This window comes from Paucibacter sp. B2R-40, from assembly GCF_025717555.1.
Classification (GTDB): Bacteria; Pseudomonadota; Gammaproteobacteria; order Burkholderiales; family Burkholderiaceae_C; genus Paucibacter_A.
Genome location: NZ_JAJIRP010000001.1, coordinates 679957 through 737627 on the forward strand (window position 1 = coordinate 679957; position 57671 = coordinate 737627).

Sequence of the window (57671 nt, forward strand, 5' to 3'; positions counted from 1 at the left end):
GGCTGGTCGGGGCGGCCGTCGGTGACAGCGGCGGCGGAGGGGGAGGCGGAGGCTCAAGTTCCGGTACGGCGAAGGTGTCTATTTCGGAGTCAAAGGGTCTGCTGCAGATCGCGCTGACGGGTGATGTGAGCTGGACCGGGGAGTTCAAGGCGATGAATGGGGTCAGCCACCTGCAGCCGGGCTATTACGGCATTCTCAAACGTTACCCTTTCCACAATCCCAGCAGAGGCGGCCTGGATTGGAATATGGACGGCCACGGCTGCGGTGCTTTGAATGGCTGGTTCGCGGTAGATGCCATCAGCTATTCAGGGGAGCAACTGGAGTCGATCGACATGCGCTTCACCCAGTACTGTGATGGCTCTATCGCGCCGCTGCGCGGACGCATTCGCTGGAGCCAGGGAAAGCCCACACTTTGAGCTTGTCAACGGCCTGCCGCGACGGATGACGCTGGACGCCGATGGGCTCGTCCGTCAACTTGACGGCCTGGGCGCCCACAGGCCGGGCTTCGATCACTTCACCGACAACAATGTCTGGCGCATCAATGATCCGGTCTAGGGGCGCTCTGCACAAAGCAGGCCGGTCCGTGCTCGCGCGGTCTCGGGCCGCCTGTTGCGCCGCAGCTTTCTTCAAGGCTCAAGGCGCTTGGCTTCAAGCTGCACCTTGCATCCCTTCCCGATCCGAACTACAGACCTTGCCCCAATATCTGCAGGTCGCCCCCTGGCAAGCGCGGGTTCAACCTGATTTTCCGGGGCATGGACCCGCCACACACTAACGAGCAATTCAAATGACTGCGAAAGGCAGGCTCGGTACTTGTGTCACATGGATCCCGACAGGCCAGTGGGCTGAATCTTGAGCGAAATGCGCGGCGCGATGTGCCGGCGGTTGGTTTGACGCTGCACTCCAGGCATGGCGAACGTGCCGGAGTCAGGTCGCTTTGGCCGCAGCGCTTAGCCTGATGGCGCGCGAAACTTGCTCAAGGCTGCTTGATGGAGGTCCGCGACGGCTCGCCCAGCGTGCATACTTGGCTCCGGCTGATCCAGCAAGGCTTGGCTGAGACAAGGGCGCAGCAGATGGTCGTCTGTATCCGGTGGTGTTTGCCTTCACTGAATTTCATCCGCAGCGGCTGGGTGTGGCTTGGCCCGTTTGGTATTTTTGGCAGATTTGGCCTTGCCTTGCTCCCGATGGGCCTGCTGGCCTCTTGCCTTCTCTTGGTTGCCCCGCCGTCTGTCGCGCAGGCGCTCAACCGGCTGCACTTCACGCAGCTGGGTCTGGATGAGGGCTTGCCCAGCCCCTATGTGCTGAGCAGCTTGCAAGACAGCCAGGGGCTGATTTGGCTCGGCACGACCAACGGTTTGGCCCGTTATGACGGTCGCTTGGTGAGAAGCTTCCCGAGCGACCCGCTGCGCGCCAATACGCTCAGCAGCCCGGTGATTCAGGTCCTGCTGGAGGATAGGCAGCGCAAGCTCATCTGGGTCGGCAGCCACGCCGGCATGGACAGGCTGGATTTGCGCACCGAGCTGGTCAAGCGCCTGCGCGTGCCGTCCGAACTGAATCAAAGAGAGCGGCGGGTGCGTGCCATCACGCCGGCGGCGGGCGGGCGCTTGTGGGTCGCTTTTTTGGGCGGGCTTTATTTGTTCGACCCCGATACGGAACAGTTCACGGTGTGGCCGATTGAGCCGCTGGCGCCGGCAAAGTCCGCGGATGGCAGCGGACGCGTCAGCACGGCCATCAATGTGATGATTTCCGATGGCCGGGAAGGTGTGTGGGTGTCGCGCGCCGACAAGGTCGTGCATATCGCTGCCAATTCCAAGGGGAAGGGCAAGGGCAAGGGCAAGGCCCAGGGCGAAGGCTATGCCATAGAGCACAGCTTCAGCAGCACGCAGGCCCCACGGCCCGGCCCGCTCAGCGCTGAAGGGGCAGCGGTCAGTCAGCTGGCGTTTGACGCCAGCGGGCGCTTGTGGGTGGGCTTGACTGGCGGGCTGCAGACCTGGCAGGTGGAGCCGGGCGCGGTGCGCCCCGATCCCCTCGCGCAATCGCTGCAACTGCCACTGCAATCGGTACACGCGCTGCTCTTGGCGCAGGACAAATCGATGTGGATAGGGATGGGGGACATCGCTGTGCTGCACCGCTGGCGCGAAGGCGCCTCAGGGGTGGAGTCGTTCCGGCGCTTGCCGGGTGTCGGCGGCAGCTTGTCGAGCGACACCATTGCCTCCTTGATGCAGGACCGCGCGGGCGTTTTATGGGTCGGCTCCACCGATGTGGGCGTGAACCTGGTGGACCTGAACAGGCAAGGCTTCAGCAATTACCTGAGCATTCCGGGTGATTCGCAAAGCTTGTCATCGCCGGTGGTGATGGCGACGCTGCTCGATGGCGCCGAGCATGCTTGGGTGGGCACTTACGGCGGCGGGCTGAACCATTTGCATCTGGCCAGCGGCAAGGTGCGACAGATTGCGCTGAAGGACATGCCGATCAGCCATGTCAAGGCCTTGGCGCCGGCGGCGAAAGGCAAGATCTGGGTCGGCGGGGACCGCGGCCTGGTGCTGTTCGATCCCGCGCTTGGGCGCAGCCAGCGGGTCGACTTTGAGAATTTGGGCGGCAATCGGGTGTCGGTCAGTGCCTTGCTGCCTGACGAAGCTCGTGACGGCGCCAGCAACGGCGGGCTGTGGATCAGCACTGCGGTCGGCCTGTACCGCATGAATGCTGATTTAGGCTTGCGACGCTATCAAGCCGACGGCAAGCAGGCCGGTTCGTTGGTCCACTCGGTCCTGGACAGCTTGCTGCGTGATCGTGATGGGCGTCTATGGGTCGGCAGCAAGGCCGGTTTGCAGTATTGGGATGCCGCCAGCGACAGCTTTTCAGCTCCCATCTTGGTGGAGAACGCCGTGCCGGGGCAGGTCAGGCCGTCCGTGCATGGCATGCGCCAGGATGCGCAAGGCCGTATCTGGCTGGCCACCGATCAAGGGCTGTTTGAATTGCTCTCGGCCCAGGCCGGCAAGACCTGGATGCTGAAATCATGGCGCGCCATCCCCGGCATGCCGGCCGGCAGATTCGATGCCATCCAAGATGCCAACAACGGCGAGATCTGGTTGGGCAGTGAGCAAGGCTTGACGCGGGTGCGGCCGGCGCAGCAGCAGGCCCGGTTTTTCGGCGGGCGAGGCACTTTTGAGCGGGGCTTCAATTTTGGCGCGGCCACGCGTGGCCCCGATGGCAGCCTGTTCTTCGGCGGCCCCGGCCTGCTGCGATTCAAGCCCGAGCAGCTGCGTGACAACCCGACCGCGCCGACCGTGGTCTTGAGTGATTTGCTGGTGCTCAATCGCTCCTTGTTGAACGATGGCGGCGCAACATCGGGCACCTTGCCGGGCATGCCCGCCAGCAGCTCGGCCAGCACGGTGAGCCTGAGTTTGGCGGACCTGGGTATTGACGGGCCGCTGCATCTGGCTAAATCCATCACCCTGAGCCCGCGCGAAACGATGGTGAGTTTTGAGTTGGCGGCGCTGCATTTTGATCGCGTCAAGCTGAATCGTTATGCATGGATGCTGGAGGGCTTTGATCGCGATTGGATTTACGGCCAGGGGGCGCTGGGTTTGGCCACTTACACCAATCTGGATGCCGGCCATTACCGGCTGCGCGTCAAGGCCGCCAACCCGGACGGTATCTGGAGCGAGCCGGCGACGCTGCTGGATGTCGAGGTCTTGCCGCCGTTCTGGCGCACCTGGTGGTGGCGTTCGGGCGTGGCGCTGCTGGCTGCCTTGGCCTTGCTGGGAGCCTTCCGGCTGCGCACGCGCAGCTTGCAGCAGACCCAGCAAGCGCTCGAGCAAGAGGTGGCAACGCGCACGCGCCAATTGGCCGAAGAAAAGCAAGTTGCCCTGGGCCAGCGCGAGGTGGCCGAGAAAGCCCGGCGCGATATCGGGCTGCTCGGCGAGATCGGCCGACAGATCACCGCCTCTTTGGATATAGAGGCGATTCAGCAAACGCTCTACAAACATGTGCAAGACCTGGTCGATGCCTCGGTATTTGGTGTCGGTCTGCTCGACAAGCGCGAACGCGTCTTGAATTTCGATTTCGTCATGCAACGCGGCAAGGCCTTCAAGCCCTACCGCCGCAGCCTCGACGCGACCGAGCAACCCGCAGCGCAATGCGCGCTGACAGCCAAGGAACTCTGCATCAAGGCCTTCAGCCAGGACAATCGTGAACTCAGCAGCACCCATGGCGGGGCGGGCCGCGTGCAGATGCAGGATGGCTCCGAGCCGCAAGCCGCCCGCTCCGGCATCTATGTGCCGATGTTGCTGAAGGGCGAGGTGATTGGCGTGATCAGCTTGCTGAGCGATCGACCGGATGCCTTTGGTGCGGCGGAGCTCGACATCTTGCGCACGCTGGGGGCCTATGCGGCGGTGGCGCTTGACAACGCCGAGGCTTACCGTCAATTGCAACTGACCCAAGTCAAGTTGGTGGAGCAGGAGAAGTTGGCGGCGCTGGGCTCGCTGGTGGCGGGCGTCGCGCATGAGTTGAATACGCCACTGGGCAATAGCTTGCTGGTGGCCAGTACCTTGCGGGATGTCAGCGGCGAATTTTTGCAGCGCATGCAGGCGGGCGGCCTACGCCGCTCCGAGCTGGAGCAGTTTTGCCAGAGCAATGCCGAGTCGGCCGGCTTGCTGGTGCGCAGCCTCGGGCAGGCGGCGAATCTGGTCAACGGCTTCAAGCAGTTGGCAGTCGATCAGACCTCGGAGCAGCGTCGCCACTTTGACTTGCGCACCCTGTGTGATGAGGTCGCGCTGACCCTGGCCAATCGCTTGCATCAGGGCGGGCACGAGTTGCGGCTGGAGATCCCCGATGGCGTGCAAATGGACAGTTATCCGGGACCGCTCGGCCAAGTCTTGAGCAATCTGATCATCAATGCCTTGGTGCATGGCCTCGAAGGACGCCGCAATGGCTTGCTGACCTTGGCTGCGCAGGCGCTGGCCGACGGGCAGGTAAAAGTTGTTCTCAGGGACAACGGCTGCGGCATCAGTGTCGACCATCTGGGGCGCATCTTTGAGCCCTTCTTCACGACGAAGCTGGGTCAGGGCGGCAGTGGCCTAGGCCTGCATATTTGCTACAACATCGTCAACGGCGTCTTGGGCGGCAGTATTGCGGCCAGCAGCGAGGCCGGCGAGGGGGCCAGCTTCACCATCATCGTCCCCTGCGTGGCGCCCTGATCGACTAAGCTGTAGTCCCTTTTTGCCCAGACATGCCCATGCAGACCACCATGCCCAGACTCGTCCTGATTGCTGCCTTGTGCAGCGCCGCCTTGGTGGCTTGTTCGTCCGCGCCCCAGGCCCCGTCCGCGCCGGTAAGCCCCGCACCGCCGAAATTGCTCGTCTTCATGGTGGTGGACGGCCTGCCCATGCGCCAGGTGCTGGCCTACCGCGATCAACTGCAGCCCGATGGTTTCAGGCGTTTTCTGGATCAGGGCGCCTGGTTCGCCAATGCCCATTATGGGCACGGCCACACCGTCACGGCGGCCGGCCACGCGACCATGTTGACCGGCGCCTACCCGCAGCGCACCGCGATCATTAGCAATGAATGGCGCGACGCCAAGACCGGTGAGCCGGTCTACAACACCGGCGACACCGCTTATCACTACATCGGCCACAAGACCGACCCGCTGGCCGGCACCAGCCCGCGCAATCTGCGCGCCGAGACGGTCGGCGATGTGCTGCGCGAGCAAGACGGCGCCTCCAAGGTGATTGCCATCTCGGGCAAGGACCGGGGCGCAATTTTGCCGGGCGGCCACAAGGGTGTGGCCTATATGTATATGAGTGAAAGCGGCGAATTTGCGTCCAGCACCTACTACATGGCCAGCCATCCGCAATGGGTTGTTGACTTCAATGCGGCCAAGCCGGCCGATGCCTTCTTTGGCAAGACCTGGGCGCCGCTGCTGCCGGACGCTGCCTATGCCCGCTCGGTGCCGGACGGCCAGCCCTGGCAGTTCAACGGGGGCAACGGCAACAAGTTGCCGACGGTGCTGGGCGACAAGCATGACAAACCCGGCCCGCTGTTCTACGCCAATATCCTGCCTTCACCGTTCGGCGATCAACTGACCTTGGCCTTCGCGCGCGCGGCCATCGAGGGCGAGCAACTCGGGTCAGATGCCAAGCCCGACATCCTTTCGGTCAGCCTGTCCAGCCACGACTACATCAACCATGCTTTTGGCCCCGAGTCGCGGCTGTCGCATGACCATATGCTGCAGCTGGACCTGCAATTGCAGGGCTTTTTCAAATATCTGGACGCCAAGGTGGGCGCCGGCAACTATGTGGCGATCTTGACGGCGGATCATGGTTTTGCGGACACGCCCGAATGGGCCAAGTCGCAAGGCCAAGACGTCGGCCGCATCAACCCGACGCAGGTCATGACAGCCTTGAACGCGGGCCTGGTCAAGAAGTTCGGCGCCGGAGCCGGGGCTTGGGCCACGCATTTTTCAGCCGCCGGCATCTTGTTCGATGAGAAGCAGATGGCCGCGCAAGGCATCAAGCCCGAAGAGATGTACGCCGAGGCCAAGCGCCTGCTCTTGCCCATGACCGGCATTGCCGACGTGTTCACGCTGGCGCAGCTGCAAAGCAATGACACCCGCACGCCTTATCTGGAGTCCATGCGCAAGGCCTGGCACCCGGAAGTTGCCGCGCCGCTGCAAATCGTGGTCAAGCCGGGCTGGTTGTTTGGCTCGCGCCCGAGCGGCAGCTCGCATGGCACGCCCTATGCCTACGACACTCATGTGCCTATCCTGGCCTGGGGGCCGCAATGGGTCGGGCGCGGTGAGGTCGCGCAAAAAGTCGAGGTGATCGATATCGCCCCGAGCCTGGCGAAGATGCTGCGGCTGCGCGTGCCCAGTCAATCACAGGGTCAGGTCTTGCCCTGGCCGCAGGCTGCGTCCCAGTGAGCGCAGCCTATTCCAGCGTAATTGAAGGGTAGCGTGCGGCGATGGCGGCCAGCGTGCCGTCGCGTCGCATTGCGTCCAAGCTTTGCTGCAGGCGCTGCCGGGTGGCTTCATCGGTCGCCAAGCTCAGGGCCATCGAAGGGCGTGACTCAGAGAACTGCAACACCGGCTCGATCAGGCCGGGGTCGAAGCCATATTGTTTCAGCAGCGCCGGCGCGAGCGAGGCGTTCAAGGCCAGCAGATCGGTGCGCCCGGCAAAAAAGCGCCGCAGCAGACTGACATAGTCGGCGCTGCGGTCCAGCGATTGCGCGGCGTCCATGCCCAGTGTGATCAATTCGCGCTCCGAGACATCATTCTTGACCACGCCGATGCGCAAGCCGCTGGCGGCTTTGAGCTTGTCGAGCTTGATGTCATTGCGAGATTTGAGCTTGAACAGCGTGCCGCGGCGGGTGGCGATCTGACCCAACCAATGGAACTGCGATTCGCGCTCGGCCAGCCGAACGATGGCCGGCACCAGCACCAGTGCCTCGCTGCGGCTGCGCAGCAGCACGCGCGCCCAGGAGTTGAATTCGAAGCTGGCCGGTAATTTGGCCCGCGCCAGCAATTCCTGCGTTAACTCAAAAGCATAGCCGGCCGGTCGACCCTCGGCATCCGTGTAGGAGTAAGGCGGCAACTCCTCCATCAAGACCTTGATGGTCGCCGTTTGGCCCCAGGCCAGACCCGCCGAGCACAACAATCCCGTGCCGGCCAGCAGCGCACGCAGGCAGTCCCGGCGTGCCGGAGCGAGGATGCCGGCGCGCAAAGAATCAGCAAAGCTTGATCTGAATGGCATAAGGCTTGGAATATGACAGGTTTTTTGGTCACAGCTGCTGTGCACAATGCGGGCATGCACGATAGAACGCAATCCCTCGGTGAAGAAATCGCCAATGCCGTCAGCCATGGGCTTGGGTTCCTATTGGCCGTGGCGTCCTTGCCCATCTTGACTTATTCGGCAGCTCAGCAGGGCTCGACGCGCAATGTGGTCGCGGCAGCGGTGTTTTCGGTCACGATGATGGTCTTGTATCTGGTCTCGACGCTCTATCACGCGCTGCCAGAGGGACGCGCCAAGCTGTGGATGAACCGGCTTGACCATGCCGCCATCTATCTGTTTATTGCCGGCAGCTACACGCCGTTTGCGCTCGGCGTCTTGCATGGCGGCTGGGGTTGGGCGCTGTTCGGTCTGGTCTGGACCAGCGCCTTGGTCGGCATCACCGCTAAATTGTTCAACCGCCTGCGCCATCCGCTGTGGTCAACCGGCTTGTATGTGGGGATGGGTTGGCTGGTGATTTTTGCGCTCGGGCCTTTGATGGCGCGCATGGCCTCGGCCGGCCTGATGTGGCTGGTGGCCGGCGGCGTCGCTTACACGCTCGGCGCGCTGGTGTTCATGTTGGACCACCGGGTGCGTTACGCCCATTTCGTCTGGCACCTGTTTGTGCTGACCGGCAGCGGCTGCCACTTTGTCGCGGCCCTTTGGTACGCGGTTTGATCGGTCTTAATCCGCTGAAGCAGCGGTAACCATGCGGTCACGGCCGTCTGCCTTGGCTTGGTAGAGTGCGGCATCGGCGCGTTTGAGCAGGGTTTCGGCCGTCTCTCCCCAACTCGCTTGGGCCAAACCGACGGAGCAGGAATAGCCGAGCTCGGGTCGTTCGGGTAGCGGGCGTGACTGGCGTACGCGAGTCAGCAGGCGCTCAACAATCGACTGCGCTTGCGGCAGGCCGGCCGCCGGCAGGATCAGCAAAAACTCCTCGCCCCCTAAGCGTGCGCAGCCATCTTCGCGGCGACTGCCGGCCTGCAAGAGGCGGGCAAAGTCACAGATCACCAGGTCGCCTGCGCCGTGCCCGAGGCTGTCATTGATCTGCTTGAATAAATCCAGATCCAGCACGGCGACGCACAGCGGCCACGGCTCGCTCTGCGACAAGGCCGCGCTCAGCAATTGCAATGCATGACGGCGATTGCTCAGGCCGGTCAGCGAGTCGGTATGGGCGGCGGCGAGTGCTTTGATATGGGCTTGGCGCAGCGAGCGGCTGCCTTGGCGCAGGTCGGTGATGTCGCTGGCGATGCACAGCATATAACCCTGCAGTTGCGTTGTTTCGGTCATCCAGACCCAGCGGCCATCACACAAGTCGGCCTCGAAGGCGCGGTAGGGCGTCTTGCCGCGCCGGGATGAGACTGCTGCCAGCCAGGCCTCAATATCGTCGGTCTCGATCGCGGCACCGCGCCCGTGGGCATGGTTGTCGCGCATCATGCCGGCCCAAGTCAGCTGACCGTCTGGACGGACGGCGTAGGCCTGGCAGAAGGCCTTGTTGGCATGAACCAGCACGTCTTGGGCGTCAAACAAAGCCACCATCAGCGGGCTTTGCTCGTGCATCTGCAGCAAGATGTCGGCCGGCACCGGTGGCAAGGGCTCTGGGGCTTCTGTCATGGGCTTGTCACTCCGGCTGAAGCGCTTATTTTGCTGTATTTGTTTGTGTCGCTGCGAGGCTTTGTGTCGGTACCATGCGCACTGTGTTTATAAGAACCGGCCGCAACAGGAGTCAGCAATGAAATGGGAAGACCAGCGCCAGAGTGATAACGTTGAAGATCAACGTGATGGGGGTGGCGGAGGAGGGGGGCGCGGCATTGGCGGCGGCCGAGGCTTGAGCCTGGGCGGTATTGTCATCGCCTTGCTCGCCTCCTGGGCCTTTGGCATCAATCCGATGACGGTGCTTGGTTTGATGGGCGGCGGCGGTGCGCCCGAGCCTGCGCCGGCAACGCAGTCGCATCCCGGCGCCAAGCCGCAGGACGCGGGCGCGCGTTTCGTCAGCACTGTGTTGGCCGATACCGAGGATGTCTGGGGCGCCTACTTCGGCGCGCAGCAACAAAAATATCCGCCGCCGGCCTTGGTGCTGTTCCGCGGCCGCAGCAATACCGGCTGTGGACTGGGTGAGGCGGCGATGGGCCCGTTCTACTGCCCGGCCGACCGCAAGGTTTATATCGACTTGGCTTTTTATGACACCTTGCGCGACCGACTCGGCGCGCCGGGTGACTTTGCGCAGGCCTATGTGATTGCGCATGAGGTGGGCCATCACCTGCAAAATCTGCAGGGCACAACGGCCAAGATGGACGCGGCGCGCCAGCGCGTGTCGGAGCGGGACTACAACGCGCTGAGCGTGCGCTTGGAGTTGCAGGCCGACTGCTACGCCGGCGTCTGGGCCTTTCACTCCCAGCAAGGCAAGGGCTGGTTGGAAAAGGGGGACATCGAAGAAGGCCTGAATGCCGCCGCACAAATCGGTGATGACACCTTGCAGCGCAAATCTCAGGGCACGGTGGTGCCGGAGAGCTTTACGCACGGCAGCAGTGAGCAGCGCACCCGCTGGTTCAAGCGTGGCTTGGAATCGGGGGACTTGAAGGCCTGCGACACCTTCAAGAACGGGCCGGTTTGAAAGACCAGCACTGATCAATCAGACTTGAGGGCCGGCACCACATAGGGATGGCGGGCCGCGATGGCCGCGACGGTGCCGTCTTTGCGCATGCTGTCCCAAGCGCTTTGCAATTTGAGGTTGATGGCCTGGCTGCCATCGCCCTTGCTCAGCCCCATATAAAGGCTGGCCTCGGAAAGCTTGGCCAGGGGTTCGATTTGTTTGAAGTCATAGCCCAGTTGTTCCATCACGGCACCGGCGACGCTGCTGTTGAGCGCAATCAACTCGTCCCGCTGAACAAAAAGCTTGCGCAGCATGGCCGCATGGTCGGGGCTGCGGTCGAGTTGTTTGCCGAACTCAAAGCCATGGGCAAGCAGGGCGCGCTCAGCGGCGTCTTCGCGCACGACCGCGATTTTGTAGACCTTAGCGGCTTCCAGCGTATAGGCCTGGATTTCTGGCCTGGATTTCAATCTATATAGATAGACCCGTCTTGCTGCGGTTGGGCCTATCCAGTGGAACTGCGCCTCCCGCTCGGGCAGACGCGCCATGCTGACCACCAGGCTCAGTGGCTGGCTGACAGCACGTTGGTAAATCCGCGCCCAGGAGTTGAACTCTGTTTGGTGAGTCAAACCACTGCGTTTGAGCAGTTCCTCCATCAATTCGACCGCGTAGCCGGCCGGTTTGCCATTGGCATCGGGGTAGGAAAACGGCGGGACGGGTTCGAGCAGGACGGTGAGTTGGGCGGCGGCCGAGCTGGATACTTGTGCCAGAACCCGCGTAGGCAAAACGACTGCTGCACTAAGGCAAAGCAGAATTTGCAGAACAGCTTGTTTGCTGGTGCGTATCGACATCGCTCGGCTATCGTTGATTGAGGCCCGATTGTCGCGGCAATGTCCGGCGAATGGATCACGCCGCATCGTTTGCTGTCACTTTCGGAGAGGAATTCGATGCATTCAGACACAAGTGGAATTGATGAAAAACCACTGATCGGGGTATTTTTCCCGGATTTTATGGCTCACCACCCGTTCAGGGGGGGTGCTCAGCTTTGACTGTCGGGCTTTGTGTGAAACACTCCCAACCGAAGAGGTCTGCAGCGGCTCGGTCCCGTTGCGCCATAAAGATGCATCATGATTGGATGCGGTCTTACAAGATGTGGCCCAATCGGGCCGGTGAAGATTCAAGGGTGCCAGCATGAACGAGCAAAAGACGTCAAACACAACTCCGGGCTTGCAGGCGAATGGGGGGCGGCGGCGTTTCCTTGGCAAGGGTGCTGCGGTCGCCCCGGCGGTTTTGACTCTGGCCAGCCAGCCCGCGTTGGGCGTCACTTGCTTCACGCCATCCCGCTCATTGTCGAAGAACACCAGTGCTTCCCAAGCCGGCAAGGACGGGCAATGTACAAGTACCAAGAGGCCGACGGACTTCAATTCATCTTGGCCAACTTCGGTCTGCGCAGCCAACACTCCGTTTCACCCGTACTTTTCGGGGAGTCTGAAGAATAATGCGAATGGCACCAGTAAGACGATGAAGGCTGTTTTGGCCGCAAATCAGACCGACTTGGCTGCCTATGTGATTACCGCCGCGTTGAATATCAAATTAGGTTTGGTGCCAGTCAATGTGTTGACCGAAACAGTCGTCAAGGCGATGTGGACCAAGACCTCAGTGAGTGGTGGGTACTACGAGCCAACTGCCGGGGTTAAGTGGTTTGCGGCCGAAGTCATCAATTACTTCAAGACGAACGGCATCGTCGGCCCCGTTTGAATCGTTGAATGCTTGATCGCGAGGCGGTGCGGTTCTTGATATCGGAATGGGCAGATGGCTGCACGGTCTACGATCGGCGCTACGGCGATACCCATGCATTGAATCACTTGACTGCGGCGGTTTTCCGCTTGGCGCTGGCAGCCCCGGGGAGTTGCCGCGCAACTATTGCAGCTCAACTTGCTGAAGAGTTTTCCGCGCTGAACAGCCCGGAGTGGATCTCGACGATCGACTTGGCTCTTGAGCAACTTGTGAACTCTCGCCTCATCCAGGGTCAATCTTGACGATGGCGCCAAAGCGGCTTGAGGACATTTCCCTCGCCGAAGTACAGACTCTTTTGAGCGCCGGTCGGTTGGCCCTGCAAACTGGCCCTCTGGTGTTTCGCATCAAGTCGACAATGCCGGATGTGGCACGCTCCGTGCAAATGCTTTACGGCCGACACCCCTTTTATGTTGACCCGGAGTTTGCTGACTTCCATGTCGAGTTACGTGCGCCCAAGAATCTCCGGCGCTGGCTGCGCCGGCAGGCGGAGTTCTTGATCGATGGTGAGTCACCGTTTGAGCCACTGCCTCGAGATCAGGCTCCGGCGATGCTGGAATGGGGCATGAATTGGGCAATTGCATCGTCCTGTCATCAGTGGCTGACGATTCACGCAGCCAGCCTGGAGCGCAATGGCCAGGTGGTGATCCTGCCGGCGCCGCCGGGTTCCGGCAAAAGCACGTTGTGTGCCGCTTTGGCGTTGCGAGGCTGGCGTTTGTTGTCCGATGAGTTGACCCTGATTGAGCTCGACTCATTGCAGGCGCATGCCTTGGCCAGATCCATCAACTTGAAAAATCAGTCGATCGATGTAATTCAGGGATTCGAGCCTGCCGCCGTCTGGTCGCCCGAAACCTATGACACCACCAAGGGCCGCGTGACCCATTTGGTGCCCCCGGTGAGCAGCGTTGACCGGATGCTGGAGACGGCGCAGCCGCGCTGGATTGTGTTCCCCCGTTATGTCGCCGCAGCCGAGCCCTTGTTGACGCCACGCAGCAAGGTCCAGACCTTCACTCATTTTGCCGAGAATGCCTTCAACTACAGCATTCTGGGGGAGCTTGGCTTCGAAACGGTCGACCGCCTGATTCGCCAATGTGACTGTTACGATTTCGAATACAGCCGACTCGATGATGCGTTGGAAGTGTTTGACTGGTTGGCCGAGCCTGAAAATGATTGAGGCGATGCGCAGCGAGCTCAATGTAGCAGCGGTACCGTCATTGATCGATTTGATGCGGGAGCCGCAGCGTATGCGCGAGCTGTCACTCAAACAATGGGACCAGGTTTTGCGATTGGCGCGCAGCGCCAATTTGCTCGGGCGTCTCGCCCAAGCCGCGGTGGACCTCGACTTGCTTGAGCATCTGCCAGCTCAAGCGGCTCGTCATTTGCTCGCAACGCAGCGCTTGACTCAGCATCAGCAAGAGGCAATTGAATGGGAGTGCCGTCATCTAGAGGCGGCGCTGGGCAGTCTGCAGGTTCGCCCGGTCTTGCTCAAGGGGGCCGCTTATGCAATGTCCGGTCATCCTGCTGCCAAGGGCCGCCTGTTCGGAGATGTGGATTTGCTGGTGCCACGCGCGTCACTGAATGAGGCTGAAGCGGCGCTCATGCTGCATGGTTGGAGCATAGGGAAAATCGATCCCTACGATCAACGCTATTACCGACGCTGGATGCATGAGTTGCCACCCATGGTCAGCCTCAAGCGCGGCACTGTGGTTGATTTGCATCACAATATCCTGCCTTTGACGGCCCGCCATGTGCCTGACGCCGCTGCCTTGTTGGCGGCCAGTGTGCCCCTGGAGGGCAGCTGTTTTCATGTGCTCGCGCCCTGCGACATGGTGATTCACAGTGCAACCCATTTGTTCCATGAGGGCGAACTGAAGAACGGTCTTCGTGATCTGTATGACCTTGATTGCCTGCTGATGAACTTTGCCGCCAGCGAACCGGATTTTTGGCGTCGCTTGCTTGAAAGGGCGCGTGAGCTTGGGTTGGTTTGGCCAGTCTATCTGGCGCTGCGCTATACCCGTGCCGTGCTCGCTAGCGCGGTGCCGGCCGAGGCGATGAGCAATGCTCGTGCGATGGCCGGCCTGGGTGCGATCAGAGAGTGGTGCTTCGATGCCATGTACTTGCGCGCGTTTTCACCCGACCATCCCCTGGTCAACCGGCCAGCTCATGCGCTGGCGCGGGCGGCGTTGTATCTGCGCGCCCATGCCCTGCGGATGCCGATCTGGCGCTTGTGTCTTCACTTGGGCCGCAAGGCTTGGCTGCGTTTGTTCATGCACAGCAGCCGCAGGGTTTGAGATGGCTTTATGCTGCTCGCTATGAACAAGCCCAAACCCTTCTCCATGATCCGCGAGTTCCATCTCGCCGATTGGTTCACCCTGGCAAACTCGTTTGCCGGCATGGGGGCGCTGTTCTCGGTGATGACGTTTTTGCAGACCGGCGACGTTAGACATATCTACTACGCCTGTGCCTTGATTCCTTTGGCCTTTGTGTTTGATGTGTTGGACGGCAGTGTGGCGCGCTGGCGCCAGCAATCGTCGACGATGGGGCGGGAACTGGATTCGCTGGCCGACGTGATCTCCTTCGGCGTGGCCCCGGCCGCGATTGCCTATGCCTGCGGCATGCAAGGCCTGTTTGACCGCATCGTGCTGGTTTTCTTTGTGGCCTGCGGGGTTTCGAGATTGGCCCGTTTCAATGTCACGGCGGAGGCGCTCAGCGAAGGTGGTGACAAAGTTAAATATTTCGAGGGCACGCCTATACCGACTTCCTTGGTGCTGGTGATCGTGCTGTGGATCGCGGCCGCGCAAGGCGCCTTGGGCGAGCAGCTGTGGTTTGGCAAGCTGGAAATCGCCGGCTTTTATTTGCATCCCTTGGTTTTGCTCTACGCGGTATCTGGTTCCTTGATGGTCAGCCGCATTCGTGTTCCCAAGTTCTGATCTGTCGCCCCCAAAAGAAAAGTCCGGATACCGATCGCGGTATCCGGACTGATCTGGCTGGCTTGTCCGGCTAGAGCTGGACTGGCTGGCTTGGGGCCCTCGTCGGCTTCCCCCTCCTGTATTTGTGCCCCATTATGGGAATTTGGTTTTAGTTTGGTCTTAGTGTTTGCCCTTGTTTGGGCGATCTCCGCACAAACCATTGCGGATGTCAGACCAATGCCTGATCCAGTACCTCGACCCAATGCCGCACCGGCGTCGCGGTACCGCTTTGCAGGTGCTGTATGCAGCCTATATTCCCCGAGACTATGGTCTGCGCATGCAGCGGGGCGAGTGCCTGCAGCTTTTGGTCGCGTAATTGCTTGGATAGCTTGGGCTGCAAGACCGAATAGGTGCCGGCCGAGCCGCAACAGAGATGGCTGTCGCAAGTCGCCAGCTGTATCTCAAACCCCAGTTCACGCAGGCCCGCCTCGACGCCGCCGCGCAATTGTTGGCCATGCTGCAGCGTGCAGGGCGGGTGATAGGCCAGCTTCTGCTGTGACTTGCCGGCCAGCAAGGGCTTGAGTCCTGGCAGTAGATCGGGCAGCAATTCGCTCAGGTCGCGCGTGAGGGCGCTGATTTTGGCCGCCTTGACCGCGTAATCGGGGTCATGGCGCAAGGCGTGGCCATAGCCCTTGACCGTGACGCCGCAGCCGGACGCATTCATCACCAGCGCCTCGATCTTGCCGGCCTCGGTCAGACCTTCGACCAGCGGCCACCAGGCGTCGATATTGCGGCGCATATCGGCCAGCCCACCAGCAGGGTCGTTCAGATGGCTGCGAATGGCCCCGCAGCAGCCGGCGCTCTCGGCCACCAGGGTTTGAATGCCGGCTGCGTCCAGCACGCGGGCCGTCGCGCTATTGATATTGGGCGCCATGCTGGGTTGCACGCAGCCGAGCAGCAGGCCGACTTTGCGCGCGTGGATGCGGGTCGGCCAGTCATGCGCGCGCGCGCCGGCGGGGCCCGGCACTTTGTCTTTCAAGCTCGCGGGCAGCAGGGGGCGCATCATTTGCCCCAGCTTCATCGCAGGTTTGAAGGCCGGCGAGGTCAAGCCTTCTTTCAGCAGCCAGCGCAGCGCTCGTTCTTGTGTCGGTCGCGCCACTTTGGTCTCGACGATATCGCGGCCGATCTCCAAGAGTTGCGCGTACTCCACACCCGATGGGCAGGTGGTTTCGCAGTTACGGCAAGTCAGGCAGCGATCCAAATGTAGCTGGGTGCTGCGTGTCGGCTCCGCGCCCTCCATGACCTGTTTGATCAAATAGATGCGCCCGCGCGGCCCGTCCAACTCGTCACCCAACAGTTGGTAAGTGGGGCAGGTGGCGGTGCAAAAGCCGCAATGCACACAGCGGCTCAGGATCGCTTCGGCCGCAGCACCCTCGGGCGTTCCTTGAAATTCGGGGGCAAGATTTGTTTGCATCAGTGCAGGCGGTACTTGAGAGTCCAGAAGTAGTCGAGTTCTTGCCACTCGATGTCCCGCGCTTGCGAGGCCAGCAGAACCTGCAACTGTTCAAGCGTGGGGAAGTTTTTCAGCACCTCGTGCTGACTGCCATCGCTGAGGCTGCGAACTTGGTAGCCATTGCCCTCGGCATCGACACGCGAAATCGGCGTGCTGTCGCCCGCCACGAAGCGGTTGTCCATCAAGATCACAACAGCACCGGGTGCCAATTGCGCGTGCAGCTGAGCTAACCAGCTGGCTCTACGTTGCAGTGGCACATGCGAGAACCACAGGCCCGCGAAAGCGGCGTCAAACGGGGATGGTGAGCCCGCTGGAACAAGGTCCAGCGCATAGGCATCGGCCAAGCGAAAGCTCAGCTTGGTGAAATCCAAGGGTTTGGCCTTCGCCACCTCCAGCACCTCGGCGTTGATGTCGGTGCACTGCCAGCTCAAGGCCCGTGCCGTAGCGGCAGGCAGCCAAAAACCGGTGCCGGTGGCCACTTCCAGCACCTGGCGGTCAGTGAACTGCTCGCCCAGCCAGCGCTTGATGGCCGCAATATTGGGTTGGCGATGAGGTCGGTCGAAGACCTGCTCGTACTCGCGCGCCCGCTGTGCGTAGTAACGCGGCATCTGCTCGGTCCTGGAAACTTCTGCGCTGATTTCAGAGTTCGTCATACAGCCTGCCTGGATTGAAAATACCTTGCGGGTCGAAAGACCGCTTCAGTTCGCGATGAATGCGCAGCAAGGGCGCCGACAAGGGGGTGAAGACGCCGCCGCTCTTGTCAGAGGCGCGCATCAGCGTGGCATGACCGCCCGCTTTGGCCGCCGCATCGCGCACTGCGCCGGTCGGCAGCGGCGTGGCGACCCAGCGCTGCGCGCCTCCCCATTCAAGCAACTGCTCTCCGTGCAAACTCAAGGCCGGCGCGGTTTGCGGCAGCGACAGGCGCCACAACTTGGCACCGCCTTCGACGGCGCGTGCCGCGCCCACAAAGTATTCATCGCTATGGTCGCGCAGGCTGGCCCAAAACGGCGCGGCCAACTCGTCTTCAATCAGGTCGCCGCCCAAGCTATGGCAGGCCGCCTGCACGGCCGCTTGCGCGCCGGCCAGGCGCAGCACCAGCGCGCCATCCCACCAAGCGCTTGCATTGATGGGCAGCGGCTGCCCGGCCCAGCGATTGAGCTGATTCAAGGCTTGCTCCTGGCTCAGCTCGAAACGCAAAGTTGCCCGGGCCTTGGGAAAAGGCAGCACTTTCAGCGAAACTTCCAGCAACAGGCCCAAAATGCCCATGGATCCGGCCATCAGGCGCGAGACGTCATAACCGGCGACGTTCTTGATCACCGTGCCGCCGAAGCTCATGGCCTCGCCCCGCCCGCTCAGCATGGTCACGCCCAAGACATGCTCACGCAGGGCGCCCATGCTGGCCCGAGCCGGGCCACTCAGGCCTGTGGCCACCATGCCGCCGACGGTGCCTTGGCCCCGCCCGCCAAAGCGTGGCGGCTCAAAGGCCAGATATTGCCCCTGCTCGGCCAAGACCCGCTCCAGCTCGACAATCGGCGTGCCCGTCTTGACAGTGACGACAAGTTCGCTTGGCTCATAACTGCTGATGCCAACATAGCCTGACATATCGAGCAGCTCGCCCCTGGGTGCCTGGCCATAAAAAGCCTTGCTGCCGTGGCCGCGTATTTCCAGGGCTGTGTTGCTGGCGCTGGCGGCCTGGATTTGGTCCTGCAGTTGCTTGAGCATCAATCAGAACCTCGGCAAATCGGGATGAGCCAGCAGGCCGCGACTGACATGCATGCGGCCATATTCGGCGCAGCGGTGCAGCGTCGGGATCACCTTGCCGGGGTTGAGGAGGCCCTGCGGGTCGAAGGCCAGTTTGACCGCATGCATCTGCGCCAGTTCTGCGGCGGAGAACTGCACGCACATTGAGTTGAGCTTCTCCACGCCGACGCCATGCTCGCCCGTCACCGTGCCGCCCAAGGCCACACTGGCTTCCAAGATCTCGGCGCCAAATTCCTCGCAGCGCCGCAACTGGTCCGGGTCTTTCGCGTCGAACAGGATCAGCGGGTGCAAATTGCCATCGCCGGCATGAAACACGTTGGCGCAGCGCAGCTGATACTTGATTTCCATCTCCTGAATGGCGAGCAAGATGTCAGCCAGGTTTTTGCGGGGAATGGTCGAGTCCATGCACATGTAATCGGGGCTGATGCGGCCCGAGGCCGGAAAGGCATTTTTGCGCCCGCTCCAGAACTTCAGCCTTTGCGCCTCATCGGCGCTGACTTCGCAATGGCTGGCCCCGCTGGCCATCAAGACGGCCTGCATCTGCGCAATCTCCTCGGCCACTTCCGCGGCCGTGCCGTCGCTCTCGCAGAGCAAAATCGCCGCCGCGCTGAGGTCATAGCCGGCGTGGACGAAGTCCTCCACAGCGGCCGTCATGGCCTTGTCCATCATTTCAAGCCCGGCCGGGATGATGCCGGCGGCGATGATGTTGGCGACGGCGAGGCCGGCCTTGCGGACATCATCAAAACTGGCCATCACGCAGCGCGCCAAGGCTGGTTTGGGGATCAATTTGACCGTCACTTCGGTGATGACGGCCAACATGCCCTCGCTGCCGACGATCAGGCTGAGCAGGTCCAGGCCGCTCGCATCGAGTGCCTCGGAGCCGAAGTCGACCGCCTCGCCGGCCATGGTGAAGCCCCTCACACGTAAGACGTTATGCAAGGTGAGGCCGTATTTGAGGCAATGCACGCCTCCGGAGTTTTCCGCCACATTGCCGCCTATGGTGCAGGCGATTTGGCTGCTTGGGTCGGGGGCGTAATACAAGCCGTGGAGGGCGGCGGCTTCCGAGATGGCCAGATTGCGCACGCCGCATTGCACGGTCGCAGTGCGTGCAAGCGGGTTGATCTGGATGATCTGTTTGAACTTCGCCAATGCCAAAGTCACGCCCAGCGCATGCGGCATCGCCCCGCCCGACAAACCGGTGCCCGCGCCGCGCGCCACGACAGGTACTTGCAAGTCGTGACAGATGCGTAAGACGGCGGCGACTTGCGCCTCGGTTTCCGGCAGCGCCACCACCAAGGGCCGTTGCCGATAGGCGCTCAGGCCATCGCATTCATAGGGCGTGGTGTCTTCGCTGTGCCAGAGCAGGGCATGGGGCGGCAACTCGGCCGTCAAGGCCTGCACCACCCTGGCTTGAGCAAGGGCACGCTGGGCGGGGTCGATCGTATTTGGGGTTGCTGCAATCAAGCGCTCTCTCCTGGGCTGCGAGGACTGTAGCGCAGGCAGCCTCGCGGCGCGCTGAATGCCGATGCTGAGTACAGAGGTCTGACCCGCTCAGGCCTTGCGTTTGCGGGCCGCAACCGGCTTGGCGGCAGGCTTGGCCTTTTGCTCGCCCATTTGTTCGCCGAATTGCTCTGCGATGGCGCCGGGTACCGCGCCGGCCTTGCGCAAAGTGTCTCCCGCCACGTCGAGCGACTGCTTGACGATGCTTCCGGCCAGGTTTCGAGCGCTGTCGCTGGCGCCGTCCTTCATGGCGCTGGCCGCGAGTTGCGTGAACTGTTGGCTCAGCGCACCCCACCACTGCAGGGGGTCAACGACCGGAGGCACCAGCGGCTTGTCAGCTCGCTCGCTTGTTGACGCTGTGGGCGTCGGAGCAGCCGGCTGCGCGGCAGGCGTGGGTGCAGCGGCTGGAGCCGGGGTGGCCTTCACTTCAGGGCTCAAGCCGGGCCAAGCCGCAGCGAGGGGATTCACCAAAGTGGCGGCAGGTGCCTGCAGAGCCTCGCTCAATTGCTCGAGCGGCACATTCATGGATTTCAGCGTCGCCAGCGTCATCTTTTGCACTTCCAGTGCCTGGATCGTCGCGCCAAGCATGCGGGCGTTTTGTTCCAGCCAGAACTGCACGGTGCGCAACTCATCGATGCGTTTGCCCAACTCCTCCGGATTCAGCGTCGGTGCCACCCATTGGCCGACGCCGGGCATGGCCGCACTGGCACCTTTGACCAGACTTTGCAGAAAGTCAAAACCCGGGACGAATTTGCTGAAACTGTTGTCGGCCATAAGGCCTCCTTGAAGCGGTTCTGTGTGTGCGCAAGTTTGCATCAACTTGATGCCAGGTGTTCAAGACTTTGTCAGTTGGGCTTGGGCTGCAGTTGCTCAACAACAAAGCCGCGCTGGCGCAGTTGCTTCAACAAGGAATGCGGCCCGCTCAAATGCAGGGCGCCGACCGCTGCCAAAACCGATTGGCCCCGGGCATGACGTGCGGCTATGCCGTCTGCCAGCCCCGGGTTGCGCGCGTCATTGAGCAGGATGAAATCGGCGCGGTCTTGCTCGTCTTCGATGCAGTCGCACCAGCGCGCGTAATCCTGCAGCGTGGCCAGGTCACCCTCAGCCCAGGCCTTGGCCAGCCGTTTCATGAGGGGTCGTACACGGCCCTGCTCCAGTTGGCTCAGGCCTTTTTGCAAGCTGAACAAGGCCAGCTTCGCATCACTCGGAATCAAGGCTTTTTGTTGGCTGGCCGCATCTTCGAGCCCAATGATAGGCAGACCGCGCTCACGCGCCCACAGGCTCAGAACTTGCTCCTGGCCGAAGCTGGGGTCGAGGCCGTCCCATCGAGCCGCCAGCACCGTGTAGGTACTCAGTTCCATCAGCGGATGCTGGCCGGCCAGGGCGCCGGCGGGCAGGCAAGCCGCGCTGGCCTGGGCGTCCAGCCGTTTGCGCAGCGCGGGCGTGAGCTTGAGTTCCGGCGCATGCGCGGGGGGCTGGCTCAAGACCTGCATCGTGGCGGGGTCGCTGAGGTCAAGCTCGAGTGCCAAGACATCCGCTCGCTTCAGCGCAGCCAGCAGCTTGGGCCCCGGGTAGGCCCATTCCGGCCGACCGATGTGCATGCTGCCATAGACAAAAGAATCCCGGCCGTCGCGGCTGATGCGGTAGAGCAAGCCGCGATCCGGCGCCCGGCGGCTCCATTCAGCCGCTTGCGCAGGGCTGGCAAGCGCCACCGCCGGCGGACAAACTGCACCGGCAAACGCTGGAGCGTCAAGCGCCAAGGCGAGTATGGCTGCACAGGCGAACTTCAGCCAGCTCATGGGCGCCCCGCTCGGATATGCAAAGCACCGTCTTGCTGCTTGAAGTCGAGCTTGGACAGAATGTCCATGCCCAGCAGCGGTGCACCCAAGGCCGGCAAAACGGTCACGGCCAGGCGCTCGGCTTGCACACCACCTTGCAGGGCGATGTGGGCACGCGCTCGGTAACCGCGCGTCAAACCGGCCGCCGTGTGCGAGCTGACGTCGGCTTCGGCCACCAAGCCGGCTTGCTCCGCCAAAGCCGAGGGCAGGGCGGTGCTGGTGGCACCGGTATCCACCAAAAATTCCACCGCCAAACCGTTGACCTCGCCCGGCCAATGGAAATGGCCGTCAGGGCCGCGCTGCAGCACGATGGCGCTGCCCTGGATAGAAATCAGGCTCTGGGCGCGCTGATGCTCCCAAGCCTTGAAGCCCAGGAAGACCACGAGCAGGATCAGCAGCCAAATCGTCAGCAGTTTGAGGCCATGCGGCAATTCTTTGTTCATGGCCCTAGTGTGCAACACCACAGCTCGCCATGAATTGGCCACTCCCCCCCCCCTGTCGGGCAATCAGTGGCTGAAGCCCATCGCGCGTCGATTGCGCACCTGCGGCTTGATGCGGTGCTCGGCTTCCAACTGGGCCAAAAATTCGTCCGCCGTCAAGGGCTCACCGAGAATTTCCACCTGCTGGCGCACCGCCGCAAAGTCCCCCGGCGTCAAGGCATCCAAAGCGCTTAAACGCTTCATTTGATCGGCGTCGAGCTGCACGGATTCGTCGCCCAGCGCTTCGCGCAGAAACATCCGTTCGCGCTGTGGCGGAGTCAGCGGTTTGAAGCCGATCTTGAAGGCAAAGCGGCGCAGCGCGGCTTCGTCGAGGTCTTCAAACAAATTGGTCGTGCAAATGAAAATGCCGGTAAATCGCTCCATGCCGGCCAGCATTTCGTTGACCTCGGAGATCTCGTAATTGCGCTCGGCCATGCGGCGGCTGCGCAGAAAGCTGTCGGCCTCGTCGAGCAGCAACACGGCGTTCTCGGCCGCTGCGGTCTCAAACATGCGCGCCATATTCTGCTCGGTTTCGCCGACAAACTTGCTCGACAAATCGCTTGCCTGTTTGATCATCAAGGGCCGGCCCAAGGTCTGGGCAATATGTTCGGCCAGCGCGGTTTTACCGCTACCAGGCGGACCATAAAAACACAGATTGCCGCAGCCTCGTTTTTCCAAGGCGGCGACGATGCGCGGGATCTCGAAGCGCGATTCGCAGTTCAACAAATCCAGCGCATATTGCGTCACGACCGGCCGCGCCAAGCGCTCGCGGCTGCGTTGACCCAGCGCCTTGTCGGCGTTTTCGAGTTGGCGCTCTATCATGTGCTCGCACTCATCGGCATGCCCGGCCAGTTGGGCGAAGCGTACGGCCGTGCGGATTTGCGCCGGCGTCAGGCCGCGCCGCTCGGCCAGTTTGGCGGTGAATTCGGCGCTTACCTGGACATCGGACAAGGCTTTGGTGACCAGCCCTAAGCGCGCGCCCGGCGGCGGCGACTTCAGCTCCAGGTGGTATTGAAACCGGCGCCGAAAGGCCGGGTCGATTTGCTCGATCCGGTTGGTAATCCAAATCACCGGCACCGGGTTGGTTTCCAGAATCTGATTGACCCAGGCCTTGCCACTGACCGAACCCGAGGTCGGTGCTTCCAGCGCTGAATCCATCCGTGCAATCAACTGGGCGGTGTCGCTGGAAAGCGGCGGGAACACGTCCTCGACCTCGTCAAAAAGCAAGGCCACGTTCGCGCTGGCTTTCAGGAAAACCTGGCTGATCTGCAGCGAGCGGTAGCGATCGCGGCCGGACAGCGAGTTGCCCTCGCGATCTGCGTACTCAACCTCGTACAGGTCCAAGCCTGCGGCCTGAGCCGCCACCTTGGCCAACTCCGTTTTGCCGGTGCCGGGCGGGCCATAGAGCAGCACGTTGACGCCGGCTTCATGGCGCAGCACCGCGTTTGCGAGCAAGGTATTCAACACAGCAAGGTCATCGGCCACGAATTGAAAGTCGTCCGCACTCAAGGGGCTGCGCGAGGCCGGCCGGGTGAACACCGCCATCAAATCATGCGGCCCCTTGTACTCGCGCATCAAGACCGGCGGCAGTTGATCGCTGACCTTCATCAGGTCGGCCAGGTCGGTGATGTTGTGCTCGGAGATCAGGTTCTCGACCATGCCGATGCGCTCTAACCTTGAACCTGCGCGCAGCGCTTCGGCCACCTCTTGGGCATTGACGCCGGCGACTGCGGCGATCGCCGCAAACGCTTCTTGGGCCGTGTTGACCTTGAACTCGACCAGCGCGCCGCGCAACTCACGCTGATAGCGAGCCAAAGTGCCGTAAAGCAGCAGCGCGCGCTCGGCCGGATTGAGCTGTAAGAGCGCGCCCAGCGCCTCGATATTTTTTTCAACCAAGGTTGACTCACGCTTGAGCTGGCGGTCCAACCACTCGCTGGTGGTAGCCAGCAGCGCCATCATGTCTTTGGGCGCGTCCTTGACGTACTCATCAAGGTAAAAGAACAGCGTGGACTCGGAAAACGGCCCGCTCCAGACGCCGTGACGATGCAGAAAAGCCTCGTCGCTCAAGCTCTCATGGCCGCTCCACAGCTCATTGGCCAGGCAGCGTTGATTCAGGTAGTCACGCAGCCGGCCCAAGACGCGCGTTGGCCAGACCAAATGGCGGCCGGTGAAGGACAGCAGCCCATTGAAATCGCGGCGGAGATTGAAGCGACCCGCATGCTTGACGGTCAGCGTCAGTACGAACTGCGTGCACATCCGGTCCATCACCGGCGCCTCCTTGAGGCCCGGCGACGGTAGGACACGCGCGTCAGTCAAACGCTTGACCATGATGGACAGCTCCTTGCAGTCTTGTGCACCACAGACTGCGCGGCGCTGCCCGATCTTGTCTCAGCCGCGCGCCGAGGACAAGTGGCTCGCGCGCTGTTTTTCGGCCCTTTTCAGTGCATGACTACCGGTTGATGGCCCATCTTGGCGTAGCCCTCAATGAAGTCATCCAGATCTTCTTCACTCGGATCTTGCTCGATCAAGGCCTCGACGCCATCCTGGAATTGCTGGGCCAGCGCGCCTTCGATAAAGATTTCTTTCCGGCTGAATTTGTCGACGATCTCGAATCCGCCGCGGTTCAGCTGCAAGTCCGGGTTGGCAAGCAAGAATTCCCCTGGCAGGGGCTCAGTAACTTGAATGTCGAACTTGACGACACTGAAACTCGGGGAGTTGTAAAGCATGTGCATGGTGGCTCCTTTCAGCGTCAACTGCGGCCAGCGGCGTCTGTTTCAAGTCTTATCGGCAGAAACAACGCCTGGCCGTGGACAAATAATGTCAGAACTCGGCTCATTTCGGCGCATCGCCGGCAGACATTTGTGTTCAAAGCGTCAAAATTCATCGATCTACCCCCTGAATCAGGGTTGAGGCAAACCCTCGTCCAGCAATTGCAACTCCCAGCCGCGATCGTCGGGCTGGCTCAATAGCAGCCGCACCGGCAAGTGATGGCGGGCGGGATCAAGCCAAAGCTCGATCTCGCCGCTATAGGGCCCGAGGGCGGCGCGGCGCAGGTGCACGGCTTGTTTGATGCGGCCAATGGGCAGTTCCAAGTCATCTCGCTCCAACACCTCAAACACCCACTCCCTGGCTTCGCCGCGCAGCCCTATCACCATCAGGCGCAATTCCCGGCCGGGCAAAAACTGCTGCGGCGCGGCGGCGACGATGGCCGCCAGTTGCAGCCACCAACTGATGCGGTCTTGCACGCCGTCTGGCATTGCGACTTGCTCCGGGCTGGCCGAAAAGCTGATTTGGTCTTGCTTGTCGCCTTGGCGGAAATTGGTGGCGGCCACGTCGCGCGCTGGCCGCCCCTCCCGGCGGGGGGCTTGCTGGGTGAAGCGCTGAGGGCTCAGCCCTTGCGGCTCCAGGCGCCCCTCGCTGCGTGAGCCGGTTAGCGGGCGGCCGTCGAGTGCCCGTTCCAGGCGCAGCGCATAGACGGCGCCACTGGGCTGCCAAGTCAGCCGCGCTTCGCCTTGGCGATGGTCTTGCAGCAGCAAATAGCGCCAGTCGACGGCAGGTGCAATCGCGACTGACCCCGCCGAGTTCGCGCGCGCAGGTTCAGGCAAGGGGGGCGGGGTCTCGGCCGTTTGGGTCGGCGGCAGCGCCGGCTCGGAAAAGGCCTGTTTCGGGGCCGTGGGCGTTGGCAACGCCGGTTCTGCCACTTCAGCTCGTTCTGCATGTGCAGCCTGTTCGGGCGGCGGGCGATTGTTGTGCATGCTGGCTTTGACGGCGAGCGGGCGAGTCTGAGCGAGTGGTGCGGTCAAATCGGGCTGCCGCCACGGCGCCAGCAGCAGCCCATGTACTGCCAAGCTCAAAGCTGCGCCCCATGCCCAGGGGCGCAGCCGGCTCCTGGCTTTTGGGCCGAGAAGCAGGGTTGACTTGAACCAGGAGACACTGCGCATTGGACAATGCTGCCAGCTTTTGTTTAACGCTTTGCCGCTTTCAAACCCCCGATGAAACTTGCTACCTATAAAGACGGGTCGCGCGACGGCCAATTGCTCGTCGTCTCCCGCGACTTGAGTCAGGCCCACTACGCCAACGGCATCGCCACGCGCTTGCAGCAGGTGCTGGATGACTGGGGTTTTTTGTCGCCGCAGTTGGAGGAGCTATACACCCAGCTGAACCATGGCAAATTGCGCCACGCTTTCAACTTCGAGCCCAAGCAATGCTTGGCGCCGCTGCCGCGCGCGTTTCAATGGGTGACGGGTGGCGCCTATGAACAATATGACGCAGCCCGGCTCAGCGAGCCCTTGATGACCCAGGGCGCCAGCGATGATTTTCTTGGGCCCTGTGAGGCGGCCTTGTTTGCTGCCGAGGCGATGGGCATAGATTTTGAAGCCGGCCTGGCCGTCGTGACTGGCGATGTGGCTTGTGGCGCGTCGCCGGCGCAGGGCTTGGAGGGTGTGCGACTGCTGGCTCTGGTCAATGATTGGCGCTTGCGCAATTTGCCCTCGGGCGATTTGCACAGCCGACCCACCAGCGCCTTCAGCCCGGTCGCCGTCACCCCCGACGAGTTGGGCGCGGCCTGGAGCGGTGGGCGGATCGACTTGCCGCTGCAAACGATGTGGAATGGTCGCAAGGTGGGCCTGTGCGAGGCCGGGGCAGACATGCGCTTTCACTTCGGGCAACTGATTGCTCATGCCGCCAAGACGCGCCGCTTGCGCGCCGGCAGCGTGATCGGGTCGGGCAGCGTCAGCAACAAGGACGCGTCGCGCGGCTACGCCTGCATCGCCGAAAAGCGCGCCCTCGAGACCTTGGATTCGGGCCAAGCCAAGACCGAGTACATGCAATTTGGCGATAGCATCCGGGTCGAAATGAAGGGGCGTGATGGCCTGAGCGTGTTTGGCGCCATCGATCAAGATGTGGGTGCTTGGTCCGAGTCCGTCGCGCCCTGAACTGTTCTCAAACGGGAGTAGACAAGATGCGACGCAGGCAGTTGATGGTGATCATTGGGGGCGCTGCAATGGTGGCGCCAAGCGCCTTGGTTTGGGCGGTCGCCACCGAGACGGACGCCGCGTCCGGCATCCGCCTGGCACTTGAGCGCGGCGCCGAAGCGGCAATCGCGGCGCTGGGCAAAACGGATGGTTTCATGGGCAACCCGGCCGTCAAGATCGAGCTGCCCGGTTACTTGAAAGACGGCGCCAAGCTCTTGAAGATGACCGGCCAAGGCAAGCAGGTGGACGAATTGCTGCTGGCGATGAACCGGGCCGCCGAAGCGGCGGTGCCGGCGGCACGCCCCTTGCTGCTCAATGCGGTCAAGTCCATCAGCGTTGAAGATGCGCTGCAGATCGTCAAGGGCGATGACGGTTCGGTGACGCGCTTCTTTGCCGGCAAGACGCGTGAGCCCTTGACGGCGCAGTTCCTGCCTATCGTCACACATGCGACCGAAAAGCTCGCGCTGGCCGACAAATACAACGCGGTGGCCGGCAAGGGCGTCGGCTTCGGGCTGGTCAAGAGTGAGGACGCCAATATTCAGCAATACGTGACCAAGCGGGCGCTGGACGGCTTGTTTTTGATGATTGCCGAAGAGGAGCGCAAGATCCGCAAAGACCCGCTGGCCAGCGGCAGCGCGCTCCTGAAGAAGGTGTTTGGCGCTTAGGGTTTGGGGGCTGAGGGCGGCGGTTTGGCGCAATCTGCGGTCCAGTGGACAATACGGGCTTGATTCCTTTTGTAGTATTTCAGCGCCCGCCCATGAACGAAGCTCTTACACCCGCGCCAACTTTGGCTTTGGATAACCCTGCCGAAGCGATTGCTGAAGTCGCAGCCGACGCTGTCGGAGAGGCCGAAGCGGCCGTTGACCTCGTTGCCGCCGCAACTGCCGAGGCCCCAGCAGCGTCGACCGCAACTCCAGCCGCAGCCCCGAGCGCACAGGAGATGAGCCCGGCCGCTTGCGCCGCCAAGCTCAAAGAGTTGTTTCCAGCGCTGTTCGTGGGCGGCGGTGTCAAGCCGCTGAAGCTGCGCGTGCAGGCCGATATTCAAGAGCGCGCCCCCGGTGTGTTCACCAAGGCGGCTTTGTCGGCCTTCTTGCGCCGCCACACCGGCAGCACCAGCTATCTGATGGCGATCAGCAAGGCACGCACCCGCTTTGACCTGGACGGTCAGCCGGCCGGTGACTTGATCGACGAACACCGGGCCGCTGCGGTCGAAGAACTGGCGCGGCGCCGTGGCCTGCAGCAAGAGCGACTCGACCTGGAACAAGCGCAGGCGCGCAACCGAGCCGGGCTTTTGCATGATTTCGAGCGCACCACGCTGACGCTGCCCAATTTTTGCGCGCTCAAGGGTGTGACGCCCGAGGAGTTGCCGGGCTTGTTGGAGATCGCCCGCCAGGAAGCGGCCGCGCGGCCCGCGGAACGCGAAGTGCGGGATAACAGGCCCCAGCATGCCCCACGCAGCCGTGAGCGCACGCAAGAGCGCGACGCCGGTCGTGGCGGCCGACGGGGTGGCGCTCAAGGCCGACCGCGCACTTAAGCGGCCCAGGCTGTGATCTGAACGCCCGCCCGCCAGCGGGCGTTTTTATTATTTCAAGCCGTTCTTTTGCACAGCTTCAGCGGCTTTCTACAATCGCGCCATGAATACCGCCTCCAACATCACCTACACCCGTGGCGCGGCCCTGCCCGCCATCCTGCAACAGCGCATCGCGATTCTCGACGGCGCGATGGGCACGATGATCCAGCGCTACAAATTGACGGAGGCCGATTTCCGTGGCGAGCGCTTCGCCGAGCACCCCAAGGATCTGAAGGGCAATAACGATTTACTCGTGCTGACCCGGCCCGATGTGATCAGCGAGATCCACGAGCAATACCTTGCCGCCGGCTCCGACATCATCGAGACCAATACCTTCGGCACCACCTCGGTCGCGCAAGAGGATTACGGCCTCGAAGCCTATGCTTTTGAAATGAATGTGGCGGCGGCCCGCATTGCGCGCGCCGCCTGCGACAAATACAGCACACCCGACAAACCCCGCTTCGCCGCCGGCGCTTTAGGCCCCACGCCGCGCACCGCCAGCATCAGCCCCGACGTCAACGACCCCGGCGCCCGCAATGTCGATTTCGACACCTTGCGCGCCGCCTATTACGAGCAAGCCAAGGGGCTTTTGGAGGGCGGGGTCGATCTGTTCCTGGTCGAAACTATCTTCGATACTCTGAACGCTAAGGCGGCTATTTTTGCCTTGGACGAGTTGATGGAAGACACGGGCGAGCGCTTGCCCGTTATCGTTTCCGGCACTGTCACCGACGCGTCCGGCCGTATCCTGTCGGGCCAGACGGTGACTGCCTTCTGGCATTCGGTGCGCCACGCCCGGCCCTTGGCGATTGGCCTCAACTGCGCCTTGGGCGCCACGCTGATGCGCCCTTATATCGAGGAGTTGTCCAAGGCGGCGGGCGCCACGGCGATCAGCTGCTACCCGAACGCCGGCCTGCCCAACCCGATGAGCGACACCGGCTTTGACGAGACGCCGGATGTGACCGGCCGCCTGATGGAGGAGTTTGCCCGCAGCGGCTTCTTGAACATCGCCGGCGGCTGCTGCGGTACAACGCCCGACCATATCGCCGCGATTGCGCGCCAAGTGTCGGCTTACAAGCCGCGTGCCAGTGGCGAGAAGTTCTTCAGCGAGTTGGTGGCAGGCTGATCAGAGTTTCAACAACTTCTCCATCGACACCCTGAGTTTCAATTCATGCGGCGCCAAGCTGGCGCTGATGGCTTGACTGGCCAATCGCGTGTCGCGCGGCACCGGCTCACTCAAGGGGTTGCCGCTTTTGCCTAGAAGGCTGGCCACCATGGGCTCGGTCGCGCTGTGGCCGCGTTTGAACACAATGCCGACCTCGCCATTGACCAGACGCACGAGGCTGCCCAGCGGGTAGAGGCCTATCGTCTTGACGATGGCCGCACCCGCCTCGTCGGGCTGCTTCAATTCATCCAGAAACACCGCGCGCGCCGCCATGGCGCCCGTTTGGGCCTTGCGAGAGCCGCGTGGGCTGACGCGTGAGGCAAAAATGTCGATGCGCCGCAAGAGCCGCGCCAATTGCTCGGCCGGGGCGCGGCCGGCCAAAGGGCCAGGCCCGGCATCATGGTGCAGGCAAACGGTTTTGAGCCACAGCTCTGAGCTGGCGCCCAACTCGCTCAACAAGGCGGCGGAACGGTCGCCATGCGAGATCAGCGCTTGCTTTTGGCTGTGAGCCGGCTCTTCAAGCTGCGCGGCCAAGCGGTCTTGCTGGGCGGTGACGCTGATGTTCATGCTCAAGGCGGCCTGGGTCAGCGCCAGGCGCCAGTCATCGGGCCAGCCGAGTTTGGCGGCACAGAGCTCCGCTAGCGCCAAGCAGAGCAGGGCGTGGCGGCCACTGTATTTGTCAAAGCTCTGGGCTGCGTCATAGATCAACAGCATCAGGATGGCATCGGGCTTGTTGCCCAGGCGCGCCACCGCGTCGTGGTGCAATTGTTGGAAGCGGCCACGGAAGTCATCGGTGCGCGGGTCGCGCAAGAGGCTGTGGGCGTGCATCTGCAAATCGGCCCAGGCGGCCTGCTCGCCGAGGTCGACCTTTTTGTTGCGGTCAGGCTTGATGAAGTCGGCTTGCACTTTGACGATGTCGCCCAGATTCGCACCCTGGTGCATCATGGTGTCCATCTTGTGGGCCATCGCACGTTGGTACTCCTTGGTCTCATGGGCCAAGACCCAAACACCTCGGGCCAGCAAGGCCTGCATTTGCGGTGCATTGCTGAGGGTTTGGCCGCTGGCCACCAGCAGCTTGCCGCTCGCGTCGCGCAGGGAAAACGTCAAAACCTGGCCGACGCGCAGGCTGTTGGGGGGGAGCTGTATCAAGTCCATGGGCTTTGCAGTTTTCGCTGCATGATTGTCGGCCGCTGTGGCGCTAAATTCAGGGCAAAGCCGCCCTGTGCGTAAAATCGCGCACGGTTCAAGGAGCGTTGCGACCCGCCATGGTGTGTTCACCATCGCAGGCCAGGCTTGAACAGGCAGTCCACGCCGATCTGGGCTGCTGATAACGACGCTCACCGACCCATGCTTTTTGTGGCCGCGGTGAGTTCGCGGCCCGGTGATTGTTCGATTCCTTGAGGCCGCCATGACTGCTACAGATTCCACCAGTACTCCCACTTCAGCGCCGCCGGCGATGAAGCTCTCCGGGCTGGAGCCGGTGCAAGTTGATGCCGGCACGCTGTTCGTCAATATCGGCGAGCGCACCAATGTAACCGGCTCGAAAGCCTTTGCGCGCTTGATTCTGAATGGCCAGTTCGAGGACGCCCTGGCTGTTGCCCGCCAGCAGGTCGAGAACGGCGCGCAGGTGATCGACATCAATATGGACGAGGCCATGCTGGACAGCCAGGCCGCGATGGTGCGCTTTCTGAATCTGATCGCTGGTGAGCCCGAAATCGCGCGCGTGCCCATCATGATCGACAGCAGCAAATGGGCGGTGATCGAGGCCGGCCTGAAGTGCATTCAGGGCAAGGGCATCGTCAATTCGATTTCGATGAAAGAGGGCGAGGCCGAGTTCAAGCGCCAGGCCAAGCTGGTGCGCCGCTACGGCGCCGCAGCAGTCGTGATGGCGTTTGATGAGCAAGGTCAGGCCGATACCTATGCACGCAAGATCGAGATCTGCGAGCGCGCCTACCGGCTGCTGGTGGATGAGGTCGGCTTCCCGGCCGAAGACATCATCTTTGACCCGAATATTTTTGCCATCGCCACCGGCATCGAAGAGCACAACAACTACGCGGTCGACTTCATCGAGGCGACGCGCTGGATCAAGCAGAACCTGCCCGGCGCCAAAGTCTCGGGCGGCGTCTCCAATGTGAGCTTCAGCTTCCGCGGCAATGACCCGGTGCGCGAGGCCATCCACACGGTGTTTCTGTACCACGCGATCAAGGCCGGCATGGACATGGGCATCGTCAACGCCGGCATGGTGGGCGTGTACGACGACCTCGACGCCGAGCTGCGCGAGCGGGTCGAGGACGTGGTCTTGAATCGCCGCGCCGATTCCGGCGAGCGCCTGATCGAAGTGGCTGAGCGCGCCAAGGGCATGGCGATCGACGACACGGCGCGGCTGGCTTGGCGCGCCGGCGATGTCAACGAGCGGCTCAGCCATTCGCTGGTGCACGGCATCACCGAGTTCATTACCGCCGACACCGAAGAAGCCTGGGTAGCGATTCAATCCAGTGGCGGGCGCCCTCTGCACGTGATCGAGGGCCCCTTGATGGCCGGCATGAATGTGGTCGGCGATCGCTTCGGCGCCGGCAAAATGTTCTTGCCGCAAGTGGTCAAGTCCGCGCGGGTGATGAAGGCGGCCGTCGCCCATTTGCTGCCCTATATCGAGGCCGAGAAAAAAGCCTTGATCGACGCGGGCGGCGAAGCCAAACCCAAGGGCAAGATCGTCATCGCCACCGTCAAGGGCGACGTACATGACATCGGCAAGAACATCGTCACCGTGGTCTTGCAGTGCAATAACTTCGAAGTCGTCAATATGGGTGTGATGGTGGCCTGCCAGGACATCTTGGCCAAGGCCAAGGAAGAGGGCGCCGACATCATTGGCCTGTCCGGCCTGATCACGCCTAGCCTGGAAGAGATGCAGCATGTGGCGGCCGAGATGCAGCGCGACGAGCATTTCCGCTCGCGCGGCACGCCCTTGCTGATCGGTGGCGCCACCTGCAGTCGGGTGCACACGGCGGTGAAGATTTCGCCGCATTACGAGGGGCCGGTGGTCTATGTGCCCGATGCCTCGCGCAGCGTCGGCGTTTGCAGCGATTTGCTCAGCGACGAGCGCGCCGCCAAGTTCATCGCCGACCTGAAGACCGACTACGACCAGGTGCGTCACCTGCACGCCAACAAGAAGCAGACGGCGATGGTCAGCCTGGGCCAGGCGCGGGCGAACAAGCATGCCGTCGATTGGACTGCGTATGCGCCACCGGTGCCGAAGTTCATCGGCCGCCGCGTGATTCGCAACTACGACTTGGCGGAGCTGGCCGAGTACATCGACTGGGCGCCGTTCTTTCAGACCTGGGATCTGGCCGGGCCTTTCCCTGCGATCTTGAAGGACGAGATCGTCGGCACGGAAGCGCAGCGCGTTTTTAGCGACGGCAAACGTATGCTGCAGCGCCTGATCGCCGGGCGTTGGTTGACGGCCAGCGGTGTGTTCGGCCTCTACCCGGCCGCGCAGGTGAATGATGACGACATTGAGATCTACACCGACGAAAGCCGCAGCGAGGTCTTGATGACCTGGCATGGCCTGCGCATGCAGTCGGAGCGGCCGGTGGTGGACGGTGTGCGGCGGCCGAACCGCTGCCTGTCGGACTTTGTTGCACCGAAAGGAGCCGTGCCTGACTACATAGGACTGTTCGCGGTGACGGCCGGCCTGGGTGTCGAGAAAAAAGAAGCGCAGTTTGTCGCCGACCTGGATGATTACTCGGCCATCATGTTCAAGGCCATCGCCGACCGCTTGGCCGAGGCCTTTGCGGAGCGCCTGCATCAGCGCGTGCGCACCGAGTTCTGGGGCTACGCGGCGGATGAAGCGCTGAGCAGCGAAGCGCTGATCAAGGAGCAGTACCGCGGCATTCGCCCGGCACCCGGCTACCCGGCCTGCCCCGACCACTTGGTCAAGCGAGCGCTGTTCAAGGCCCTGGCACCGGAAGAGATTGGCATGGGGCTGACCGACAGCATGGCGATGACGCCGGCGGCCAGCGTTTCGGGCTTTTATTTCGCTCACCCGGACTCGGCCTACTTCAATGTGGGGCGTATCGGCGAGGATCAAGTGCAAGATTGGGCCGAGCGCATGCAACTGAGCAAGGAAGCGGCGGAGCGGGCGCTGGCGCCACTGCTTTAAAGCGATGAAAGCATAAATGAATATCTCTCTCTGGTTGCTTGGCTTGGTGGCCTATCTGATTGCGTTGCTGACGGCCTGCGTTTGTGCTGATGCTTCGGGGGGCAAACGTGGCAGTGCCGCCACGCTCGGCCAGCTGGCTTTGCTGCTGGTCGCGCCCTTGCCGTTCGCCTATTTCGGTTTGATCTCGGCGAACACGGCGTTGTGGGTGATCGCAGGCTTCGCGTTGGCGTTGACGCTGCTGTTCGTGGCGGCCGACATGAATATCCCCAGTGGGTCAAAGATGCCGGGCTTCATGATGTTCCCGTTGCTGCCCTTGATCATGGTCGTCGCCCTACCGTATAGGGTCTTGGCGTGGGTCAGCAAGCGCAGGCGATCGGACCGGCGCGACTGAAGTTCGCCGGCTAGCAGGCGTCCCGCTTCGAGTCCCCATAAGCTAGGGGTAGACGCACGGTGTGACCGGTATTACGCTGAAAGCCTTGTTGTTGGCTTTAGGGAGAGTGCTGTGAAGACTTTGATCCGATCAACGATTGTGGCGGCTGCATTGGCTGCAAGCGGGCTCGCTCAGCAAGCGCAAGCGGCTGTTTTTGTGTTGCCCGCGCTCGATACCGTGACTGATCTGCAGATCAGTTGGTTTTGGAATGCTGCGGGAGGTGGGGATTTCTATCAAGGAACGCACTGGAATGTCGAAATGAAGGCGGCGCTGGCCGCCGACAAATGGACCGTCGATGTTTGGTACACCCACCTTGACGGGCCTCATGGCGAAACCCCCGAAGCTCCGCACCATTTGACGGGTAGTTTTGCTGCGTCGAGCTTTGGCACCTTCTCCTTGGCTGGTATTGATGACCATCAATTGCCATCGATCCCGGTTCATCTTGGCGCGCATCAATGGGGGTTCAATGGTTCGGGGTCCCCGTTTTCGGGCGCCTCAGCCTTGGCGGTGAGTCACCCGGTGCCTGAGCCGCGCAGCGCGGCGATGTTGGCCGCTGGGCTGGCTGTTTTGGGCTTGCTGGGTCAACGCCGCCGTTACCGCGCTTAAAAGCAAGCACATCGCCGGCTTCAATCAGCCAGGGGCGCGTCGAAGGACGCGCCCTTTTTCTTGCTGGCTCACATCGCACGCAGGCCGCGTCGCAGTTGAATCGCCTCACCGATCTGCACTGGCGTGACAGCGGCGCCGCCTTCGAGGTCGGCGATGCTGCGTGCGACCCTGAGCAAGCGGTGGTAGGCGCGCGCCGACAGACCAAGTTGGCCGGCTGCCTTTTGCAAAAAGGCCTGTGCGGCGGGCTCGGCCCGAATGTGCTGCTCCAACTGCTGGCCTGCCAGCCGTGCATTGCTGCAGCCCTGCCGAGCCATGGCGCGCTCACGCGCCGCAGCCACCCTGGCCGCCACGACGGCGCTGCTTTCGCCTGCGGCCTGCGCGGACAAGTCGGCAGGGCGAATCATCGGTACCTCGATCAGCAAGTCGAGCCGGTCCAGAAAAGGGCCGCTGAGTCTGCCTTGGTAACGAGCTATTTGATCGGGGCTGCAGCGACAGGCGCGTAGCGGATTGCCCAAATGGCCGCAAGGGCAAGGGTTCATGGCAGCCAGCAATTGAAAACGGGCCGGGAATTCGGCCTGTCGGGCTGCGCGTGAAATCAAGATGCGGCCGCTCTCCATCGGCTCGCGCAGTGCCTCCAAGGCGCTGCGGTTGAATTCGGCCAGCTCATCTAAAAACAGCACACCGTGCAAAGCCAGCGAAATCTCTCCCGGTCGCGGCGGCGAGCCGCCTGGAGCTTGCATTGATCGGTAAGAACTTTGGCTGTATAAACTAAGAATGATCACCCGGAAGTTCAGGTCGAGTCCAGTAAAGGTAACGGGACTGACCCCTGACCATGTGCCATTCGAGTCGAGCCTTGAGGAGGACTGCTTCTTCCTGCTTCGATTTCAGGAGGATGTTGAGACCTTCGATCGGCCCTCCGAGGCTGTCCCATGGCTTGATGTGACCGGCGTACGGCGCACCTACACCCCCGACGTACTCATCACGTTTAAAGCCCCGGAAGGTGCCGAGGCGCCGCCGAAGTTGCTCGCTGAGATCAAGCCTGACTTCGCCGACGACGATAGCCCAAGAGCCCGGCTACCGACGCGAGAGACGGATGAAGAGCGCCGAATGAAGTGGGCAGCTGCGAAGAACTTTGCCAAACTAAGAGGGTGGGAGTTCGACGTTTTTCGGGAATCGGACATACGGACTCCCTTCCTCAAAAACGTGAAATTTCTGATTCGGCACCTTGAGAGGCCAAACAAAGATCGTGGCGCCGAGCGACTGATCGATGCGCTCAAGGCGCGGGGACCTACTCCAATGCACGCGCTGATGTTTGAGATGGAACCGGATCGCTACAAGCGGGCACTGCTGTATCCGACCTTGTACGCCTGCATCGCCTTCGGTCGAATTACCACCGACCTCAAGGTTCTACTGAAAAACGATTCGCTGCTGACGGTTCCGACGTGAAAGGCGCCGTCGAGCTTCAGGTTGGTTCGGTTGTTTCTTGGAAGGGGGAGAACTGGATCATCCTCGAGCCAGACCGCCACGCGCGGGTGCTGGCCCGCAGGCTGGGAGACGACTATCGAGAGTTCCTGCCAATCAACGAACTCGCCAGTGCTTTGACGCCGGATTCAGGCGCCGACGAAGAAGCGTCGCCCAATGATGCCGGAACATCCGGACTGACGCCAGACGGGGCATTGCCGGCCGCTCCAGAACTCGATGACCGGACTGGGCGCTGGAAACGGCATCTCGCTGGTCGATCGATCAGGCTCCTGCCGAGCGAGCGTCATCAGACCGACGAGCAAAAGAAGGAAATTGAGAAGGCAACCAAGCACTTCCAGGACGTGTGTGCAATCCTCCAGCTTTCAAAGGGTAGCTCAGACCGTGCCGAAGCGACGATCAAGCTAGCGAATGCGCACGGTTACTCCGTTGCAACTGCTTACCGATATGTCGCAATCGCTGAGGAAACCGGAACGGCGGATGCTTTGCAGCGAGCACACAGATCGGACCGAGGCAATATCCGCCTCAATAAAGAGCAGTGGAAGATAATAAATAAAAATCTGGATGAATACAGATTTATTCCTGAGTACCAGTCGATCGAGAGTGTATTGGTATTCGTGAACGGAGATTTGCGTGAGGCGAAACTCAAGCCTATAAGCCTGCGTACGCTATACAACGCGGAACGTAGGGTCAAGACGCGGCAGCAGAAACTTATAGCCCAGGGGCGCAAGGAGCAGGCAAGAAACGAATTCGGCTCTCGCGCAGGGAAATTGCCTGACGCCGACTTTCCTCTCGCGATCGTCCAAATCGATCACACAACAGTTCAGATCATCTTTGTCGATGAGGATCAACGCAAGCCGCTCACAGACGCTTGGCTGACACTGGTGATTGACTGCTTCAGCAGAATGGTGATGGGGTACTACCTCACCTTCGAGGAACCTACGGCAATGGCAGCCGGCATCGCGCTGGCGCGATCCTTCCTGCCCAAGGATGAGCATCTGAAGAGGATGAGTGTGACGGGCAATTGGCCATGTTGGGGATATCCGACCGTGATCATTGCGGACAACGCTGCTGACCTAAATGGATATCTGATGCGCAGCGCATCACGACACATGCGTTTTGATATTAGAAATCGCCCGGTAGATCGGCCGAATTTCGGCGGCCATATAGAAAGTGCGTTCAGAACGTTCATGATACAGCAGCGTTCAGTCAAGGGGACGAAATTCAGCAACCCTGTCGAGCGAGCGGAGTATGACTCCAAGGCAAATTCTGGAATTACGCTTACGGAATTCGACGAGCTGTTTACCGAGTTCCTTGTAAATGACTACCATCTGAAAGAACACGAAGGCGATGGAATGAAAAGGCGCTGCCCGCTGCAGCGTTGGGAAGCCGGGATTTTCGACGGTGATGTATTTCCTCCGACGGGTTTACCAGATATTCCAGAGGACCCGGAGCATGTTTATATTGTGATGCTGCCTTTCGAATACAGGGTTGTGCAGAACCTGATTGTTGAGATATTCGGTGAAAGGTACTATAGCAAGGAGCTTTCAAAGCTGAGTCACAGGGCCGATCGGTCCTTGCCACTTGAAGAGCGTAAGCATGAAATCAGGTATGACCCGAGAAACATTGCATGCATTTGGGTGCGGGACCCAACAACCGGAAAGTACATTCGAGCGCAAGTCCAGAACGTCCACTGGTCATTCAGATCTTTATGGGAATGTAATGAGATCAGGCGACGGTGGGGTAAGCCTGCAAAGGTTCACGAGCAGGCGCGGTATGAAAGTAAGAAGAGGCAGGAAGAGATCAAGCGCACAGCTGAGGGTAAGACTCAGGAAGCAAAGAAAGCACGGCGCAAGACGGAACAAGGCAGGCGAAACCTCAAGGAAGCTTTGGTTGGCTCGCGTGCAGAAGAGCCTTCGAAGGAATCAACCAATCCGTTACTGAAAAAGCGGCCGGTAATTACGCCAGGAGATTCGAAAGTTGTAGCGCAGCCGAAATTTCGAGTACCAAAAATGGAGTCTAAAAAATGATGGATGCAACGGCGCAGCCGGGAGGGGAATATCTCCATTTGCTCGGGGAGGTTCGAACGATCGCCGCACTGAGCGACCATGAGCGCCGAGACTATTTAGATCACGATTTCTTTGTTGATTTTGAAAGTATGCGGGCAATTAGAGAGGAGTTGAACCAGCTCCCCGGCCTTCCATCCGCCCGCAAGCCTCGGAGCTTTATCATTCTCGGCGAGTCTCAAATGGGGAAGTCGACTGTACTTGAGGAATTTGAGCTAGATCATCAGGCAAGCGATAATCCGGAGGGCGAATTTGCGTCAGTTCCCGTTTTGCGAGTTCAATTCGCCGAGGATGGAGGTAAGGGCCTCTGGAATGAGTTATCAGGTGCGCTGAATATTGTACTGCCGGCTTCTGCTTCATGGATGCGGCATAAAATGAAGGTATTGGATACGATCAAGAGCGTTGAAGTCAAGGCGATCGTTATCGATGAAATAGCCAACATGATGAGCTATTCGAAGGATAAGCAAGACATTGCACTCAACGGGATTAAATACCTCATGAATCACCATAGGCGCCCTATTGTCCTAGGGGCAACGCCTGAGGTCTACAGTGTCATTAAGGTCGATCCTCAAATAAGGAATCGGTTCAAAGTCCTAATTCTGCGCCGATTGAAACCTGACGAGGAAATGGCAGAATTTCTGGAGAACTGGGAGAAGGTACTGCCATTGCGTAAAGCCAGCAATCTTGGAGAAAAGAACATAGTGAAGGCAGTTTATGATTTGACGCTCGGTCTAACCGGTGATATCGAGCAGGTACTGAAAATGGCAGCAAAATATGCGATTGGTCGAGGTGAAATGATCACGACTGAAGTCTTAAGTGAGATGGGTTGGGTTACGCAGGATGATGTTGACGAGGCAGTGAATTCGCTTTGAGGCGGCCAATCGGACTCGGCAAATGGAATTTGCCTTGCCACCCGCAAAGGCAGCCGGACGAATTGCTCAGCTCATGGATCGTCGCTCTGGCCCGAGCAAACGGCTGCAAGGTTCACACGTTTTGCAGCAAGCTGTCCGGTAACCAGCACACCATCTGGAATCGCGATATCGACCGAATGGCCCCTCCGGAATTGCTTGGCCGCCTCGAAGAACTGACTGGCATCGACGCGGCGAAAATTCGGACTTTCACGCTCGCGCATTTGGCCGAGCAGATCGACGTAGATCACCATGCAAACGGGAACGCTACCTGGATACTTCCGTTGGGTGTCTGGCACCGCAAGCGCCTAAGGTACGGTGTGCAGTTCTGCCCCATGTGCTTGGGCTTCGACAAGCGCCCCTACGTTCGGCGCTCATGGCGACTGGCTTATTACACGGAGTGCGAGCACCATCGGGTCTTGCTGATGGACCGGTGCCAGTCGTGCGGGGAAGCCTTCAACTACTTCCGTGGCGAGTTGGGCAACAGAAATCAAATAGATGCGGCAAAGCTGAACTTCTGCGTCAATTGCGGATTCGATCTTTGGCGCGCGGTGCAGCAGCGCTTTGAGTGGCCGGACTGGCAGCTAACCGTGGCAATAAGAACGCTTCAGTTCATGACTGACTTTGGCTGGGCGACGCTCGACAACAGAACCTTCACGCCGGCCTACGAGCTTCTGCTGGTGATCCGGCAGCTGATTCGGGTCATGTCGTCAGGAAGCAGGGGCGGGCAGCTTTATGACACAGTAGCGATGCACTTGTGGCCCGAGGGTTACCAAGTCCTTTCGGAGCGCGGCAAGGAATATGAGCGGCGCGGCGTTATTGAAAGACACCGCCTCTTTGGCATGGCCGTGTGGCTGTTGATGGATTGGCCGGGGAGGTTCGAGCTAGCCTTCCACTCCGCCCACATCCGCAGGTATTCATTGACCCGCGACATGAAGGTTGTGCCGGCCTGGTACGCGGAGCAGTGTGCGAAAGTCTGGCAGCTGTGAGTGACGCACTGGTGAAATGTCCGGCGTGGCAGTTGTTAGCGGCGGGATGAATCCGCGCATATTTAGCTGGCGAGGACGCGGTTCTATGTCATCGGCCTGCGAGGAAAGAATTGGCGACACTCTCCTCATAGCACTGACAACTATCAGACGCATTCCTTGGCGCGGCTATCGTCGCTGAACGCGTCAAGTTCCGGCGATAGATAGCCCTTGCTTTGGACGCTATCTAAGAGCGCTGAGCGGAACTGCGACTTGCGGCAGGATAGGGTCAAACATGTGGCGGGTGGACTTGTACGGCAGAACTCCATGTCTTTGGAACATGTCGCAAAGGTCACTCCACATGAGTAGCTTGCCCGAGTTCCAATCACGAACGGAGACTCTAGGATCGTCGTAGCGGAGAAGCACGCAAGGTAGGCGCTTGAAACCCATATGGATGGCCACCATCAAACGATGGTTTCCATCCATTACAAGCCGCGTTTTCTCTTCAATGGGCAACGCAGTACGCCATATTCCCTCCGCATCAATGCGCTGCGCAAGACTGTCGACTGCGCGCTCGTCAGTAAGTTCGGACGCCCGGATCTTGTGGACTGGAACAACCTCTACTCTGTAGCCAATTTCTTTCAACTTGTTCTCCGTGCACCTTTAGCGGCCGCGTTACTTCGTTGGTCCCAGTGGGGACGGTCAGATCGCCGGAGGGATGCCGGCGCGAGCTGGACGGGGCAAGCTGAATGCCCACGCGTAGCCCAAACGGGTTCAACGATGCCCAGACGTCTAGCACGCTGGGGAAAATCCGTCTTAAATTGGCGAACGGTCCCAAAACAGGCTTGAAACGTCGAAATGAAGGCAGGTTATTCGGGACTGTGAAATTTCTGATTATTCTGAATTAGCGGGCTTTTTAGGCGGCAGGGATTTCATCAGTCTACTAGGGGTATTTAGAAGCTGGCACGCAAAGATACTTCGGAATGCGCCCTGGCCCCACCCCCTGACCCAACCACCGACTTGGATGTAGCCGTGATAATCGCTAATACATTCGACGAAACATAGCGCCCATGCGGTGAAAATCGGCCGCGACGCCAACACGTCTTAAAGAACCACCACGGGAATTGCGGAGGCGTGTTGTTCTAGTCAGGCAGGCCGTGGTCAAGGATTTATTATCTAGGCAAGTGCCTTCACCAACATCTCCGCCATATTGATCATATAGTTTCTTGCGCCGGGTGATGAGGAAGGCATGCAGACAGCTGGCCGTGAGTTGAGTTCAACCAGCTTGTACCCATTTTTTGAATTAACGAAATCCGAAGCAAAAATGCTAGGTCGGAAATAGCTAAATTTCTCATTTATAGCAGAAACCAGCTTCGACAAATCAGGTGGAAGTTGGCTGAGGTTGCACGGCATCTCGACTCCTCCCTGGGAAACGTTGGCCAATAATGAACCTGACCTCGGAGTACGCACGAGCATAAAAACTTGTTCACCATTTATTGTGATTACTCTTATATCGTGAAGTCCTTCAACTATTCCCGTAATCCCATTCGAACTATCTATAAATTCTTGCACCAAGATATCCTCCCAACTCTCATAAAAAGTCTTGATAACTTCTTTAACTGGGCAAATATATATACCACGTCCTCCGGATAGAAAATTCTTTTTTACCACGATCATCTTTTCAGGATCGAAACCCCATTCCTTTACGACTTCCGTAAAGCCACCGTAAGAATTAATAGCTTTGGTTTTTGGAGACAGCTCAGGGAATAGCTGAGCAGTTTCAACTTTATCAACGCAAATTCTGTCGAGATCGGGGTGATTGATAGTCAAACAATCGTATATTACAGGAATGGTATTGTTGTCATCGCGGTTGAAAATAAGATCTGCACTTATGTGCTGCCCTACCGCAACAACAACCCCACCCCTTACGCGCCAGCCGTCAGAGAACACCCCTTCACCCAAGTATGAATCCCCACGGACAATATATACCTCCACTCCATTTTTTTCCACCTCTCTGATTAACCATTTATATATTTCCCAGTAAGGGTAAATGGTGGAATCAAACGGGCTGCCCATTGGTTCAGGACTGGAAAAGTAAATGGCTAGTTTTTTCATGTGGCTACGTAGAGAAGACAACGATTTCCATGGCGACAGAACTGCCAACTAGATTCACCAAAATTAGTGCTCGTTGTCTTGATTGTTGCGTTTCACGCTTGGACTATTGGGCCGAAGTGGGACTTGATGGCTGCTACCCTGCAACTTAGTCAAACGAGGCACCAGCAATGCAGTAACCAACAATGAAAGTGCGCCGAACACCGAAATTGTGTAACCGGCCCCAAGCACTTCGGCTGTGCCGCCGGCAGCCAGAGCGAAGACGCCCTGCGCCGACACTCGACCGGATGACTCCAGACCCTGGACATGACCAACACGATCTTCAGGAGTCAGGGCCACCAAACGTTCCTGCAGCCCCAGCGATGCAGAAAACCCGAGGCTTGCAATTAGGACTAGAGGCGCGGCCAGCGTCCACGGCAGCACAAAACAGAACAGCAGATATGGCGCCGCCAGTAACACCCGTTGGTAAACGTTGATTCTGTTGCGAGTGTCAGAGCGCAAGTATCTGCCGATCACCAGGTCGCCACACAGCATGCCCACCGCTCCGGCTGCAAGTAAGTATCCAGCCTTTTCGTGCGCATAGGAAATAAACAAGCTCTCGGCACCGACGATGATTCCGTTTGGGATCCAGAGGGCTAACAGAAGGATTCGAATTTTGGGATCAAGCACTGCCCACTTGTTATTCGCTTTAGTTTCCGCAAAAACCGATCTTTTAGTTCGACCGCTCTTTAGAGTCGTAGAAATATTGGTAGGAATGATTCCCCAAAATATAATGCCCGCTGCCAAGGCCATCAGAAGGCCAAGCGACAGGAATATCTGAGTTTGACTAACAACGTGAATTAGCACCCCGCCAAGAGCGTAACCACATATCTGCATCGCGCCGTTCGACAGGTTTAAAAGGCTGCGGGCCATGGCATATTTATGCTTCTCAACCGTTCTTGCGACTACGCCGAACTGGAGCCCACTGAGGATCGCCATTAAAAGGCCGCTAAGCGTAAGCAGTAGAAAGCGCATCCAAATCGGCAGCGGCAAAGCTTGCGCACCTACACATGCTGCACACCCAAGTTGCAAAATAGTCGCCAAAGCGCGAGGCGAGGATGAGTCGGCCAGCGACATCAGGCTCGTCGCGCCCAGCATATTAGCCAGTGATGGGGCGAACATTGCAAAAGAAGTTAGGAGAGGCGATTTAGTTGATTCATTAACTATTATGCCCAAGCAAAGGCCGGATATAGATGTAGCCAGTACGGTTGTAATTTTTGCTGCGAACAAGGTGCCGAATTGGCGATCGCGCAAGAGCGATATATAGCCTATTGACATCGACTTTCTAGCCCGCTCTTAGTGATTTCGTCCCTGAGGTATTTCGCCCTGATTGATCGTCGACGAAGGCTTTAAATTGCATAGCGATGTCCGGAAGTGGTAAGTCAACTCGCACCAAAGGACTAGGGCCAGGATCGACATGACAGTTTAGTAAGGCACTGTTCCCACCCAAAACGGCTGAGACCGCTGCCGGCAGGGATTCTGCGAAGGTTGACGAAGCCATATGAAGTTCTTTTACGAAGCCATACCCGGCTGCGCGAGCCAGGTCACAGATGGCATCAATGCTGGCTGGAACCTGTTGGCCACCAGTGGATGCGTAGGTGGAGTCGTTCGCGACGATGTGCAGAATCGCACTAGGCGCCTCCCTCTCCAGCAGGAGGCAATGAAGACCCATAAGCACTGCGCCGTCCCCATCAACGATCACGGGATATCGGGCGGAGGTGCCAAGTCTTGACGCGACGCCACGCCCAACTGCCGATGCCATTCCCATGCTTCCCAGCATGTAAAAGTGGTTGGGCGAACTCGGCCGCAACCCGAATGCTATGCGGGAGGCATAGCCTGTGGTGAATATAATCGGATGATTCTCAAACCTAGAAACTATTTCAGCAATGAGCATTGTCTTATTCATGGGCACCACCCGAGATATTCAGGACCGATAAGAATAGCTACAGGGCCGCTTTTTATAAGGTCGCGAGCGACGAGCCGATCCTCCGGTGCCACCAGCATATTTGTAACTACGCCCCACATTGCGAGAATAGAAGCCGTCACCGAGCCCATTGAAGCGTTCTCAGGTGTTGTATCATTCCCGGTCCCTCTAAGACTGATTATGAGAATAATGGGGATTTCATAAGGGCATACCAGCGACGCCATGACGTTTACGCAGTTTCCGAACCCCGAATTTTGCATAAGCACTGCGGGATAACCGCCCGCAAGCGCTTGCCCGGCAGCGTATCCCAGCGCGGTGTCCTCGCGGGAAATTGTCACCAGTGGCACGTCGTCGTCGCCGTGTGTTCTACGCCATAGCGGTGCCAGGATTCCGCACGGTGTCCCAACTTGCGAGGTTATTCCGGCTTCTTTCAGCACCCTGCGTACGTGCAAGGCTCGCTCAGTGCAACTCGGCAGATCGATGTCCGAACTAGTAGTAGTCATAGGATTTCCATTTAGTTGGAAGCAATCGGAGCTTCGAATGCTCCGAAGCCCTGGCAACTGACAATTCCGTAGCTATGGTCTGGCCGGAACCGTGCCCACCCACTTCCCACGCAGTCACCGAACACGAAGAAGCTAATGATGGGTCGCATTTTGAGTAGCTCTAGTTGGTCTTCGTAGCGGCCGTGACTCATCCATACCTGCTGAGAACATGGTTCAACATACTCTTGCACAATGGAGTTACCTGCAATGGCGGATGCGGTGACGCAACCGTGCCACTCCAGCTCAGTGACTTCGCGGCCGATGGTGACTTGGAGTCCTTGCATGCCGATGGCCTGTTTCAATACCAATCTCTCTTGATTCTTGAGACAAAACGGCAAGAGTGCGCCAATGGCGCCATTTGGCAGCGTAGATTGCCTATCAGCCAAATAGCGGGACCAGGGGACAAACTCCGCTACAGTTGCGCGGTCTTGGCGTGTCATCCAAGGCATACCCTCAGAAAGCCACGCGAGAGTTTTTTTGTTTGCCAAAAAGGATGCAGTTTGCGAAGTGAGAAGAAGAGACCCTCCTTTCAGCCAGCGCCTTACAATGTTTAGATCGATACCAAGCTCAGCCCACTCCGGAATGGTGAACATGCGTAGACTTAGCGGGAACGCCGCACGACTATTGCCGTTGACGGAATCCAGAATGCTCTCAAGATCCTCCGGCTCGCTAAAATCTGCAACCATTCCTTGCCGCTGTAGAGCTTCGACTTCGAGATCGAAGCATTTGGCGCTATCGGTATGCTGAAGATCACGTGTAGATCCAATCACTAACACTCGACCGTCCACGCCCTCTCTAATGGCCACGTTGCTGAAAGCCCGTGCGCGATCATCGTAGGGGTTACTCCAATTCCAGCGAATCGAATCTCGCCTTCCGTAGGCGGCCTGTAGACCCGCCTGTCGGCACGCCAACTTGGGCACACCGCCTACAGCACCGCTGACGTTGAACTCCAGTAACTTGGGCCCCGACTCGGTTAACACGAAATCAGGTCGGGCGATCACGTCGCTGTAACGGTCCTCGAATGCTAGATCGGAGGTAAACAGCGGATAATCCTGCTCCGTGGCTCCATAGGCCTCAAGCCTCTCTGAAGTCGAATCACCGGCACCGAGTGCTGCGCGTTTCGAGAGCTTCAGCAAGGCCATAGCAGCATCCTGCAGACGTCGATGAGTAAGGTTGTCGAGTATCACGGGCGAAATCGGGATCGATTCCCCCGGCTGGACGTCTATGTCAACCAGGTGGGAAAGTATGACGCGCCGGGTAAGTTCGATAGGTGCGGTAGGACGAGGAATATGATGCATATCGAGGCTCTTAGGTTGGCGAGGGCCAAGGCGATTGCGTGTCGGCCGTGACGATGGCGGGATAAATTTGTCTCAAATTTCACTTGAATAGGCAATTGCTAAATGTGCATGCGCTCGTGTGCGGAAGCTTTTCTGTTAGGTTGGTCGACTTTAGTAAACCAATCGGGAGCGGTAGCGACGTATCGGCATATGTTCCCGTCAGTCGACATAAACTCATCTAGCGGAATATGCACCGACCGGTCCAATCCACGAAATTTCGCACTGAATTCAAGCGGTTTTCGGTCGCCATCCTCAAAAAAATAGATTGGCACAAGTCCATGAACAGTGTTGATTAAAATGGGGTTGCGCAGTAGGAATTGGCGTACTCCAGGTTTGTCTTGGTTCACTTTTAGTCTTAAGAACTTATGACGAAAATGGTTAGGCGCTGGTTGTACTTCAGCACCTAGTTTTCGCTTCCATTGGAATATTCCTTTGGAAATGAACGCCTCTGTGCCAAATAAGTCCATTTGTTGGATGGAACTGCTAGTTGCACAATGTTGAAGCATCATGTAATAAAGACTTTTGAACGCGCCTGTTTCATAGTGTTCATCAGCACCTCCATCGACACCAAGTAGTCGCGTAGTGAATACTCCACCGACATGGGTAAACAAGCAGCCAGCCACGGGCTCTGAAGATGATTCGGCTAAGAATAGTCCGCCGCGTCGAGCTATATGCAAAGCGACGTCAAGGGTCTCGGTGCGAGCTGCTTCCGAATGCCGGCTGGCCATAGTTGGGAGATGCATCCGCAAGTAAAATTGGCGAATCTCAGCCTCGTCGGTGATGATTCGCGAGCGCCAACGCTCCTGTCGCAGCGACAACGAGAACCGTGGTTGTTCTCGTTTTGAAACGGCGTTTTTGACGGATTCCAGATCCGGTGTGGGAATCACAAGGTGGACGCGGAACGGCAAGACGAGTTCACGACGACCCGCAGCCGCCCCCTGTTTCGATGTACCCGTTAGAGAAATATCAGCCGGCAAATCGCCGTCTTCGCTGTGCCATTCGACCGACCCAGGAAAATCACGCGACCGCAGCACGTCGGTAAGCTGGAGGATATTTGATAAGCCGTTAGATATTCCGGAGTAGGAGATGGATGGCGCATCCTGACGCGTCGACACCGTACTCGTAACGGTCTGAGATTTAGGTGTGAAAAAATCCAGCAGCGCGTGCATTCGGGTAATCCCCGGATGCGCCGAGTTTCTCCAACCGTATCGCGCTGCGGTCGCAAGCTTTGCCAACCTGGTCATAGCGATCGTCCGATAAAATTCACCCAGGAATTCAGATCATTGATGCTCAGACGAAGACTTGGCGGCGCCAAGTTCGCCATTGCATTGCGAGCCTCGGGCGTCAGCTCCACGGCGTCATCGCGAATAATCCACCCTTCGCTGAGGCACTCTTGCCTATGCCGAGCGCGCACCCGGTTTAAATCCGTATCAGATAGTTCGATCCGGGGTTTTGATTTCCTACTCAGACCCAGCGTAACTGGTACAGCTCCAGTTTCGGCTCCAAACCCAGGCACACAGGCAGTTACACGCGGTAAGGTAGTTAACCTCGCCACCAGCGCCGCAGCGGCGGTAGCCCCGAGGTCATTGCGCTCTGCCCTGGAAAGACCACGACGTCGCTTTAGTGCTTCGATGTGCAGATTCTCGGCTTCATGAACGCGGACGTTAGTTGCGTCGTACATCAGTGGCTCGTTCACAAATTCAGTTCCCAAATGGGAATGGTGTGCCAAAGCATGTAAACCGTCGGCTTCGCCGAAGTTTTGCTCCCAATTTAGTGTTTGGGCATTTCCAAGACCTACATCAAATGGGGTGCCGAGCAACCTTGCTATTGGATTGACTAGTTCCGGGTAGCAGGCGTTGAGTAACAACGCACTGATGCCACTGGCATGCGCTGCCTTAGAGGCATTAAGCGCGATTGGAAGTTGTAAAGGCAGCGTTGCGCCAAAGGGTGTTCCAGTCTCGGCCCTCGAGCGATACGGAGAATAGCTCGACACAGCAACAACGACTATATCTGGCATCCAGAACCTGAATAATGCAATCAGATTTTCCATTCCCTCGTCCCCGATTAACGTTCGGACAGGTGCCAAGTGAATGCGATGTGACGGGAGTGGCGATTCAGGCGGGGCGGGTACGTTATTTTCACGGTAGCATTGGACGATTTGCACCCGATCTTCAAGCATTTCTAGTAGATGCGAGAGCATTGTTCGCGCAAACCGTCCGCGTCCTAAGATGACCACCATCCGGTTAGCAGACTTATCGGCTACCACTGGGTGTTTCCCTTAGCCCGCCGGCTGCACTAATCTGCAGGCGTCGCAAATGCCTTCGACTATCCTTGAATGCGTTGCGTGCGTGCAGTAAATGCCAGTTGTCCCACAGCAAAATATCATTTTGCGCGTAACGAATACCCACTGCGTCTACAGCGAAGCGCGACTGCCAGTTCTTTTGCAATGCGACAACGACAGTATCATCGTTGTGCAATAGATTGTTGCAAGAAAATCGAACGATACGACCTAAACCGTGATCTTCGAGAATTGGATGCTCGGTACGCAGGTCAAGCCCTTGGCGCCGGACGCCATCGGTAGTCTTCCATGAATACGTAGTTTTGAAGAGGTACTCACGTGTCTCCTCATCCAAAGCTTCAATCCATGGTTCAGTGGTCGCAATCGTGGTTTCTCCGCCTTCACCCGCTGCGGGTACCACACACCAAAGCATGATGTATCGCGGAGGGAGTTTTTTGAAGTCATAGCCCTCAGTGTGGGGAGTGAGGGGTTGATGGTTACCTGCGTGGTAGACATCGTCCATGCCCGGCTCAGGACGCACGTTCCCAACTACTGCGCCGCCGTAGTTAGGAACAAAATTTCCAAATTCACGACCAAAGCGGATATAATCAAATCCAGTGGGGACATTAATGATTTGTACGTATCCATGTTCCTTAAGCAATGCCTGAGCGGTGTTATAAAGGTTTTCTGCAGTGAGGGGTTCATCGTCGAAATCCACCGCGGAAAGTATGCTGATCGGCGAATTCATTGGAATGTTCTCCCACGGGCACGCTCAATGAGGTCATCGAGTTCTTGGACCTGGTCTTGGTGCAAACGAGTGAGGTGTTTCTGGGGCACCGGGCTAAAATCGGCATCGGCGTAGTTTCCACTGTTGTGAATAACTACCGATCCGACGCCCTCTAACAGTCCTCGAGCATGGGCAAGCCGAGTTCCGGTGGCAGCCATTAGCAACGAATGTTCCCGTAAGTGGCTCAAGTCGGCGGGCAGTCGGACGTCAGTTGAAGCGAGTCCGGTGCGTATTTCGTCATACATTCGCTCGCACTCGGCGCGGCTTACGACGATTCCAGTTCCGCCGTTATGAGCGATGTAGCCTTCCATCTCCTGCTGAGTAATAGGCGCGGACGTGTAGAACGTGGTGTCGATGCATTCGTCAGGGCGACTTGTTACAGCGGGAAAGTGTGGTGAGGCCGTTTGGCGAAATTGCCCATCGGCACTGCGTTGGTATTTTGGCAACCTCGCCCGGTCGAAACTGCCCGAGGTCAAATGTAGAACCATGTCTGGGGTGTCGAGCTGCTGGACAAGCAGGTAGCCCGGCCGAATCGGTGCGTTGGGCCAACGCCGGGCCCAGCCCCGGCTGTGTCCGATTAGCCCGAAAGCGCTGGAGACACTATGAGCGTGCCACCTATGGGCTTCCGGTGGAAACCGGTCAATCTCAATGAAAGCACGCAATTGATCGGCGAGTACGTAATTGTCCAGAGCGAGAGTGAACCAAAGTCGTCGCTTTGACTTTGCAGGAGAAAGTCGATGTGCAGCGCTGGATACCAACTTCTTAACCATATCGCGTGTCGAAGTCTCGACGGTCACAAGTGGGTTGAAAGCCCGCAGTAGGTCGTCGGAGGAGAGTGGGCCGTCCCACAACTTGGATTCAGCGGCGACTGGAACTACACAAACTATGTTCAGCGTGTCTGGAGTCGCCAGTGAGAACTCGTAAGCGCGATACACGGCCGCGCGCAATGCGGTTGCCTTGTTGCCTGACGATGCCGTGACGATGGTTATTGCCTCCCCAGTCCGGCGAGTGTGTTCGATCGCGCGGGCGACCATGAGGAGAGAAGGATTTGTTTTGGTCGTGCGGGTTCTTTCGAACCTGGACATATTTATCAGTATAGTTTCGATATCTAAACCGATGTTAATACTTGAGTAACTTATTGAAGACGCGGAAAAGTAACCTCTCAGTTGCTCGTCCAACTCGGGGAGGAAATTCGGGCTAAAAATAACATCTTGATTTTTATCTTTACTACCGACGTTTTCGTGCAACTGGGTGCAAATCGCATCATAGTAATCCGATATTGGGTTATCAATAACTGTTGTCATAGTTTGCTTCCTTGGCATTAAGCGTGCCAAGGCTAAAGCGATTGTTTTCGCCTAGCACCATAGCCGCGAGATTATCGAACCAACGTGGACCGCTAGGGGTGAGAGAAATTTGAAATTAACATCTTGATTTCAATTTCACTTCGGAATCAATCCATTCAACGTCAATAGTGACACGGCCGCCAAAAAGCGTTGTCGGACAGAACCGGGCTTGCACATTCGTCTAGCGGAGTGATCGCTGTAGGATTTTTCCTACTGGATGATGCAGCGTCCATTTGCAGGCGAAGAAACCCCTTAGTCAGTTTTGCGCCGTTGCGAACCTCGGATTAGCGTAGTAGCGCGTTGACCTGTATGGACAAGACATCAGACGCCTGCAGCTCGAGAAGGACCTGCTGAAGAAAGCGAACGAACTGCTAAAAAATGAACTAGGCATCGACCGGCGGCACCTGACGAATCGGGAGAAGGTGCAGCTGGTTGATGCCCTGAGACTGACCTGCATGCTTACAGATCTGCTCTGCGAAGTGGAACTGGCACGCCGCTCCTACTTCTACCATCGGGCCCGCCTGGGGGTAGTCGACAAGTACGCCGACGTACGCCAGACCATGACAGACATCTTCGAGCGCAACTATCGCTGCGACGGATATCGGCGGATCCACGCCTGCCTGAGCGCCGATGGGGACGCTGAGCCGCAGTTCGCCGCGATGGGCCTTGGCACGGGCGGCCTCAAACATCCTTGTGCGCAGGACACCGAGCTCGAATTCGCTGATGCTGCCCTTCATCCCCAGCAGCAGCCGGTCATTGGGGCGACAGGGATCGTAGACACCTTCGAGGTCAATGACACGGGCTTCTACAAGTCCACACAGCTCCAGCAGGTGGTGCCAGTCACGGCCGTTGCGCGCCAGGCGTGAGGCATCGAAGCACAGCACCGTGCCGACATCGCCAGCGCAGAGCCAGGCGACCAGCCGGTCAAAGCCAGGCCGCGCGACGGTCCCGCTGGCGGATCGCCCGAGGTCATCGTCAATGACTTCGATCTGTGTAAATCCGCGTCGGCGCGCCTCATCCACGAGGTCGTACTGCCTCCGCTTGCTCTCAAGGTTGGTCTGGACTTGCGACTGTGTGGACTGGCGCACGTACACCACGGCCCTTGCGGCGCAGTACCGCGTCGGGAAGCTGTTCAGTGTTGGCCATCATCACCCCCTGCGGCCACGCCGGCGGCTTGCATGAGTAACGTCGCCAACTGAGCGATCACACTGCTCCGCTCGCTGTCGCTCAGGTCCAGCGTCACAGTGGACTCGAACGCCATGCTCAGTTGATGGGGCGCTCTGGGCTGTAGCGCGGGGGACGATGGCACGGTGGGTGCTTGGGAGACCTTGGTCATGGGAATCCTCGCCGGTGGTTGAGACACCAGCGAAGCTTCGACCAAATCCGAGTTGAGACAGCAACAGACGTAATTCGACAAGGGCCCCGATACAGGCTCTCGGCTCACCCAGTTCCATGCCGGTGCAGGCTGCCGTGCTCAGCATCCAAGCTGGAGCCACGATGACATTACCTGGCGCCGTCTCGACGTGAACGACTTCGCCGTCCGAGCGATGTTCGCTGTACTGACGCCTAACGCGCCGCCCGTACAGGGCATGCCATCGATAGACGATCTCAACTTCTTGCCCGACATGGGCAGAATGGCCCAGTGATTGCGCTGGGGCGCTCGAACTGGCTCTTCGCCGGTAGCCTGCGAGCGGGCGAGAGGGCGGCAGCCGTGATGAGTTTGATCCAGTCCGCCCAGCTCAATGGCGTGCAGCCGTGGGCTTACCTGAAGGACGTGCTAACCAGGCTGCCAACACAGCCGGCCAGCCGAGTAGCGGAGTTGCTGCCGTATCGCTGGATTCAGCCCGCGTAACTCGGCCGGCCCTAAGCTGGGCGACTCGTCAAGATGACTTGACTGGACGCATACGGGGATCTGGAAAGCTTTGCACGCTGTTTCACAACGCATGCGGGTTGTCATTGCTGACCGCCGGCCTGCTGCGGGAGCGCGGCGCCCAGGCCCTACATAGTGGACAGCATGGTGTCGCCCTTCATCGGCGAACCATTATCCGAATGCATGGTCAGTTGATCGCGAGCGATGTCCTGACGCTCGCAAAAGTACCGCAACAACTCGCTGGCCTGCTCGGCCGCTCACGCCAACGATATCCTCGAAGTGCCGCCTCAACAGCAAAGCAAATGCTGCGAGGCGCCAACAGGAGGCTCATACCTGGATTGAACAATTCTCTAGACGCGGTGGATAAATGCCAAGTTAGCACTAACGTAACTAGTTAGCACTAACGTAACTAGTTAGCAAAACTACTTATTCTTGATTTAGCCGCAAGAACTCTTGAGCAGATGAGGGGCTGGTCTATGGATGGATTTCCTTGATGAAATCAAAATATATGTCGGGCAAAATTACTCATGAATCCATAAATATCCTTGTGAAGCTACGTCCCCCTAACTTGTTATTTGCGTGTAATTTTTTGCGCAATTACTATCTGCGTTGACGGATGGATAAATCGATCAAGGGGTCATTTCCCGAAGGATCAATCACTCCATGCGTCCGCCGTATTCGCATGCGCGATGCGGCGTAGGTGACCCATGATGGTCGTCGACCATCTTTTCTAATCCTTAACAAAGTGAGAATTGATATGCAAAACGAAACGCAAGTCACGCAAGTCGAACAAGACCAAGAAATCGCCGACGTGCTCGGCATCACCGTACTCTCGCCTCTGGAAGAGTCAGCAGTTTCCGGCGGCGAGGTGCACATCCACCAAGGCAGCCAGCACGTGGACGTTAAGGCGTTCTGAGCACGATCGGCGCGCCACCTACGCAGGGTGCACCCTGACGGTGACCGAGTCAGGCCCGGCATCTTTTTCAAGATGCCGGGCTACCCGAATATCCAAAACACAGCTAGGAAAAAGCGTGACCTACCAACTTGAGTCCTTCAGCGACGAGTGGTGGAGTGACTTCCTCCTCGAAACCAAGAACCTGAGCGCGCCAGCGGTGTTCGCGAAGGCCATCGAGCCAGATCGCATCGCCTTCTACCAGCGGTCGGCATTGAACGTCGTCGCTACGCTATGTCGGCTTCGCACGGTGCAGTACGGCTTCCGCGCGTATGCTGACGGCCTCCTGCTCGATCGCGATGGAATGGAGAGGGTCTACGACCAGCCGCCTTCGCCTGGCGAGAGTCTGGAGGCCTGGAGCCAGCGCACGTTCAAGGACAGAAAATTCGGCTTCATTATCAATGCTGGCGAGAAGTTCGACGAGGCCTTCTCACAAGAAGTCGCACTTGCGATGGCCCCACTGCTGCGGCAAACTGGTATCCCGCGGGACGGAATACAGTTTACGCTTTTCATTGGCAACTACGACAAGACACCGCTTGGCATCCATCAGGATATCCGAGGGGAGAGCGTCACCCACTTCCACGTTGGCCCCGGCAGCAAGGTGATGTACGTTTGGGACAAGGAAGACTACCGCAAGTTGACCCACGAGGGTGGCCTGAAGCACCGTGACTTCAATGCGCTCAAGCCCTACGCGAGGCAATTCAAAATCGAGGCTGGCGATCTGTTTTTCATGCCGGAAGGCACCTTCCACATTGGGGAGCAAGACAGCCTTTCGATCGGAATCACCGTCTGGCAATACACCCACACCAACACGGACCTTGCCCGGGCGATGCTCAGACATGCGTGGACGCAGGTCCGCCCGATTGACGCAGACGCTATCGTCCACGACATCACGTCCCCGGACAACGGCGCCCACATCGACAACATCGTTCCCCCTCATACGGTGCCGCTTGAATATCGTCATCTCACCCTCGAGGGTCTGGTAAAAACGGCGTATGTGGATTGGCGTCACATCCTATTTAGTAACGCCGGCTACCGTAATCCGCCGTTCGAACGCCAGCAACGCGAGGCATTTAGTCGTGACGACGAAGTGCAACTCGATATGCCTTACAAGATACTCACACGCAGGATCGATGGTACCGGCAAGCTAATCGTATACGTCCGCGGACACCGGCTGGAAGTGAACGACCATCCTTGTTTGGTCGACCTCATTGAGCGCCTAAACGATGGTGAAGTTCATATCGTCGCAGACCTGCTGGCTCTACTCGACAAGGGTTGGAGCGACAAGGTAGGGCTGTACCTCCTTTCTGAGATTCACCTATACCGTGGTCTCGTCAAACGACAAGAGGCTGCAGCCTGAACCTGCGTCTTGCGCGTCAATCCATCGGAGTAAAACATGACGATCCACAATCAAGCCACAAGCCCCCTGGCGCTGTCGCGCCTTAAGCAACAGTTCGACGAGGCGTGGTGGGACGACTTCATGCGCAAGACGCACAACATGACGGTGCCCGCCACAATCACCGACGGCCTCACGGCGGAACAGGCGCGACTCATGCGCCGGCTGGTGCTCGACATCCTAGCCGAGGTCTGCCAAGTGCATCGGCGGCGCTACGGCTATCGGCTGTGGATGGATGGCGAGCCGGTTGAGACCTTGGCCGAGCACTTCGCCCACCATCCGAAGCCGGGCGAGGACGTGCAGGCCTGGGTGCGACGCGCCTTCGGTGACCACAAGTTCGGGATCATTCTCAACCAGGGTGAGAAGTTCAGCGCCGAGCTCTCGCAAGCCGCCGCCATCATCCTCAAGCCCATCCTGGAGATGATCGGCATGCCCACCGAAGGCATCCTGTTCACGGTCTTCATCGGCAACTATGAAATGACGCCCCTAGGCATCCACAAGGACTTTGCCGGCAAGAGCGGGGTTCACTTCCACCTCGGCCCGGGGCCCAAGACCATGTACACCTGGGAAGATGAGGACTACAAGACGGCGCCCGTAGAGAGGCGGCAGAACAACATGAACGTGGCGGCACACCTGCCCACCGCGACGAAGCATACCTTTCACGAAGGCCAGTTCTACTTTATGCCGGAGAACAAATTCCACGTGGGCATGCAGGACGAGCTGTCCATTGGCATCGCGTGCTGGTTCAACAACCGCTGCGACTACGACTTTGTGGAGGAGTTGCTCAAGCATGTCATGACTGATCACGTGCGACGTTCCGAGGGCATGCTCAAGGCGGACCGGAACCCGGTTGATGACACCACCACCGTGGATGCCGTCCTGTCACTGTTGACACTTGAGGACAAGGAAGACCTCGCGCTCAAGCCCTTGCTGCGCGGCATCTACCGTGACTTCCGCTATTGTCTGTTTAGCAACGCTGGTTTCCGCAACCGTCCTGTGCCCAACCCAGTCGACATCGATATCGAACCGGGCGACGCCGTCCGCATCGACGAGCCCTACCGGCTGCTCTACCGTACGGGAGCGCAGCCCGGCCGGCACGATGTCTTCGTGCGCGGCACGCGGGTCTCGCTGCAGAACTTCGCAGGTCTGGATTGCGTCGTCGATCTCCTCAATAGCGGCACCATGGTTACTGTCGCCCAGTTGGCCGCGTTGCTGGACGACGCGCGGGCTGAGCGTAAGGTGTGCCACCTGCTCAAGGTGCTGCATAAGTACCGCGGCATCACGGTCGTCACAGAAAGCGTGCGCGATGCAGCAGTGGTGCCTGGCCGAGAGCGCGAACGCTCTGCGACGGTCTAAGTACGACGATGCCGCCTCCCCTGTGTGTACCACCCTACTAGTCGCACCGTCATGAGCGCGACACCGCTATTCCGCGCGCAGGCTCTGGCTTACGCGACAGTTCGCCAGTACGGCAGCATCGTGCTGCTTCGGCCCGTCGGCGTGTCGTGGCTCCTCGGCATGTTCTGCCTGATCGCGGCGGCTGTTCTATTTTTCTTCGCGACTGCGGACTACACGCGCAAGGAACAGGTAGGAGGCGTGCTCATGCCGACACAGGGTCTGCTTCGAGTGCAGTCGCTGCAGCCGGGCCTAGTGCTGGATGTTCGCGTTCACGAGAACCAGTCCGTTCATACCGGTGACGTACTGTTCGTCATCAAGGGTGCCGGGGCCGACGTGGCACAGAGTGACCCGGACGGGCAGATCGTTGCCCTGCTGCACACGCTGCGTGACAAACTGTCGCAAAAGCAGCACCGTCTGCGCGACGATGCTGGCAAGAGCGACGCGCTACGGCGCCAGGCGCTGGAGCTAGGCGAAGAGCTGGAGCGCGTCGACAAGCAGATCCTGACTCAGCGACGCCGGGTCGCGCTTTCCGATAGTGTCTTGACGCGCACCCGCCATACCGTTCACGGCTGCTTCACACAGTCGGGCGCTTACGACCTGAAGAACGGGACGTCTGTACTTGCTCCGGCTGCCTTCAGGAGCGCGCCCGGTCGCGCGGGGCCACCGCCCCACGACTGCCGCGACGAGGCGAGCGCCCAGCGCCAAGTCGACGCCATCGACCAAGGCCTCGCCGATACCGAAGCACCGAAGACAATGCTAGTGCGTGCGACGCAGGCTGGCGTGGTCAGCGGCGTCGCGACCCAGTCCGGCCAGACCGTGGCCGCCGGGCAGGTGCTAGCCAACCTATCGCCCGCGAGTTCCCCGCTGGAGGCTGTGCTCTACGCCTCAGCGCGCGCAGCCGGCATGGCCCAGCCGGGCATGCCGGTACAGATCCGCTACCAGGCATATCCGTTCCAGAAGTTCGGCCAGTTCCAGGGCATCATCAGCGAGGTCTCCCGCAGCCCCTTGGCCGACGCAACCGCACCCGCAGCCGAAGGAGCTAGGCGCTCCGGCGAAGCGCTCTATCGGATCCGCGTGGCGCTGGCCCGGCAGGACGTTCCCCTCGCCAGCACAACCCGGCCGCTGATGGCGGGCATGGCGCTGGACGCCAACCTACTGATCGAGACCCGCAAACTATACGAATGGGTGCTGGAGCCCCTACAGGTCTTTGGTGCGAGGGGATGACATGAATCTGCAA

Annotated in this window: 50 protein-coding genes, 4 pseudogenes and 1 riboswitch (2 of these 55 only partly in view); of the genes and pseudogenes, 28 read left to right on the forward strand and 26 right to left on the reverse strand. The window is 59.4% G+C overall.

The window, feature by feature from the left end; all coding sequences use genetic code 11:
* From LNV09_RS03015 to LNV09_RS03025, 3 genes are all read left to right on the forward strand, one after another.
* Positions 1-416 carry the 3' portion of a hypothetical protein gene (locus LNV09_RS03015; protein ID WP_263555586.1) on the forward strand. The gene continues 1162 nt to the left of window position 1, outside the view, so only the last 416 of its 1578 coding nucleotides appear in the window; the start codon falls outside the window, past its left edge; the stop codon is at positions 414-416.
* Positions 417-1208: 792 nt separating this feature from the next.
* Entirely contained in the window at positions 1209-5195 is a 3987-nt protein-coding gene (locus tag LNV09_RS03020) for a two-component regulator propeller domain-containing protein (RefSeq protein ID WP_263555587.1), read from the forward strand.
* Positions 5196-5245: 50 nt separating this feature from the next.
* Complete coding sequence (locus tag LNV09_RS03025) at positions 5246-6916, forward strand: alkaline phosphatase family protein (RefSeq protein ID WP_263555588.1); 1671 nt, start codon at positions 5246-5248, stop codon at positions 6914-6916.
* A gap of 7 nt (positions 6917-6923) precedes the next feature.
* On the opposite strand, the gene LNV09_RS03030 is transcribed toward LNV09_RS03025, so the two are convergent.
* Positions 6924-7745: a substrate-binding periplasmic protein gene (locus LNV09_RS03030; protein WP_263555589.1), complete on the reverse strand. Its 822-nt coding sequence runs from the start codon at positions 7743-7745 to the stop codon at positions 6924-6926.
* Between the two features lie 54 nt (positions 7746-7799).
* Between LNV09_RS03030 and trhA the strand changes: the two genes are divergently transcribed.
* Positions 7800-8438 (forward strand): PAQR family membrane homeostasis protein TrhA, encoded by a 639-nt coding sequence (trhA, locus tag LNV09_RS03035; RefSeq protein WP_263555590.1) that lies wholly within the window; start codon positions 7800-7802, stop codon positions 8436-8438.
* Between the two features lie 6 nt (positions 8439-8444).
* Here the strand turns inward: trhA and LNV09_RS03040 are convergent, their stop codons facing one another.
* Positions 8445-9374 carry a sensor domain-containing diguanylate cyclase gene (locus tag LNV09_RS03040; protein ID WP_263555591.1) on the reverse strand — a complete coding sequence of 310 codons (930 nt, stop codon included), beginning with the start codon at positions 9372-9374 and terminating at the stop codon, positions 8445-8447.
* A 118-nt stretch (positions 9375-9492) separates the two neighbouring features.
* On the opposite strand from LNV09_RS03040, the gene ypfJ reads away from it, so the two are divergent.
* Positions 9493-10374: a KPN_02809 family neutral zinc metallopeptidase gene (gene ypfJ, locus LNV09_RS03045; RefSeq protein WP_263555592.1), complete on the forward strand. Its 882-nt coding sequence runs from the start codon at positions 9493-9495 to the stop codon at positions 10372-10374.
* A 14-nt stretch (positions 10375-10388) separates the two neighbouring features.
* On the opposite strand, the gene LNV09_RS03050 is transcribed toward ypfJ, so the two are convergent.
* Positions 10389-11135, reverse strand: a complete 747-nt coding sequence (locus LNV09_RS03050) for a substrate-binding periplasmic protein (RefSeq protein WP_263555593.1) — start codon at positions 11133-11135, stop codon at positions 10389-10391.
* A 406-nt stretch (positions 11136-11541) separates the two neighbouring features.
* Between LNV09_RS03050 and LNV09_RS03055 the strand changes: the two genes are divergently transcribed.
* The 5 genes from LNV09_RS03055 to pssA are packed head-to-tail and all read left to right on the forward strand — an operon-like array spanning position 11542 to position 15074.
* The gene (locus LNV09_RS03055; protein WP_263555594.1) at positions 11542-12108 is read left to right on the forward strand and encodes a hypothetical protein; all 567 of its coding nucleotides are present in this window, start codon (positions 11542-11544) and stop codon (positions 12106-12108) included.
* Positions 12109-12116: 8 nt separating this feature from the next.
* Complete coding sequence (locus LNV09_RS03060; protein ID WP_263555595.1) at positions 12117-12389, forward strand: HPr-rel-A system PqqD family peptide chaperone; 273 nt, start codon at positions 12117-12119, stop codon at positions 12387-12389.
* 2 nt (positions 12390-12391) lie between these two features.
* The gene (locus LNV09_RS03065; RefSeq protein WP_263555787.1) at positions 12392-13318 is read left to right on the forward strand and encodes an HprK-related kinase A; all 927 of its coding nucleotides are present in this window, start codon (positions 12392-12394) and stop codon (positions 13316-13318) included.
* The gene (locus tag LNV09_RS03070; protein ID WP_263555596.1) at positions 13311-14435 is read left to right on the forward strand and encodes a nucleotidyltransferase domain-containing protein; all 1125 of its coding nucleotides are present in this window, start codon (positions 13311-13313) and stop codon (positions 14433-14435) included. The genes LNV09_RS03065 and LNV09_RS03070 overlap by 8 nt, the downstream gene beginning before the upstream one ends.
* A gap of 21 nt (positions 14436-14456) precedes the next feature.
* Entirely contained in the window at positions 14457-15074 is a 618-nt protein-coding gene (gene pssA / locus LNV09_RS03075) for a CDP-diacylglycerol--serine O-phosphatidyltransferase (RefSeq protein ID WP_263555597.1), read from the forward strand.
* Positions 15075-15282: 208 nt separating this feature from the next.
* Here pssA and glcF read toward each other — a convergent pair whose 3' ends face one another.
* The 10 genes from glcF to LNV09_RS03125 all read right to left on the reverse strand — a co-directional run bounded on the left by glcF (position 15283) and on the right by LNV09_RS03125 (position 25899).
* Positions 15283-16527: a glycolate oxidase subunit GlcF gene (gene glcF, locus LNV09_RS03080; RefSeq protein WP_263555598.1), complete on the reverse strand. Its 1245-nt coding sequence runs from the start codon at positions 16525-16527 to the stop codon at positions 15283-15285.
* Positions 16527-17219: a class I SAM-dependent methyltransferase gene (locus LNV09_RS03085; RefSeq protein ID WP_263555599.1), complete on the reverse strand. Its 693-nt coding sequence runs from the start codon at positions 17217-17219 to the stop codon at positions 16527-16529. Before LNV09_RS03085 ends, glcF begins: the two co-directional genes overlap by 1 nt.
* Entirely contained in the window at positions 17206-18288 is a 1083-nt protein-coding gene (glcE, locus tag LNV09_RS03090; RefSeq protein ID WP_263555600.1) for a glycolate oxidase subunit GlcE, read from the reverse strand. The genes LNV09_RS03085 and glcE overlap by 14 nt, the downstream gene beginning before the upstream one ends.
* A 3-nt stretch (positions 18289-18291) precedes the next feature.
* Positions 18292-19791, reverse strand: a complete 1500-nt coding sequence (locus LNV09_RS03095; protein ID WP_263555601.1) for an FAD-linked oxidase C-terminal domain-containing protein — start codon at positions 19789-19791, stop codon at positions 18292-18294.
* Positions 19792-19878: 87 nt separating this feature from the next.
* On the reverse strand, positions 19879-20601 hold the full coding sequence (locus tag LNV09_RS03100) for a PhaM family polyhydroxyalkanoate granule multifunctional regulatory protein (protein WP_263555602.1): 723 nt from the start codon (positions 20599-20601) through the stop codon (positions 19879-19881).
* Positions 20602-20672: 71 nt separating this feature from the next.
* Positions 20673-21626 carry a TraB/GumN family protein gene (locus LNV09_RS03105; protein ID WP_263555603.1) on the reverse strand — a complete coding sequence of 318 codons (954 nt, stop codon included), beginning with the start codon at positions 21624-21626 and terminating at the stop codon, positions 20673-20675.
* Positions 21623-22108 carry a retropepsin-like aspartic protease family protein gene (locus LNV09_RS03110; protein ID WP_263555604.1) on the reverse strand — a complete coding sequence of 162 codons (486 nt, stop codon included), beginning with the start codon at positions 22106-22108 and terminating at the stop codon, positions 21623-21625. Before LNV09_RS03110 ends, LNV09_RS03105 begins: the two co-directional genes overlap by 4 nt.
* Positions 22109-22171: 63 nt before the next feature.
* Positions 22172-24472: an ATP-binding protein gene (locus LNV09_RS03115; RefSeq protein ID WP_263555605.1), complete on the reverse strand. Its 2301-nt coding sequence runs from the start codon at positions 24470-24472 to the stop codon at positions 22172-22174.
* Between the two features lie 110 nt (positions 24473-24582).
* Positions 24583-24876: a BTH_I0359 family protein gene (locus LNV09_RS03120; RefSeq protein ID WP_263532413.1), complete on the reverse strand. Its 294-nt coding sequence runs from the start codon at positions 24874-24876 to the stop codon at positions 24583-24585.
* 168 nt (positions 24877-25044) lie between these two features.
* Positions 25045-25899 (reverse strand): DUF3108 domain-containing protein, encoded by an 855-nt coding sequence (locus LNV09_RS03125; protein ID WP_263555606.1) that lies wholly within the window; start codon positions 25897-25899, stop codon positions 25045-25047.
* A gap of 237 nt (positions 25900-26136) precedes the next feature.
* Here LNV09_RS03125 and LNV09_RS03130 point away from each other — a divergent pair, with 237 nt between their 5' ends.
* The 4 genes from LNV09_RS03130 (at position 26137) to LNV09_RS03145 (ending at position 29810) form a co-directional block, all read left to right on the forward strand.
* Entirely contained in the window at positions 26137-27078 is a 942-nt protein-coding gene (locus tag LNV09_RS03130) for a fumarylacetoacetate hydrolase family protein (protein WP_263555607.1), read from the forward strand.
* Between the two features lie 26 nt (positions 27079-27104).
* Entirely contained in the window at positions 27105-27782 is a 678-nt protein-coding gene (locus tag LNV09_RS03135) for a DUF4197 domain-containing protein (protein WP_263555608.1), read from the forward strand.
* Positions 27783-27874: 92 nt separating this feature from the next.
* Positions 27875-28651, forward strand: coding sequence for a ProQ/FINO family protein (locus LNV09_RS03140; RefSeq protein ID WP_263555609.1), 777 nt, complete (start codon positions 27875-27877; stop codon positions 28649-28651).
* Positions 28652-28751: 100 nt separating this feature from the next.
* A complete protein-coding gene (locus tag LNV09_RS03145; protein ID WP_263555610.1) occupies positions 28752-29810 on the forward strand; it encodes a homocysteine S-methyltransferase family protein in 1059 nt (352 codons plus the stop codon).
* Here the strand turns inward: LNV09_RS03145 and LNV09_RS03150 are convergent, their stop codons facing one another.
* A complete protein-coding gene (locus LNV09_RS03150; RefSeq protein ID WP_263555611.1) occupies positions 29811-31004 on the reverse strand; it encodes an HD-GYP domain-containing protein in 1194 nt (397 codons plus the stop codon).
* Between the two features lie 84 nt (positions 31005-31088).
* Positions 31089-31195, forward strand: a riboswitch (S-adenosyl-L-homocysteine riboswitch).
* A gap of 35 nt (positions 31196-31230) precedes the next feature.
* Here LNV09_RS03150 and metH point away from each other — a divergent pair.
* From metH to LNV09_RS03165, 3 genes are all read left to right on the forward strand, one after another.
* On the forward strand, positions 31231-34005 hold the full coding sequence (metH, locus tag LNV09_RS03155; protein WP_263555612.1) for a methionine synthase: 2775 nt from the start codon (positions 31231-31233) through the stop codon (positions 34003-34005).
* A 16-nt stretch (positions 34006-34021) separates the two neighbouring features.
* A complete protein-coding gene (locus tag LNV09_RS03160; RefSeq protein ID WP_263555613.1) occupies positions 34022-34396 on the forward strand; it encodes a hypothetical protein in 375 nt (124 codons plus the stop codon).
* A gap of 111 nt (positions 34397-34507) precedes the next feature.
* Positions 34508-35041 (forward strand): PEP-CTERM sorting domain-containing protein, encoded by a 534-nt coding sequence (locus LNV09_RS03165; RefSeq protein WP_263555614.1) that lies wholly within the window; start codon positions 34508-34510, stop codon positions 35039-35041.
* A gap of 68 nt (positions 35042-35109) precedes the next feature.
* On the opposite strand, the pseudogene LNV09_RS03170 reads toward LNV09_RS03165, so the two are convergent.
* A pseudogene (locus LNV09_RS03170) lies at positions 35110-35769 on the reverse strand (ATP-binding protein); the annotation flags it as partial.
* 46 nt (positions 35770-35815) lie between these two features.
* Here LNV09_RS03170 and LNV09_RS03175 point away from each other — a divergent pair.
* The 4 genes from LNV09_RS03175 to LNV09_RS03190 are packed head-to-tail and all read left to right on the forward strand — an operon-like array spanning position 35816 to position 40483.
* Positions 35816-36487 carry a TnsA endonuclease N-terminal domain-containing protein gene (locus LNV09_RS03175; protein WP_263555615.1) on the forward strand — a complete coding sequence of 224 codons (672 nt, stop codon included), beginning with the start codon at positions 35816-35818 and terminating at the stop codon, positions 36485-36487.
* A complete protein-coding gene (locus LNV09_RS03180) occupies positions 36484-38550 on the forward strand; it encodes a TnsB C-terminal domain-containing protein (RefSeq protein ID WP_263555616.1) in 2067 nt (688 codons plus the stop codon). The genes LNV09_RS03175 and LNV09_RS03180 overlap by 4 nt, the downstream gene beginning before the upstream one ends.
* Positions 38547-39458, forward strand: a complete 912-nt coding sequence (locus LNV09_RS03185; RefSeq protein WP_263555617.1) for a TniB family NTP-binding protein — start codon at positions 38547-38549, stop codon at positions 39456-39458. Before LNV09_RS03180 ends, LNV09_RS03185 begins: the two co-directional genes overlap by 4 nt.
* Positions 39459-39487: 29 nt before the next feature.
* The gene (locus LNV09_RS03190; RefSeq protein WP_263555788.1) at positions 39488-40483 is read left to right on the forward strand and encodes a TniQ family protein; all 996 of its coding nucleotides are present in this window, start codon (positions 39488-39490) and stop codon (positions 40481-40483) included.
* A gap of 1152 nt (positions 40484-41635) precedes the next feature.
* Here the strand turns inward: LNV09_RS03190 and LNV09_RS03195 are convergent.
* The 9 genes from LNV09_RS03195 to LNV09_RS03225 form a co-directional block, all read right to left on the reverse strand.
* Positions 41636-42574 carry an ATP-grasp domain-containing protein gene (locus LNV09_RS03195; RefSeq protein WP_263555618.1) on the reverse strand — a complete coding sequence of 313 codons (939 nt, stop codon included), beginning with the start codon at positions 42572-42574 and terminating at the stop codon, positions 41636-41638.
* A gap of 63 nt (positions 42575-42637) precedes the next feature.
* Positions 42638-43888 (reverse strand): MFS transporter, encoded by a 1251-nt coding sequence (locus tag LNV09_RS03200; RefSeq protein WP_263555619.1) that lies wholly within the window; start codon positions 43886-43888, stop codon positions 42638-42640.
* Positions 43889-43895: 7 nt separating this feature from the next.
* The gene (locus tag LNV09_RS24790; RefSeq protein ID WP_411969197.1) at positions 43896-44516 is read right to left on the reverse strand and encodes a thiamine pyrophosphate-dependent enzyme; all 621 of its coding nucleotides are present in this window, start codon (positions 44514-44516) and stop codon (positions 43896-43898) included.
* On the reverse strand, positions 44513-45037 hold the full coding sequence (locus LNV09_RS24795) for a thiamine pyrophosphate-binding protein (protein WP_411969198.1): 525 nt from the start codon (positions 45035-45037) through the stop codon (positions 44513-44515). The genes LNV09_RS24790 and LNV09_RS24795 overlap by 4 nt, the downstream gene beginning before the upstream one ends.
* Before the next feature lie 11 nt (positions 45038-45048).
* Positions 45049-46374 (reverse strand): hypothetical protein, encoded by a 1326-nt coding sequence (locus LNV09_RS03205; RefSeq protein ID WP_263555620.1) that lies wholly within the window; start codon positions 46372-46374, stop codon positions 45049-45051.
* A gap of 98 nt (positions 46375-46472) precedes the next feature.
* Positions 46473-47582 (reverse strand): GNAT family N-acetyltransferase, encoded by a 1110-nt coding sequence (locus tag LNV09_RS03210; RefSeq protein WP_263555621.1) that lies wholly within the window; start codon positions 47580-47582, stop codon positions 46473-46475.
* A gap of 71 nt (positions 47583-47653) precedes the next feature.
* Entirely contained in the window at positions 47654-48463 is an 810-nt protein-coding gene (locus LNV09_RS03215) for a hypothetical protein (protein WP_263555622.1), read from the reverse strand.
* A 202-nt stretch (positions 48464-48665) separates the two neighbouring features.
* Positions 48666-49439: a TauD/TfdA family dioxygenase gene (locus LNV09_RS03220; protein WP_263555623.1), complete on the reverse strand. Its 774-nt coding sequence runs from the start codon at positions 49437-49439 to the stop codon at positions 48666-48668.
* Positions 49436-50782: a DUF6002 family protein gene (locus tag LNV09_RS03225; protein WP_263555624.1), complete on the reverse strand. Its 1347-nt coding sequence runs from the start codon at positions 50780-50782 to the stop codon at positions 49436-49438. The genes LNV09_RS03220 and LNV09_RS03225 overlap by 4 nt, the downstream gene beginning before the upstream one ends.
* 353 nt (positions 50783-51135) lie before the next feature.
* Between LNV09_RS03225 and LNV09_RS03230 the strand changes: the two are divergent.
* Positions 51136-51444, forward strand: a pseudogene (locus tag LNV09_RS03230) (IS3 family transposase); the annotation flags it as partial.
* Between the two features lie 87 nt (positions 51445-51531).
* On the opposite strand, the pseudogene LNV09_RS03235 reads toward LNV09_RS03230, so the two are convergent.
* Both LNV09_RS03235 and LNV09_RS03240 read right to left on the reverse strand, forming a co-directional pair.
* Positions 51532-51918 (reverse strand): annotated as a pseudogene (locus LNV09_RS03235) (recombinase family protein); the annotation flags it as partial.
* A 35-nt stretch (positions 51919-51953) separates the two neighbouring features.
* Positions 51954-52157, reverse strand: a complete 204-nt coding sequence (locus LNV09_RS03240; protein WP_263555625.1) for a hypothetical protein — start codon at positions 52155-52157, stop codon at positions 51954-51956.
* A 312-nt stretch (positions 52158-52469) separates the two neighbouring features.
* Between LNV09_RS03240 and LNV09_RS03245 the strand changes: the two are divergent.
* From LNV09_RS03245 to LNV09_RS03270, 6 genes and pseudogenes are all read left to right on the forward strand, one after another.
* A pseudogene (locus LNV09_RS03245) lies at positions 52470-52673 on the forward strand (transposase domain-containing protein); the annotation flags it as partial.
* A 775-nt stretch (positions 52674-53448) separates the two neighbouring features.
* Positions 53449-53607, forward strand: coding sequence for a hypothetical protein (locus LNV09_RS03250; RefSeq protein ID WP_263555626.1), 159 nt, complete (start codon positions 53449-53451; stop codon positions 53605-53607).
* Positions 53608-53722: 115 nt separating this feature from the next.
* Positions 53723-55003, forward strand: coding sequence for a cupin domain-containing protein (locus LNV09_RS03255; RefSeq protein ID WP_263555627.1), 1281 nt, complete (start codon positions 53723-53725; stop codon positions 55001-55003).
* Between the two features lie 36 nt (positions 55004-55039).
* Positions 55040-56395, forward strand: a complete 1356-nt coding sequence (locus LNV09_RS03260) for a hypothetical protein (protein ID WP_263555628.1) — start codon at positions 55040-55042, stop codon at positions 56393-56395.
* 51 nt (positions 56396-56446) lie between these two features.
* Positions 56447-57658, forward strand: coding sequence for an HlyD family secretion protein (locus LNV09_RS03265; RefSeq protein ID WP_263555629.1), 1212 nt, complete (start codon positions 56447-56449; stop codon positions 57656-57658).
* A gap of 1 nt (position 57659) precedes the next feature.
* A protein-coding gene (locus LNV09_RS03270; RefSeq protein ID WP_263555630.1) for a peptidase domain-containing ABC transporter crosses the window boundary here: on the forward strand, positions 57660-57671 show its 5' portion. Its footprint extends 2289 nt past the window's final position; the window shows 12 of its 2301 coding nt (coding positions 1-12); it begins with the start codon at positions 57660-57662; the stop codon falls past the right edge of the window.

Bases quoted from the DNA above. Each gene is read 5' to 3' on its own strand.
- glcE (WP_263555600.1), bottom strand. From the start codon at position 18,288: ATGCTCAAGCAACTGCAGGACCAAATCCAGGCCGCCAGCGCCAGCAAC.
- LNV09_RS24790 (WP_411969197.1), bottom strand. From the start codon at position 44,516: ATGAATAAGACAATGCTCATTGCTGAAATAGTTTCTAGGTTTGAGAAT.
- LNV09_RS03060 (WP_263555595.1), top strand. From the start codon at position 12,117: ATGCTTGATCGCGAGGCGGTGCGGTTCTTGATATCGGAATGGGCAGAT.
- trhA (WP_263555590.1), top strand. From the start codon at position 7,800: ATGCACGATAGAACGCAATCCCTCGGTGAAGAAATCGCCAATGCCGTC.
- LNV09_RS03110 (WP_263555604.1), bottom strand. From the start codon at position 22,108: ATGAACAAAGAATTGCCGCATGGCCTCAAACTGCTGACGATTTGGCTG.
- LNV09_RS03115 (WP_263555605.1), bottom strand. From the start codon at position 24,472: ATGGTCAAGCGTTTGACTGACGCGCGTGTCCTACCGTCGCCGGGCCTC.
- LNV09_RS03140 (WP_263555609.1), top strand. From the start codon at position 27,875: ATGAACGAAGCTCTTACACCCGCGCCAACTTTGGCTTTGGATAACCCT.
- LNV09_RS03105 (WP_263555603.1), bottom strand. From the start codon at position 21,626: ATGAGCTGGCTGAAGTTCGCCTGTGCAGCCATACTCGCCTTGGCGCTT.
- LNV09_RS03135 (WP_263555608.1), top strand. From the start codon at position 27,105: ATGCGACGCAGGCAGTTGATGGTGATCATTGGGGGCGCTGCAATGGTG.
- LNV09_RS03085 (WP_263555599.1), bottom strand. From the start codon at position 17,219: ATGACGAACTCTGAAATCAGCGCAGAAGTTTCCAGGACCGAGCAGATG.
- LNV09_RS03225 (WP_263555624.1), bottom strand. From the start codon at position 50,782: ATGACAACAGTTATTGATAACCCAATATCGGATTACTATGATGCGATT.
- LNV09_RS24795 (WP_411969198.1), bottom strand. From the start codon at position 45,037: ATGACTACTACTAGTTCGGACATCGATCTGCCGAGTTGCACTGAGCGA.
- LNV09_RS03040 (WP_263555591.1), bottom strand. From the start codon at position 9,374: ATGACAGAAGCCCCAGAGCCCTTGCCACCGGTGCCGGCCGACATCTTG.
- LNV09_RS03150 (WP_263555611.1), bottom strand. From the start codon at position 31,004: ATGGACTTGATACAGCTCCCCCCCAACAGCCTGCGCGTCGGCCAGGTT.
- pssA (WP_263555597.1), top strand. From the start codon at position 14,457: ATGAACAAGCCCAAACCCTTCTCCATGATCCGCGAGTTCCATCTCGCC.
- LNV09_RS03160 (WP_263555613.1), top strand. From the start codon at position 34,022: ATGAATATCTCTCTCTGGTTGCTTGGCTTGGTGGCCTATCTGATTGCG.
- LNV09_RS03125 (WP_263555606.1), bottom strand. From the start codon at position 25,899: ATGCACAACAATCGCCCGCCGCCCGAACAGGCTGCACATGCAGAACGA.
- glcF (WP_263555598.1), bottom strand. From the start codon at position 16,527: ATGCAAACAAATCTTGCCCCCGAATTTCAAGGAACGCCCGAGGGTGCT.
- LNV09_RS03025 (WP_263555588.1), top strand. From the start codon at position 5,246: ATGCCCAGACTCGTCCTGATTGCTGCCTTGTGCAGCGCCGCCTTGGTG.
- LNV09_RS03030 (WP_263555589.1), bottom strand. From the start codon at position 7,745: ATGCCATTCAGATCAAGCTTTGCTGATTCTTTGCGCGCCGGCATCCTC.
- ypfJ (WP_263555592.1), top strand. From the start codon at position 9,493: ATGAAATGGGAAGACCAGCGCCAGAGTGATAACGTTGAAGATCAACGT.
- LNV09_RS03130 (WP_263555607.1), top strand. From the start codon at position 26,137: ATGAAACTTGCTACCTATAAAGACGGGTCGCGCGACGGCCAATTGCTC.
- LNV09_RS03240 (WP_263555625.1), bottom strand. From the start codon at position 52,157: ATGACCAAGGTCTCCCAAGCACCCACCGTGCCATCGTCCCCCGCGCTA.
- LNV09_RS03055 (WP_263555594.1), top strand. From the start codon at position 11,542: ATGAACGAGCAAAAGACGTCAAACACAACTCCGGGCTTGCAGGCGAAT.
- LNV09_RS03195 (WP_263555618.1), bottom strand. From the start codon at position 42,574: ATGAAAAAACTAGCCATTTACTTTTCCAGTCCTGAACCAATGGGCAGC.
- LNV09_RS03070 (WP_263555596.1), top strand. From the start codon at position 13,311: ATGATTGAGGCGATGCGCAGCGAGCTCAATGTAGCAGCGGTACCGTCA.
- LNV09_RS03065 (WP_263555787.1), top strand. From the start codon at position 12,392: ATGGCGCCAAAGCGGCTTGAGGACATTTCCCTCGCCGAAGTACAGACT.
- LNV09_RS03145 (WP_263555610.1), top strand. From the start codon at position 28,752: ATGAATACCGCCTCCAACATCACCTACACCCGTGGCGCGGCCCTGCCC.
- LNV09_RS03205 (WP_263555620.1), bottom strand. From the start codon at position 46,374: ATGCATCATATTCCTCGTCCTACCGCACCTATCGAACTTACCCGGCGC.
- LNV09_RS03250 (WP_263555626.1), top strand. From the start codon at position 53,449: ATGCAAAACGAAACGCAAGTCACGCAAGTCGAACAAGACCAAGAAATC.
- LNV09_RS03210 (WP_263555621.1), bottom strand. From the start codon at position 47,582: ATGCACGCGCTGCTGGATTTTTTCACACCTAAATCTCAGACCGTTACG.
- LNV09_RS03200 (WP_263555619.1), bottom strand. From the start codon at position 43,888: ATGTCAATAGGCTATATATCGCTCTTGCGCGATCGCCAATTCGGCACC.
- LNV09_RS03220 (WP_263555623.1), bottom strand. From the start codon at position 49,439: ATGAATTCGCCGATCAGCATACTTTCCGCGGTGGATTTCGACGATGAA.
- LNV09_RS03175 (WP_263555615.1), top strand. From the start codon at position 35,816: ATGATCACCCGGAAGTTCAGGTCGAGTCCAGTAAAGGTAACGGGACTG.
- LNV09_RS03120 (WP_263532413.1), bottom strand. From the start codon at position 24,876: ATGCACATGCTTTACAACTCCCCGAGTTTCAGTGTCGTCAAGTTCGAC.
- LNV09_RS03215 (WP_263555622.1), bottom strand. From the start codon at position 48,463: ATGGAAAATCTGATTGCATTATTCAGGTTCTGGATGCCAGATATAGTC.
- LNV09_RS03185 (WP_263555617.1), top strand. From the start codon at position 38,547: ATGATGGATGCAACGGCGCAGCCGGGAGGGGAATATCTCCATTTGCTC.
- LNV09_RS03265 (WP_263555629.1), top strand. From the start codon at position 56,447: ATGAGCGCGACACCGCTATTCCGCGCGCAGGCTCTGGCTTACGCGACA.
- LNV09_RS03100 (WP_263555602.1), bottom strand. From the start codon at position 20,601: ATGGCCGACAACAGTTTCAGCAAATTCGTCCCGGGTTTTGACTTTCTG.
- LNV09_RS03260 (WP_263555628.1), top strand. From the start codon at position 55,040: ATGACGATCCACAATCAAGCCACAAGCCCCCTGGCGCTGTCGCGCCTT.